The sequence below is a fragment of the Fodinibius sp. Rm-B-1B1-1 genome (assembly GCF_038594945.1).
GTDB lineage: Bacteria > Bacteroidota > Rhodothermia > Balneolales > Balneolaceae > Fodinibius > Fodinibius alkaliphilus.
Genome location: NZ_JBCFYD010000002.1, coordinates 749,731 through 807,401, shown reverse-complemented (window position 1 = coordinate 807,401; position 57,671 = coordinate 749,731). Strand labels below are relative to the sequence as shown.

Below are 57,671 nucleotides of genomic sequence, written 5' to 3'. Positions count from 1 at the left end.
ATTCCAGCTCGAGTTCAAAGTTGCCATACTTTTCTTTAGTGATAATGTCACCACCACTTCCACCGGCTTCACCTTGTCCCGAGCCCATAACTTTGAGCGCGTTATCTTCTACTACCCAACCACTGTCAGGAAAAGTCTCACTGCAGTAACCGCGCCAGTTTTTACTGGGCTCTTCTCCATCGAATAGTAATTGCCAGCCTTCCTCTTTTTCAGCTTCGGTTAACGTATTCACAGCAACTTCATCCTTGGTTTGAGATTGGGATTCATCTTCCTCTGAAGACTGGCAGCCTGCTATCAACAAACTTGCTCCCAGCAAAATAATTAATAGGGTATTACTCAGTTTCATAATATTTAATTTTTAATGATTGATTACGAATTAACTTTTTAATTATAGCTCCAGCCGTCACGATATGACCTTTTAATATATTGGCCAGCGGCTGTTTTGGCATTAATAGTCTCATATGAAGTATCAAAACGAGGATCTCCATTAACAACCTCAAAACGGTCGCTGGTTACGACACGAATTTCATCATCCTTAGCGATATTAGTAATCTCCATATTTTCGCCATCCCATTGTAATGTTCGCTTCAGACCTTGCAACCGAACAGCCAGATTTCCCATCACAACTACTTCATTTAAAGGACCAGCATACTCAAAATTTGAACTGGGTTTCTCTGGGTCATTTTCTTTACAAGCTTCTACCCAATCCATTTCGTGGCCACCATTCATAGCATCAGGAATACGACGAAACACTTCCGGAGCCTCGGGGGGATTTTCTTCTCGGCCAATAATATAGGGGTCAAGAGCGTACGTGCTACAGATAAGGGTTCCTTTAGAACCAACAAACATAGCCCCTCCACCACTATCACCCATCGTTTTCCCTTCGGGAATACTTTCCGGACGTTCGGGCATCAATCCACCGTCGTACCAAGTGAATTTAACTGGCGGCATCTCAATATTGCCTTTCTTAGGTCTGCGGGGAAATTCGTAGATCACCTTCTCTGATAACGGAGCACTTTGGGTATTGAGTTGCGTAGAACTACCTTCAATGGTATCAGGATGTCCCAGCTGCAGTGCTTTGAATACCGGATCAATAATATGACATCCCATGTCGCCGAGCGCACCCGTTCCATAATCCCACCAAGCTCTCCAATTCCAGGGCGTATATGAAGGATGATAGGGACGCCACGGAGCGGGACCTACAAACAGATCCCAATTTAATGTTGGAGGTGTAGAAGGGGTCTCGGATGGTTGTTCTAATCCCTGCGGCCAAATGGGGCGATTTGTCCATGCATGCACTTCTTTAACTTCGCCAATCTCCCCATTCCATATCCATTCACAAATTTTTCGAATACCTTCCGCAGAATTACCCTGATTACCCATTTGTGTAACTACACCAGTTTCCCGGGCTATCTCTGTCAGCTTGCGAGATTCATAAACAGAATGAGTTAGTGGTTTTTGAAGAAATACATGCTTGCCCCGTCTCATAGCTTCAGCAGCTGTTACATAATGGGTATGGTCGGGCGTGGCAATTACTACCGCATCAATTTCATCGCCCATCTCATCGAACATGCGGCGGTAGTCTTCAAACTTTTGTGCATCGGGATAATCCTTAAATGTTTTAGCAGCATAATCCCAATCAACATCGCAGAGCGCCACAATATTTTCGCTGTTCATATTGTGCAAATTAGCCCTTCCCATTCCTCCTACCCCAATCCCAGCAATATTTAGCTTATCACTCGGTGGTTTATTGCCAAGGCCTGCAACAACTGAACTCGGTACAATAGAAAAGCCTGCCGCCAAAATCCCCGATGTTTTTAAAAATTCTTGTCTGGATACCCCCTTCTTCTTTTGGCTATCATCATTTGTGCCCATATTGTTGCGTATAATCTTGAGTATTGCTTCCTGCCTCGACTCGAATTTTAATTAGGCAGTATTTAAAAAATATTGATTCGAGTTTCAATTTTATGCAAACAGTTTATCCCCGATGGCACTCATGCTAAAATTCTTGTCCCAACTTTATCAATAACTCCTTAGTTGCCTGAATGCCGTCATATTCGTTGTGCTTATCTCCTTCGTATTCCACACCTATATATCCGGAATATCCAGCTTTATGAATAATGTTGAGCATCCTTGTAAAATCTATTGTTGTTTCTAATCCATTTTCACCAAATGCATAACTTTTTGCACTCACTCCCTTCGCAAAAGACATTAGCTCTTTTACTCCTTGATATCGATCATATTTCTCAATGCATGCTCCATCCCATCGGGCATCATTTTCTCTTTTTACACAAAAATTACCAAAATCAGGAAGCGTTCCACAATTATCCATGTTCACTTGCTTCATTACATCTACAAGCCACTGACCGTCAGACGAATAACCGCCGTGATTTTCTACGGCAATATTAATATTATAATCCCGTGCAAATTCAGCCAAACGTCCCAGGCTATCAACAGCAGCTCTCTTTTGTTCTTCGGCTGTTCCATCGCCATACAGATTTACCCGGATCGAATGGCATCCCAGATGTTGAGCCGCCTCAACCCATTTGTAGTGGTTTTCTACCCCTTCAATTCGTTTTTTATCATCCTGAATAGCCAAATCACCCTCTCCATCGACCATAATTAACACTTGGTCAACTCCTAAATCTTCGCAACGGCTGTTCATCTCATCAAGATATGATTTGTCTTCCGCTTTATCGGCAAAAAACTGGTTCACATATTCCACAGCTGTTATTCCAAACTCATTTTTTGCCGTTTGAGGAAATTCCAAATGATCTATTTTCCCATCAAACAATGCTCGATGTAAGCTCCATTGTGCAAGTGAAATATCAAAAAAGAGATCCTTGGGATTTGCTTGTGGGGCTGCTGCTGTTAAAATACCTGGTATGCCTACTGATGCGGCGGCAAAACTTCCCAACTGAAGAAATTTCTTTCTGTCCATTTTAGATCCGTTTAGTTTGGATTTAAACAATAAGAAATTATTCACTTATACAAATAGAAAGATCAAAACCTCATCATTTTATTCATATGGTTTGTTCCCTTTACCTCCTCTGGAATCAATAACATAGTAGTGACTAAACCTGCTATCAAAGGTACTTATAATGCATCATACGATGAGCAATACTGGTTCTCCATTTATATTTGAAAATATTCTGTAGGTAACCGAACAAATAAAAAGGAATTGGCATATTTTTCCGGATAAGATGAGTGAAGTGCAAAGCAAATAATAAGTCAATCCTCCCCTTTGCAGTATCAACCGGTAATAACAGAGATACACTTAAATTAATAAGGCTCAGTTGTTACCCGCGTTCAACTCTTTACTAAACATCCATTCATAAAGATGCGGATTTCGATAAGCCTGTACCCAGGCCCCTACATGCCCTTCATCTGGGTATTCAGTATATCCGGGGCTACCGCCTGCAATGCGTATTGCCTCGATCATCGATCGAGAAAACTCTGGTTGAACTACATCATCATTCGTTCCATGAAAGACCCAAAGTGGAATGTCCGTCAGCATAAATGCAGTAGTTGTATCACCTCCACCACAAACAGGAACAGCGGCAGCAAATTTATTAGGAAAACGCTGAATTAGATCAAAGGTACCAAATCCGCCCATCGAAATACCCGTTACATAAAGACGATTGGAATCCACAGGATACTCTTCCTGGAGTTGCTTCAACAATTCTATCGTCAACCTCATTGGCTTGGTTGGAGTTTGACCCATTGAAGCGGTATACGATGTAGTATCACGACTTGTAATAAGCTGAGACCAAACCGCTCCCTCAGGCATTTGTGGTGCAACGATAAAGGCGGGATACTTTTCCCTCATCTTTGGCTCTGCCAAGTGAGACACACCCCACTTAAGCTGACTAAAATTATCATCCCCTCGCTCACCAGCCCCATGCAGAAATAATACCAACGGATAGCTTTTGGAGCTATCATAATCTGCAGGTTTCAATATGCGATACTGCAATTCTTGTCCTGTGCTATCCGTAAAAGTCTGAGCTTTAAAATCAGTTAACTGAGCCTTTGTCGTTCCGAAAAATAGAAATAGTAATATTACCGTTAATAATACTCGCTTCATTTTAGCTAATGTATAATTAGAAAATAGATTACATATTCCGACGATACTGTCCGCCAACCTCATACAGAGCGTTCGAAATCTCTCCAAGAGAAGCGACTTTCACCGTTTCCATAAGCTCTTCAAAGATATTACCATTGTTTCGAGCCACCTCCTTAAGACGTTCAATTGCTTCATCGGCTTCTCTCTCATTACGCTCCCAGAAGGCTTCTACACTTTGGATTTGCTGTTCCTTTTCTTCTTTGGAAGAACGGATAAGATCAACCTTTTTCTCTTCTTCGGGTTGTTCGGCATCCTCATTCAAAAAGGTATTAACCCCAATGATAGGTTTTTCTCCACTATGTTTTTTTGATTCATAATGCAGACTCTCATCCTGAATTTTACCTCGCTGATACATATTTTCCATGGCACCTAACACTCCGCCACGGTTTGTCAGACGATCAAATTCAGAGAGAATAGCTTCCTCAACAAGGTCTGTCATTTCTTCAATGAAATATGACCCTTGATTGATATTTTCGTTTTGAGCAGGTCCCATTTCTTTATTGATAATCAGCTGAATAGCCAATGCCCGTCGCACCGACTCTTCAGTGGGAGTTGTAATTGCCTCGTCGTAAGCATTGGTATGCAACGAATTGCAATTATCGTAAATCGCCATCAGTGCCTGAAGCGTAGTACGAATGTCATTGAATTGAATCTCCTGTGCGTGCAACGAACGACCACTTGTCTGAATATGATACTTAAGCTTCTGCGAACGCTCATTGGCACCATACTTTTCGCGCATAGCTACCGCCCAAATACGTCTCGCTACGCGGCCAATTACCGCATATTCGGGATCCAATCCATTACTAAAAAAGAAGGATAAGTTATGGGCAAAATCATCAATATCCATGCCGCGGGATAAGTAATATTCTACATAGGTAAACCCATTGGCCAGTGTAAAAGCGGCTTGGGTGATGGGATTTGCTCCTGCTTCGGCAATGTGATACCCAGAGATCGAAACTGAGTAGTAATTACGAACTTTGTGATCAGTAAAATACTGCTGGATATCTCCCATCATTTTAAGGGCAAATTCAGTGGAGAAAATGCACGTATTCTGCGCCTGATCTTCTTTAAGGATATCTGCCTGCACCGTACCACGCACCACCGATAGTGCTTCTTCTTTGATCTCTTCGTAGGTTTCCTCATCTACTAACTGGTCACCAGAGATGCCGAGCAGACCAAGTCCAAATCCATCATTAGTAGCCGGAAGCTCATTGTTATATTGTGGTTGCTCAACGCCCCGCTCTTCAAAATACTCTTTAATTTTCTGCTGCGCTTCTTCCCACTTGCCATTTTCTTTCAGATACCGTTCTACCTCCTGATCAATGGCCGTATTCATAAACATCGCCAGAATCATTGGTGCAGGTCCATTGATCGTCATTGATACGGATGTCTTACGGGATGTAAGCTCAAAACCGGAATACAATTTCTTCATATCATCCAGCGTACAAATGCTTACGCCTGAATTTCCAACCTTTCCATAAATATCAGGACGATGGTCCGGATCTTCGCCGTACAACGTTACCGAATCAAAAGCTGTTGAAAGTCGCGCAGCCGGCATACCCTCACTGAGATAGTGAAATCGCTTGTTTGTACGCTCAGGCGTCCCTTCTCCGGCAAACATTCTCGTAGGGTCTTCGCCTTCACGCTTAAACTCAAACACGCCGGCCGTAAAGGGATAATAGCCAGGCAAATTCTCTTTTAGCGCAAACTTTAGCTGTTCCCCCTTATGATTTGTTTTAGGTAAGGCCACCCGTGGAATATCCAGCCCACTTAGCGACTTCCGGTACATTTTGTTTTTGAACGTTTTATCACGCACCTGCACTTCTACATACTCCTGCTGATACTCTTCGTACAATTCATCCCAGCCTTCTAAAATATTTTTACAGTGTGAATCCAACTTGCTGAGCCAGTGCTCTCGCATCGATTTAAGTTTCACTTTAAGCTCATCTTTTTCATCCGGATCCCAACGGTCAACTTGCTCAATGGTACCGCTTACATTTTCAAGTTTACTTGCAATCTCAACCTGTTCTTCAACCCAGCTGTGGTAATCACGGATAGTATCAGAAATATCAGACAAATACCGCTGACGCTTTCCAGGAATAATCGATTGCGCCTGAATATCCTCGGCTGGTTCAGCATTGGTATAAAGCTTTGTTTCCCAATTAATACCGTAGTGACTATTGACCTTATCGACAATCGCTTTGAACAACCGGTTTACCCCCTCATCATTAAACTGCGCGGCAATGGTTGGGTACACAGGCATGGCTTCAGGATCTAAATCCCACGCTCCTCGGTTGCGTTTCATCTGCTTCCGTACATCGCGCAGTGCATCGAGCGAGCCTTTCTTTTCAAACTTATTGAGCACCACCAGCTCCGCTAAATCAAGCATATTAATCTTTTCGAGCTGTGTAGCTGCTCCATATTCGCTGGTCATCACATACAGGGGAATATCAGAGATATTAACAATTTCCGTATCACTCTGACCAATACCACTGGTTTCAACAATCACCAAGTCAAATCCGGCCGTCTTACAAATCTCAATAGCACCTTTCACCGACTGACTTGTTGCCCGGTTACTTGCTCGTGTTGCCAAACTCCGCATATAAACGCGTTCTGGATCAAGGCTGTTCATACGGATCCGATCACCAAGCAGTGCTCCACCGGTCCGGACTTTAGAAGGATCAATAGAAATGACTGCAATATTGATATCTTCAAATTCTGTCAAGAAACGTCGAATTAGTTCGTCGGTAAGGGAGCTTTTTCCGGCTCCGCCTGTACCAGTAATTCCTACCAATGGAATAGGTTTTCCATTTTTTTGCGCCGGAATTATATTTCCATCCCCATCAAAAAGCTTATCATCTTCAAATTTTATAATGTTTTCGTGCTCATTTTCCAAAGCTGAAATACATCGAGCCAATGCTTTGGTATCTCGCTTCAAAATATCCTGAGCACTTACTTCTTCGATGTCTGCAGTGTCAAAATCACATTTTTCGAGCATATAATTGATCATCCCCTGCAAGCCCATTTCGCTACCGTCCTCCACAGAAAAAATGCGACAAACACCTGCTTCGTGAAGCTCTTCAATTTCGTCACCTACAATGACACCACCGCCCCCACCAAATACGTTGATGTGAGATGCCCCTCGTTCTTCAAGCAGGTCCACCATATACTTAAAATATTCCATGTGTCCACCCTGGTAGGAACTTACAGCAATTCCCTGCACATCTTCTTGAATAGCACAGTCAACAATCTCCTGAACCGACCGATTATGTCCCAGGTGAATAACCTCTGCTCCGCTACTCTGCAAAATGCGGCGCATAATATTTATGCTGGCATCATGTCCGTCAAAAAGGCTTGCAGCCGTTACAAAACGAATATTATGCTCTGCATTATAAACTTCCGGGCGACTATCTTTTTTACTGGCCGAATGTTCCTTACCGTCAGTTTGCGGCTCCTGATCAGCTGTCATTGTGTCTTTTGACATAAATATATTGCTTGAATTTCGGGTGGTTCGGTTAGAGTGGGAATGTAAGAAATTTGAATGACTTTTTTTATTTCAAAGTCATTCAAAAACGACCTACCGCTTACTCATAATGCTTTCAAATCCACCGGATACAATATTTGTAAGGCTTGACAATACCCGTGGAAGCGCCCATCCGCCAGGTCCAACTAAAAATTTGGGGTGCCATTCGGGATTAAATTGCCGCTTATACATACGTACCTTTTTAAATCCATAAATATTTTCGCCATACGTATACACAAAGTTAGCCAACTTACTCCATCCCGGAGAAAAATCATGCTCTTCCATCCCCGACAGTGGAGCCATACCCAAATTGAAGAATGAATATTCCTGCTTATGTCCCCAAAGCATCGTCTCAATAAGCATAAAATCGATAATACCCACAGGAGATTCCGGCCGATATCGCAATAAATCCGTTGTTAATTCATGCTTTTCTGAACCCGTCAAAATATTTGAAAAAGCCAGCATCTGTCCTTCTTTTTTGACTACTGCAATAGGAAAGTTGCTCAAGTAAGCCTCATCAAAATATCCCACCGAAAACCCCCGCTCTTTTTTATTGCGTGCTGCAAGACTTTCTTCTGAAATTGATTGGAGTTCAGGCAAATATCTGCCAAAGGCATTGGGGGATAATATTTCAAATGTATATCCCCGCTCTTTTAATTGCTTATGGCCAGACCATATGTTAGAGTTTATTGTCTCTTGCGGATCAAAATCTTTTAGCGGAATATGTGCTTCTTCCCCCAACTTGTAGAGGGTGAGACCTAAATCTACATAGTGATCTAAATACTGTTCACCTGTCTGGTAAAATATGGGACTGAATCCCTCACTGGTACATTGGTCATAAAACTCCCAGATTAAATCTTCAGCTTCATCTTGGTCTCCCACGGGATCGCCAAGGGCAATCCAGTTTTGAGACTCACGTCCAAACATAATAAATGAATTTCGGTCTTCACTTATAAGCAGTTCTTTATCCCCTAACAATACAAGATTAGATAAAGCTTCCTGTGATTTTCGAATAATTTCTTTGGCAATAATTAGCTCCTGTTCTCCCGGCTCCACCGTTTCCTGGTGTTTGGGACGCAGTAATTTTATAAGTCCTGCTATTAACGAAAAACCTAAAACGGCCACCATTGCACGCATATAACGGGGCGCATCGCCCATCAGAGAAAATTGCCACCATAGATCCTTTTGGTACTCAACATGCCCATACGAAAAAGTGCCCAACCAAATAGCACTGGCTAATACCATCACTATAAGGGTAAACCAACGTGCCGAGAATAGCTGATCAAATAGGGAAGCTTTACGATGAAATTCGTCGCGGCATGGAAGAAGAGCCACCAGCATTACCGAAAGAATAGAGGCTTCTTCGTAATCCGCTCCCTTGAGCAGTGAGAAGAGAATACCAAAAACGAGGAGCCCAATAGTCAAGTGGTAAGCCCCATCACTACGGCGTTGAAGCCCACTGGCAAGAACCAGGAGCGCAGCCCCTACCAAGCTGGCAAAAAAGTGCGACATTTCAATAACTGGCAACGGAATAAAGTGCTGAAGCCACTCCATTCGGGGCACATCGGAGGGCAAGGCTCCCGAAAATAGTAAAATGGTACCACCAACAAATATGGAGAAACTCATTACTTGGGGAACCACTCGGGGGACCCAGCTTGCAGCTTTCCGCTGGAGCACTTTCATCTTCCGGCGGTTTACAATGTACTCTTGATATCCCAATACCACCAGTGCCCCCAATAACGGTAATATGTAATAAATAATGCGATATACCACCAAAATACTCAGCACTTGAGAGCCGGGCATAAAATTCGTCAAATACATCAACATGATGGATTCAAAAACACCTAACCCACCGGGAACCTGACTAAACAATCCCGCAATTTGTGCCAGTAAAAAAGCTCCTACAAAACTAAAAAAACTGACTCCCACATCCGGCAATAATACATACAGCACCGATGCCATTAACAACCAATCAACAGAGGCAATCGCTACCTGCCGTAATGCTAATTTAGAATCGGGAAATTCGAAAGACCAGCTTTTATAATTAATCTCTTTTTTAAACTTGTAACTTGCCCAAATATAAGCAATCACCATCAGCAGCAATATTACCCCCAAAATGCGTAACGATACAAAGGGAATCATTACATCATTTGGCAAGTTCGGAGTGGCAAAAATGAGCGCTAAGCCTCCTATAGCACAAAATCCAATCCATAATGTAAAGGAGCTAAAGGCCATGATCTGGGTAACCTGCAGACCCGAAAATCCCCATACAGAATAGATACGATACCGAATTGAGCCACCAGTAATCAAAGCCAGACCGATATTATGGCTAAAAGCGTAGCCTACAAAACCCGCACGAATTATCTTACCTGGCTCCAACTTTTCACCAATATACCGCACGGCCAGGGCGTCATAACCGGTGAGCAGCAGGTAGCTCAGCGCTGACAGTATCAACGAAAATAAAATATAGTGATTGGGGATATCCGCCAGTTGCGTCATCACTTCTGCCATGTTGTATTGCTGCAGTTCTTCGTGGAGAAACCACAGCGCAAAGGCAAAAAAGATGATGCTAATAAAAGGAGTTAACTTTTTAATTATTTTCTTCATTAAAATAGAGATCCTGCTTCTATGCTACTATTTAGGAAATTCTATAGTTAAGTCTCCAGTAAGACCTTTCTGTACCGTTATCCGTTTTCTGATATAATAAGGTTCAGGCCTCACATATGGCTCAACCTGTCCATGATCCCAACGTCCATTCTCATTTGTATCATGATATATGGTGAGCTTATAATTTAAGGGCGGCAAGTTATTGATTTCTACCTGTTCTGCAAAAACCGTATCTCGTACAAAGTTTGACTCTTCATTCTCTACACGCAAATGCACATTACTGAGCGTAGAATCTTCTGTCATCATATTTAACCCTCCAAATTGAGATTCGTGCCAAATCTGAGGGTCAAACTTACGATAATCATCAATACGGGGATCCCAAACACGAACTTCATACTCCACCCCGTCTTTCCACTGTTTCTGTGGCTGAATACGAAAAATATTTTGCTGAATTTCGATCTCCGACCAATCTTCAATCAAGGTATCCCCTTCAACAATTTTTAGTGAGTCGCTAATCACATTTTCGGTGATAGGTTTTGCATAGGTGATTTCAAATGGTTCAGATGGATAGTAGCCGGTTGTTGTATTTCGCTTAATAATGCGTTGTTGGGTAGTATCCTCCTGAGCTGATCCCGTAAAAGTATCTGAATATTCTTCTATAGGATTATCGGATTGATCCGTTATCCCTACTGTTTGTAGGCTATAACTGGATTCTGGATGTAAGGAGTCCTCGCTATGAGCAAATAAAATGTACGGTTCACTGGATGGGATGTATAATGGAAAAGCTTCGCTGTAATCATTTCCTAACGAATCAGTAATGGTAATTCTGGCATCATCGGCAAGCCTAATATCTTCACTGAAGCGCATACGCATACGCTGGGATGAGAACAGTCCTACCCCCTGTAACACTGGTTGGGTAGTATCAACAGAGGTAGCATATAAGGTTCCGAGAGTATCGGCATCCCCCTTATCAAGGGTTATAAATTCCTTTCTGAATGGCTGAGCGCGTTCTTGCTTGGTATCCCAAATCTTATTCCTGTTGCGATCATCAACCCAAAAAAGTTTAAATTTACCTTCTGGTAAGTAGGCAAACTTAAACTGTCCCGAGGTATCAGTAGATGCCGTGTAATCAGCCCTTTGGGTAATATCATATGGTTCGCGATATAGCAACACTCTATGCCCTTCTGATCCTTGTCCGGTCTTAGCATTTAAGATCGTGCCCGATATTTCTCCATCATCAATTTCATCACCGGTAGATACAGCCACTTTTTGCGGCGACGACATCCCATTATTGCGGGTGTCAGTCAGCTCGGTGCCAATGGTTACAATGAGTGTAGTTGAATCGGGAATAGACTGATCAAATTCGATAGCTGCCGACTTACGCCCCCAATCGATCTCGTAGGAAAGACCTATATCAGGCTCAACGGTAATAGCTTCGCGAAGTGAAGAGCGTTCAACAAATTCAGAAAAATGCAGAGAGATACTGCGTCCGCTAAAATTCGTAGTCCCCGTTTCGGGATTCGTACCTACAATATTGGGACCTTTCTCGTCGGGTGGCCCTCCTGTGGGAGTCGTTGGTGTTGCACAACTGTATATTACCAAACCCACAAAAAGCAATATAGCTACAATCAAATTGCTATTATTCTTCACGTAAACTCATAATTCAATTCACAAAAAAATTCCGCGCTAAGATACAAATTTTATTACCTATTGTAGTAACCTGTAGCTGATAAAACTCCATTAACTTAAATAAGTGTTTTTACACCAACAAATGTCAGCTTAAGATACAAATCTTGTTCCCTTTCAAAGAATCAAAAATGTTACAGCTTCTATAGTCAATTCTTTATCTTCTGTTGGTCTGTAATTTCAAATTACTATTACATTATGGCTTCAATAGCATCTAAGGAAATAACGTTACTTAACCGTCCTGCCCTGTATACCGACTTTTATGAGCTGACTATGGCCCAGGGATATTTTTTATCAGGCCGACAAAATGAACAGGCAAGTTTTGATTACTTTTTTCGTGATATTCCGTTTGATGGTGGATATGTTATTTTTGCAGGTCTTTCAGATTTGTTAAAAACATTACAAAATTTCCGTTTTCATGATGATGAAATCGCGTATTTGGCCAACCAAGGTTTTCGGCAAGAGTTTTTAACCTACTTGCGCAACTTTGAGTTCAAGGGAACGATTTATGCCGCAAAAGAGGGAGAAATTGTTTTTCCGCGCGAACCCATTGTACGCATTGAAGGAAATATTATTGAAACCCAACTGCTGGAAACTCTCTTGCTAAATATTCTCAATTTTGAATCCCTTATTGCTACGAAAGCATCAAGAATGAAATATGCGGCCGGAGATCGTAAGGTTCTTGATTTTGGGCTGCGACGTGCCCAAGGTCTGGGAGGAATTCAGGCCAGTAAAGCTGCTTATATTGGGGGCATTGAAGCTACTTCGAATGTATATAGTTCATTTAAGGATGATATCCCCGCCAGCGGGACGATGGCTCACTCATGGATACAATCTTTTGATGATGAACTTTCGGCCTTTCGAAAGTACGCAGAATACTATCCCGATGATTGTATCCTACTGGTGGATACCTATGACACGTTAAATATCGGCGTCCCCAATGCAATTACTGTTGCTAAAGAGCTCGAAGAGCGCGGTCATCGTCTTCAAGGGATTCGACTTGATAGCGGTGACTTGGCCTACTTTTCACGCCAAGCTCGCAAGCAACTTGATGAGGCCGGTTTGGAATACGTAAAAATAGCGGCTTCTAACCAACTTGATGAACGTCTGATTAAGAGTTTGATTAGCCAAAAAGCCCCGATTGACGTTTTTGGTATTGGTACACGCCTGGTAACCGGGCAAGATAGTCCCGCCCTGGATGGCGTTTATAAACTATCATCAGTTAATAATGAACCGAAGCTTAAAATATCTGAAAACATTGAGAAAATTACACTGCCAGGTTCTAAAGAAGTAATACGCTATAGTGGTGATGATGGCACTTTTTATGGGGATGGTATTGTACTAAAAGAAGAACAAGAAGTTAAAACAATTTATCATCCTTATTATCCCGCAAAACATGCTACCGTTACAACATTTCAGACCGAGTCATTATTACATAAAGTCATGGATAATGGCACCCTGACAATCGAAATTCCTGCACCGAAAAAAAGTGCTCGTTATGCCAAAAATCGATTGCAACATTTAAGCCCTGAGCACAAAAGGTTTGATAATCCTCACATTTATAAAGTGGGCATAAGTAAAAAATTGATGGATCTTCGCGACGAACTAATGGATAAAATGAAAACCTAAAAGAAGTAACCTATTATGGAAGCACTGTTAATTGTTGATGTTCAAATTGATTTTTGCCCTGGTGGCGCTCTTGAAGTACCCAAGGGAGATAAAATTATCCCTATTATTAATCAGCTTTCAGAACAGTTTGATATTGTCGTCCAAACCCAGGACTGGCATCCCCAGGAACACACTTCATTTGCATCTACTCATGATAATCAAGCTCCTTTTGAAACCATCAACATGCCGTACGGCCAGCAAGTACTTTGGCCTGACCATTGCGTACAAGGTAGCGAAGGGGCACAATTCCATCCCGATTTAAATACTAAAAATTCGCAACTTATTGTACGTAAGGGCTTTCGAAAACAGATTGATTCCTATTCTGCTTTCTATGAAAATGATGGAGAAACAACTACTGGGCTGACTGGATATCTCAAAGCCCGAGATATTGATACCTTATATGCCGTTGGCCTGGCAACCGATTTTTGCGTCAAATGGTCGGTGGTTGACGGCATTAAAGAGGGCTTTGATCTGCATGTAGTAGAAGATGCTGTGAAGGGTATCGATATAGAAGGATCTGTAGATCAAGCCTGGCAAGAAATGCTTGACCAAGGAGCAACAAAAGTTTCATCATCAGAACTTTTAGATTGATAAATGGCCCTAAAGACTGATTTCTGCATTTTAGGTGGTGGCATTGCCGGCCTTTCACTGGCCGATGCCTTGCACGAGCATGACATAGAATCCATCGTTATTGAGCAAAACGAGATTGGGTCCGGGGCTTCTGGAACTCCGGGGGGACTCGTTAATCCAGCCACAGGAAGAAGAGCAAAAAAAACCTGGAAGGCTGAACATTGTTATGAGGCCATTGCATCAAACTTAGAAAAAATCCAGGCATTTTCTGACCAACCTTTTTACCATAACAATGGGCTGTTGCGCCCTGCTTTGCTCGAAAAAATGGCTCATAAAATGAAAGAGCAATATGAAGAAACCACTTGGCCTGACGGATGGTGCCAATGGAAAACTAAGAATGAGATACAAGAGATTCATCCCGGCATCAATTGTGTTAATGGTGGGTTATGGTTACCCATCGGTATCACTGTTGATGTTGGAGCTTATATGCAAGCGTATGGTCACTTTTTAGAAGATCTGGGTATCAATATATTTTGTGGCGAAAGACCCTATCCTATATCAGGGGATGACTGCTGGATTATTGAACTCGAAGAAATCACTGTTAAAGCCGACCACTTAGTTTTTGCTACCGGCCATACTATTGCCACCTCTCCCTTCTGGGATTGGTTGCCCGTTAACCTTATCAAAGGTCAGGTAGCCAAATTTCAAAAAGAAAGTAGCCCTCTCTCCTTTTCCCATTCCATATCCAGCCTTGGATATATTGCTCGATCAGATGACGAAAACACGTTTATACAGGGCAGCACCTATGAACACGACTTTACCGATGTACAACCTGATGATCAAGGGGAAGCCTATCTTCGAAAACGCATGAAGCGGACGCTTCCTCAACTGGAAGAAGAATCTACGATTATTGACCAATGGGCCGGCGTTCGAACATCAACCCCAAATTACAAACCCATTTTGGGTAAACATCCGGCCTATAATAACCTTCATTTATTTTCTGGCCTTGGTTCCAAGGGATTGCTTTTCGGAAAGTTTCTTGCTGAACACTATGCTGATCACCTTATCAACGGCACTTCACTGTATCCCGAAATAGATATAAATAGGTTTGCCTAAAGCAAGTTGACCTCGATATTAGAATCGAAGAACCAACCCACTCCAGGCGCCACCTATTCCTGATCCCCTATTTTCTGAATTAGGCACTGTTAATCCGGCAACAGTAAATTCTAAATTTCGTATCTCTATTCCTGTTCCAAATGTTATACTTGAAGAAGTCAACCCTCCTGTTCTATACCCTGCTCTTAAAGGTATCACATTGAAAAGTTTATATTCCGCTCCCAGTCCCAATGCTAAACGTGAGCTGTTCATCCCAGTTTCATATAATCCCTTTTGTACATCAAAAGCGAAACCGAGCTTTCCAAGTTGTAACTGGGCTCCAAGATTAACTTTAGTCGGTAAACTCTCGGTAATTTCTTTTTCCTCAGAAGGTTCATAATTCTGATAAATCTCTTTCTGAACACTATCTGCAAAATTATCCGACAGTCCATCACTCAAATCAATTCCATCCCAGGTGAACGTTTCATCGGCCGTAAATGAACCCGCGTTATTATCATAAGTAATACTCCCAATATCCGTAACCGAAAGTCCAACCTGTAACTTTTTATCTCCCCCAATCCATGAGAAAGCCCCTCGGAGCACTCCGGCAAGATCCATTTCAACAGTCCCCCCTAAATCAACTCCAAAGCCTGCCCCATTTGTCTGCGAAAAACCGGAGCCATCCGGGTCAACAAAATCTCCAATTTCTCCATCAAAATTAGGATCCTGACGAGCTTGGTAATAATCTTCAAATTGCGTGGTCAGCTCCCCAATAGTGTTAAATGTATAGGCAAAATCGTGAATAATTTCACTATCAGTAACCTGAAGTGTTGAGTTAAAATCAATACTCGAAGTATAGTGCGGGATTAGATATTTAGGGGCTCCACCAACAAAAACCTTAACATTTTTCCCGATACCTAACAGGCTCGGAAGTTCTAATAGCTTGTAGGAAAAACCAACGGATAGCTCACTAAATGCCACAGCACCACTGCTGAAGTTCACCGGTTGCGGTTCAGAAAAACGCTCTTGGCTAATTCCAGTAAGTAGCACTTCTGAAAACCCTCTGTTGGTGGAACCATTAAAAAGTGAACGATTTCTTAATGCTAAGCTAATAGCCATATTTTCTCCCCGCCAAGACCCTGCAATGGGTATAATATCAAGCTCTAACCCAAAACCACGACTATTACCCATTGCTGTTCCAAACCACTCATCAAGAGCTTCAGATCCTACCACGTTACCCGTAGTAAAATGCTGGTTATATACCGAAATGTTCATCAACGGACCACCGGCCATCGCCGAAACTCCGCCCAAGAGTCCTACTGAAACGGACGGTTTCGTATCAGCATTGAGCATTAAGTTTGCCGGATTTATAAAATTTGCATGGTAACTGTCGATAAAGGCAGTACCAGTGCCTCCCATACCTAAACTTTTTGCAGAATAGTGCCCCGATTGTGCCGCGGCTTTCATTCCCCAACCTACTATTAAAGCAACTATTCCTAAACCTGCTACTATTTGTTTGAACCTATTCATAACAATAACTCCCTAATCCCTTTAATTTACTGTTGAGGTTATTCCCGCTTTCACCTGCACCCTAAATGTCACTGCGTCACTTTCTTTAACGCTTACCGACTGCTGCTCGGGGGTACTTAAACGAACATCTAAAACCATAGATCTGGTCTCGTTTAAAATATTTAGCTCATCCTTAGTAAAGCTTATCTGGTGATCACTTTCCGCCCCAGCAGATGCAAAACCATTCTCATCAATTGTTGCTGCGTTTATTGCAATATCAGATTTGCGTAGCACTTCATTACCTTTAGCGTCAAGCATGATCAAATCAAGACCAAGTACAAGGGGTAGCCCATTGGTATAGTTGACCTTTACCGAGGCCTCGCTAATACGACTGTCATCATCTTTACCGGGTAAATCTCCCAAATCAGCATCTACGGTATCTTTATAGGATGCATTATCTGCTGATAAACTAAATGGGATTTCTACCCCAAGTGAAGGATCGAAGATAACTGGATTGACTATTTTATGCGTTTTATCTGGGTCTTCATCAGCGTTGATACGTGCTACACCAATAAATCGAATAGAAGTAGGAAGATTACTAAAGAAGGTCGGAGTATTGGCATTGTCGGCATTAAATTCATTTGATCCTTCTTCTCCCTGATTAGGACTTGGGTTATCTACTGCATCGAGAGAAAATTTTATCACCTCCTCTTCGGTTGCCTGCTCCCCATTAACCGTAAGTGCATCTGGAATCTCTGAAGCAGTTACGTGGTTCACTGAACCTTCATCTCCCGTTAAATAAACGGGGGCATCATTCGATTTAGTCCCTGCAATTACAGCATAAATTGTTGTATTTACTCCCAGATTTGAATTGTACAACGTCCCTAAAATGGGATTAGAAAAAGTGATATCAGAAATGTGCTCAGAAATATCACTTATCCCATCAATATTAGTAATTTCCGCTTCATTGTCATTAAATATATCCAACTCACCGTCGCTGGTAGCATCTCCATTAAGCAATACATTTTTGGGTAAAATATACCCTTCAGCTCTACTGATACCTAAATTTTCAAATCCGACTTCAGTTGTAATATCACCACCTAGCACTGAAGAACTACTGGTTGAAACAGTAATTTCAAAATCAATCTCGTTATCTTCCCCTGCATAGATCCGATGGTCGGCTAAACTAAAAGAATTCGAAATGTTTTCATTAGGTGAAACATCATCAATGGTAATAACTAAAGAGGATTGGTTAGGAGTTTGAACTTCGGGAAAAGCAATTTCCAAGTCGATAGAAACATCTGTACCATTGGTTATAGCTAAGGTTAATACTCCCGCATCCATTCCAACAAAATGGTCGGAATCTTGAAATTCAAAAGTGCTATTGTCAATAGACGAACTCCCATTAGCCGTAACGGTATAAGCCCCATTAGTAGGGGGAACCGTTAAATCAACAATCTCTATTGATGGCACATAAACTTCTGGAATTGCACTATTCAGATCACCAAAGTTAAATTTTTGTTCTTTAACAACACTTACCAACCCTTCTTCAGAAGTTTCAAATAGGTTTTCAAAGTCCTCAGAAGTTGTATCGAGCAAGGCGTCATCAGCTCCTAAAAACTGATAAGTTTTATCTACAGTTAATGGAATTTCGAACTGTTGATTAACCTGAAAGTCCGGAGATTTAGGCCGTTCACATGACCAAATCGAAATTCCAAGTAAAAATACTGCAAAAATGGGAAGTTGTTTTTTCATTTTCCTAACCCTCTGTTTAACGGTAAAAAGTTATTATCGCCATCTTATTAAAAATATTAAGGCAAGCCACACTTTAGAATGTGAGATATATTTCTTTCAACCAACGACGTATCCCAAATACGATAACAATAACCTAAAGTTATGACACTCTTTTGATGATCTCACTCTTGATTAGGGCTCAATGAAGAAATTTTATGTATAAAACTCAAAAAATGATTTTAATACTGCATATTCAGATATAAAGTTATATTCCACTGCAAGGTCAATAAATATTGAAGAGTTCATTTTTAAATAAAAAAGGCTTCGTCGAGCAAACCCTACCGAGCCTGTTCAACGAAGCCTTGCGCGTAGTTGAGCGGAGAGGGAGGGATTCGAACCCTCGGTACGCGCGAAGCGCACACACGCTTTCCAAGCGTGCGCCTTCGACCGCTCGGCCACCTCTCCAAAGAAGAACGCAAATATAGGCTTATTTAAAACCCATATCAATGTTAAAATCCATATGTAAACACCTGCCTGGAATACGCCTTGACGGGATCACCATTATTACGGGCAGGACGGAACTGCCATTGTAGTGCAGCATTAATGGTCGATTCCGTAAGTCCATAATTAATGCCCTGTACGGTCCTTTTTTCTCCTGACTGCTGATCGTACAATATAATTTCATTGATGGTAGCCTCTTCTACCCTCCCATTAGTGTCAACTAACAAGGTCACCCAAATCTCGGCTTTTATATTTGCTTTTTGGGCTGCGTCCGGAACGGTAGGTTCAACAATATGAACAACTTGAGGTCGAACTTGTGGGCTTGATACAGGTTCATCCTCATCACCGTCACTTCCAACCACCGCAACAGAAAGTGAATCGGAATATTCACTAATGTTTAAATTGTCGAGTTCAATGATATCCTCTTCAATAATTTCATCAGTCGGTTCTGGAATCGGAACCTGGGGCTTTGGAGGCGACGGTGGCCTGTTTTGTTGTTCTGTTTGTACGATATCTTCCAATGCAATAGCATCTTCAGAAAAATCGATTTGCCGTGGTGAGTCAGATTCTTGGGGGGCCGGCCAAAATTGAAATAATAGAATAGCAATTATTTCAACTATCACAATAGATGATAATATACGAATCCGATACTCATGTTTGCCGTCTGATTTAAAATACTTTTGAGTCTCCAAAATTGATATGGACCTCTTCCTGTATAAGTCTTATTCAATCAACGAGTAAACATGTAGTTTTAATTCATCTGATACAAAATCTGTTAGGCCGTTAGTGTCATCAACTAACGTTTTCTCTTTTTGAATAGAGTCTCAATCCTTTCGTAATTAAGGATCTCAAATTTTGGAGCTTATATATTCGCCAAGGCTTTTCTGATAAATCCATTATGTTTTTTTAATTGCTCCTCAGCCTTCTTCTTAGATACTTCTCCAAGATGCATCACTAAAGCCGTTTTAACGTGCCCATCCGATTTCTCTAACAGTTGGTCGGCCTGCTCATAATCTAAATCAGTAAACATCATAATGATACGTTTGGAGCGTTCATGCAACTTTTCGTTAGAAAGCTGCAGGTCTACCATTACATTTTCATATACTTTTCCTCGACGGATATTAGCTCCCGTTGTAATCATATTAAGCACCATCTTTTGAGCCGTAGCACTTTTCATTCTCGTACTACCCATTACAACTTCGGGACCAACCGGAACATCAATCAAAATATCGACGTCAACACTAATTTGTTGCGCCGGCACTGTTGTCACAAGAACAGTTGTGCAGCCAATCTGTCGAGCAAATTTTAATCCCCCAACTACATACGGCGTGCGTCCACTTGCCGCCAAGCCGCAAACAACGTCATTAGGCGCCACGTCTATTTCTTCCAGCGCATCTTGCCCATTTTCCTCAAAATCTTCGGCCCCCTCCTTGGCTTGGAACACGGCTTCTTTTCCACCAGCTATTAGCCCCACAACCTGCTCGGGATCAGATCCAAAGGTAGGCGGACATTCGGATGCATCCAATATTCCCAATCTTCCACTGGTTCCCGCCCCCATATAAATTAAACGCCCATCATTATCAAAGGCTTCCTTGGCAGCATCAATAGCTTTCGCAACCTGGGGTAACTTCTTTTCTACTTCATCTGCAACCTTTTTATCTTCCTGATTGATGATTCGTGCAATTTCTAATGAATCAGCAACATCGATCTCCATACTATTGGGATTACGCTGCTCGGTATCAAGTTTTTTAAGCTGACGAAATAGCTGTTCTTTATCTGTATTCACAAAAAAATGTTATTGTATTACGTTTTTTAAGACCACTTAAGGTACGTTGAAATAATAATAACAAAAAGAGAAATCCATTACGTAGGAAGCCCTTCCAAATCAAAATCCACTAAACACCTTTTCCTATTTTACCCAGATGCGTATTATAAAATGAATCATTGTACTTTAATCCATAGCCAAAAAGACGATCCATTGAGGAATGAGCAAACAAAATAATTCCGGCCAGCTCTATTACCGGAGATTCGAGGAAAAATCCAAGCCCGTAAACGAGCAATGCCAACCCTTTGTGATGAACGAAATTATAAAGATAGGCTCCAATTTTGGGATCTATCAAATACCCGATCATACTAACATCCGGTACCAATAATAACGCTGGGAACCACCACCAATCGAAATTAGTATTCCAAAATAAAAAGCCGGCGAACAAGAACATCGCCAGCTCTTCTGTCTTAATAAGATTTTTCATTAGTGTTTTTTGTTACGGTTCTTCCACCAGTCAGAAGATCTTCCATTGGTAGCTCTCGCTTTTGGCTTTTGGGAATTCTCTTCCCCGCTATCTTCCATCTTGAGTAAAGCTGCAGCCAATGCTTTCACTTTCTCGTCATTGGTCATCTCTGCATCAATTTTTTCCTTGCTAAAATGATCGGGAACAAAGTGCGTATCATAATTGCCCGATGTAAACGACTCATGCTTGAGTACGTACTTACAAAACGGGATTGTTGTCCGACAACCCGCAATCTCATATTCATCCAATGCACGAAGCATCCGTTTAATTGCATGGCCTCGATCATTTCCATAGGTACAAAGCTTCGATATCATTGGATCGTAATTAATCGTTACCGCTTGCCCCTCTTCTACTCCAGAATCTACCCTAATGCCATTTCCAGACGGAATGCGATGCTTCGTTAGCGTTCCTGTACTGGGCAAAAAGTTATCACGTGGATCTTCAGCATAAATACGGCACTCAACAGCATGACCATTCATCTGTACATCATCTTGGCTAATAGGCAACTCTTTGCCTTCTGCCACTAAAATTTGTAGCTCAACCAAATCAAGTCCGGTAATTAATTCTGTTACAGGATGCTCAACCTGCAGGCGGGTATTCATCTCCAGGAAGTAGAAATTACGCTCCGCATCCACCAAAAATTCGATGGTTCCAGCTCCTATGTAATCAACTGCCTCGGCAGCAGCAATAGCCGCTTCTGCCATTTCCTGGCGTAGCTCATCAGTTAATATTGAGCAGGGGGCTTCCTCAATCACTTTTTGATGGCGCCGCTGAATAGAGCACTCACGATCAAAAATATGCAGCGTATTACCGTGTTCATCGGCCATAATTTGAAATTCAACGTGGCGTGGCTCCACCAAGTACTTTTCAATATAAACACGGTCGTCCCCAAAGGCATTGCGCGCCTCCGATTTTGCCGCTTTAATGCCAGATCGAAACTCGTCTTTATTTTCTACAATGCGCATTCCTTTTCCGCCCCCTCCAGCTGCTGCTTTTACTAATACGGGGTATCCAATATCATCCGCTACTTTCTCGGCTTCTTCAACATCTTTAAGCTCTTTCTTAGTCCCAGGTGGGAACGGTACATTGGCTTTTCCCATAATTTCACGAGCAGCGGTCTTATCTCCCATTAAACGAATAGCTTTCGCTTTTGGGCCAATAAAAATAATTCCCTCTTCCTCACACCGCTCAGAGAAATCTCCGTTCTCACTTAAAAAACCATACCCCGGGTGAATAGCATCAGCACCGGTCTCTTTAGCAACCTTAATTATCTTGTCAATAACGAGATAACTTTCAGATGAAGCGGCTGGACCAATATGTACCGATTCATCAGCTTGCAATACATGAGGCGCATCGGCATCCGGTGTAGAATACACCGCAACCGTTTTTTTGCCCATCTCCTTACAAGTCCGAATTACACGTAATGCAATTTCGCCACGATTGGCGACCAAAATCTTATTAATCTCTGGCATAACTTAATTTAAATAATGTGTGTTTTTAACATTTGCGGCCATAAATCCCATTCATCAGAATTATCAGACCATATATCAAGATCAGCATCTAAAAACTTCATGCGCATTACATTGTCCATACGCACTGCATCATTTTTTCGTTTATCCCCATCAAAGCTAACTAACCTGAAATCAATATCCTGAACTTTATTGAGTAATGTTTTCTTATTCAGGTTTGGGACAAAATCCATCGGATTAGCGTAATATACATCGTCATCATAATAGCCATCCATGTACGGCCTGATGTCATATATTCCACTTATTCCAATTGCTTTTCCAAAATGTTCGGGGTGTTTTAATGCTGTTGTGACAGCCTGATATCCTCCAAAATCGATACCGGCAATAATAATAAATTCAATATGATTTTGCTCTTTAATAAAAGGCACCACTTCCTCAACAATATATGACTCATACTGCTGCTGACGAATCAATCGTTGTGCTGGAGACGCATTTTCATTTAGTATAGCTTCATTATCGATGGATGGTAATACAAAGAGCTGATTAAAGCCGTTTTTAAGTTGGTATGAGATCGCATTCGTCATCCCAAATTCTTCCCATTGACCACAAGTAGCTCCCCTCGTTGGAATTCCTATCACTGGAGTTCCTGACTCTCCGTAAACAGTAAGCTCCATTTCTTTTCCAAGACTGGGACTCCGCCATTTCTCAATTTTCGCTTCCATTCGTCTCCATTTTATTTAGATCTGCTGTAAAAATTTGAATGGAATATAACAGTTCAGAATGATTAGTGTAAACGCTGATCCCTTGATCTTAAAAAGTCTTAAGATTATCCCAATTTCAATTGATAGTAGGCCTGGGGAAGCACATAAAACTTCTCCATGGTATTAAGATATGCCCGCTTAGTAAATACATTGTAATCATTCTCTTCAATCTTGTCGAGTATTCTACTATAATTCTGTCGAGCCAAATATACCGGTAACCTGCTATCACTGCTTAACAACCTTATGCCCTGTTCTGATCTCTCATAATAACGGCGTGTTCGTTTAATCTGATATTGCAATAGATTCACAACATTTTCCGTACGTTGATAATCAAATAATTGCTGTTCGGTGACCTCAAATCGATCTAATTCTTCCTTGGGTATATAGATTCGATCGCGACGCAAATCTTCCCCTACATCACGTAAAATATTTGTCAATTGCATCGCAATGCCCAGATCCACTGCATAGCCCAACGCCTCTTTGGATTCATACCCAAATACCTGGCTCGTCATCAGTCCTACAATCGAAGCCACTTTAAAAGAATAATCGTAAAGTTCATCAAACGTTTCATAGCGATTCTTAAATAAATCCATACAAACCCCTTCTATAAGTTCAAAAGGCATTTCGATGGGGATATGATAACGCTTGAGCACATCAGCAAAAGCAATCAAGATGTCACTTTCCTGATCACATCCATTATAAGCATCATGCAATTCTTGCTTTAACTGATCAAGCTTTTGTCGTATATCACTCTCTGTGAGTTCTTCTCTCTCTAACAGATCCTCAGCCTCATCAACCAAATCATCGATATATCGACAAAGACTATAGATGGCAAAGATGCCCCGTTGCTTGTGGTTAGGCAAAAAGCGGGTAGCCATATAAAAGGTTTTTGCATGATGACGAGTAATCGCACGGCATTGGCTATAAGCCTTTTTTAAACGCTCATCATCTAATTCTTCAATTACCGAACGATGCAGAGATGTCCGCTGGTAAAGTGGCTTTAAGAAAGAATATGGTATACGAAAAAGATCTGTCATATTGCTCTTGTACATTCCGTTTTCATAGTACCAAATGCTGATACCGAACCAAATAGTTCCCGCAGAATTTTATAAACTCATGAAATTAAAATGATTTAATGATTCCATTTCTATTCTTGATAAGTTTTTATGATTTTCAACCGAGTCAAACACTTTAATAAATCCAACATCTTGTGAACTCATCAGCACTCGATTCCAATGCCCTTCAAAACTGCATTACCAAAACCGATGTCTCAGGTTATCCCGCTCCTTACCATGGCAAGGTCCGCGATGTATATGAACTTGGGAATGATAAACTTGGCATTGTAGCCAGTGATCGTATTTCTGCTTTCGACCACATTATGAAGCAGGCTATTCCTTACAAGGGACAAGTTTTAAATTCGTTGGCCGCTTTTGCTTTTGATAAAGTAGATGATATTGTAGATACCCACATCATTGATGTGCCTCATCCCAACGTAACTATTGCCAAAAAATGTGATCCCATTCCCATTGAAGTGGTCATTAGAGCTTGCCTAACCGGACATGCCGCCCGCGTTTATAAATCGGGCAAACGAACGCTCTGCGGTGTGGTACTGCCTGATGGAATGGTCGAAAATGAAAAATTTGATGAACCAATTTTGACACCTGCTACAAAAGCTGAAGAAGGACACGATGAGGATATTTCCGAAAAAGAAATCTTACATCAAGGTATTGTTGATGAAGATATCTGGCAGGAAATCAGAGAAAAAGCGTTCAAGGTTTTTGAGCGTGGACAGCAAATTGCCAACAAACAGGGACTCATCCTTGTGGATACCAAGTATGAGTTTGGGTTATATAATGGAGAAGTTACCCTTATTGATGAAGTCCACACGGCCGATTCTTCGCGCTATTTTTATGCGGATGGATACGAAGAACGACTCGAAAAGGGTGAACCGCAGAAACAACTTTCCAAGGAATTTTTACGAGAATGGCTGATGGAACACGGCTTTCAGGGAAAAGAAGGACAAACCTTACCCGACCTGCCGAATGAATTTCGTATTAAAATATACAATCGCTATACAGAACTGTACGAAAAGCTTACAGGTCAAACATTTACCCCCACTCCCATCAATATGAATTCCTTTAACAAGGAGCTTAAGGAAATTTTTGATCGATACTGATCAAGGATCCTAAAGTGAGTTCAAGATAACACGTTACTTTTACGTATGGGTCATTTTTAGCTCGTAAAAATGCCTTCCGAGGCTACGCTGTCACTGAGGGTACATTAAGTTTTTCTGCAAAACGAGCTAAGGCTTTTTTCCCTTTCATTGCCTTACGAGCAAATACTCGTTCATCCTCATTTTGGGACAGATAATCTTCGAAAGACTGTTTCTCTGCCCTATTTAAATTACCATCAAGGTAATCCGTTAAAAAATCAGTGAGTACGCCGTCACTGTCAAATGCTGTAGGTTTCATAGTAAAGAGGGTAATAGATTATATTACAAGTTCAAGTACCTTATCTACTACCCTCTAACTATACTATGCCGAAATTGTTTCGGGATACACGTAACTTTCTAATAATTCCTGTAATTGGGCTCTTCCGCGATTAATTCGCGACTTAACCGTACCCATCGGCAGATCCGCAATTTCAGAAATTTCTTCATACGACAATTGCTGGATATCACGAAGAATTACCACCTCACGGAAATCATCACTAAGCTCTTCTAACGCCTTTTCAAGTTGATCCATACACATCTTTTCGTGCAGCGAATCATCAGGTAATATTCCCGAATCCTCTAATTTCATAGGACGATCTTCAGAGTCATCTGGATCTTTATGGATGGTTACCTTTGTCATACGTTTTTTCTTTTTATACAAACTCTTGGCCAAGTTAATGGCAATGGTATACATCCACGTAGAAAATTTGGCAATCCGTTCATAAGAATGACGGCTGCGAAATACTCGAAAAAAAGTTTCCTGAACCAGATCCTCACAATCCTGATGATCATGCGTATAACGATATAAAAAGTTGTGCAACCGATCTTGATAACGCTCCACCAACAGGTTAAAAGCTTCTTCGTACCCTGATTGAAACTTTTCCATCAGATCTTCATCTGACATTTTATGTAATTTGGCTCTTGAAACAGCTTGCATAATGACCCCTATTTTGATTGCAGTTAATAATTGCGGGGATCATCAGTGTTCCGCTAAGAGAAATAATAATATTTGTACTAACCGATGATCCGTTTGATCATCAGGAGAAGTATCGTGGAGGGGTCCATCTTGGTAAAACCTTTGGATGCTCTGTCGGCATCTAAGAGTGCTTCAAAAATTCTGGGCATCTCGACCAGTTGAAAAGCTGAAGCATCTTTCCAAAGCTTGTTGAAGTACCAATTGTTATTGATACCTAAGGTATTTTGAACTTGTTTTTTGGAATTACCCTGTCCAGCTAACCGGCGTATTTGCCAGATGTTTGAAAACACATTGTAAAAGAACCCCACGGAACGAATAATTTCTCCCGTGTTCGCTTTAGAGTGTTGCAACATCTGTTCCGCTATGAACAGGGCCTCATCAAGATTACGGTCAAAAAGGGCGTCTTTTAGCTCAAACACCGAATATTCGCGATAAAGACCGATTATTTCTTTTATTTCGCTCTCTGTGATGGTATCAGAAGTGTCTACAAAAGTGCACACTTTATCTATTTCTGTGGACAGTAACTGCAAGCTGTTGCCTACATATTGCGCCAGCATCTGGGCCGCCGGCGGCTCTATCTTCTTATTATGGTGTTTTTTAGCCCAACTTATAATCCAATCAGGTAGGCGGTAGTCGGGCACTTCTTCAAATTCGTAGAATCCTGCGTGCTTCTTAAATGCTTTGCCAATTTTAGATCGTCCCGATGGCTTCTTGGTATCAATACAGACAAACAGCGTAGTAGGGTTAGGTTGTTCCAAATATGGAATGAGATCATTGACCTTACCCTCGTAGCCTTCGGCCTGAGCACCATAACCACTCAGCTCTTTAAAATCTCGCAAAATAACTATACGCTGTTCAGCCATCATCGGATAACTGCGAATAATTGAGAGTACTTTCTCGGGTGTGACATCCCGACCGTAAAGTAGATCAAAGTTAAAATCCTTTTGATCCTCAGGAATTATTCCCTCAACCACTTCCTGCAGCTTATCCAGAAAAAACTCCTCTTCCCCATAGAAAAAGTATACGGGCTCCCGATTATCTGAACGAAGCTCATTCAGAATCTCGGAATAGAGTTCTATGCTGGTCTTTTTAGCCATTTCAGAGCTGTGGATTATTATCTTTCAGCATTCAGTTAACAAGAGTGCTGATCGCTGAAAGTTATTAAGGTGTCAATCGTCCCATCATACGGGGGAAAGGAATGGTTTCACGAACGTGATCCAAACCACAAAGCCATGCCACCGTTCGTTCTAAGCCCAGTCCAAAACCGGAGTGTGGTACCGATCCATATTGACGGAGATCCAAGTACCACTGGAATACCTCTTCAGAAAGTCCGTGCTCAGCAATACGTTTTTTCAGCGTTTCTAAATCCTCTTCACGTTCACTTCCACCGATAATTTCCCCATATCCCTCGGGAGCTAACATATCTACCGCCATCGCCAATTTTTCGTCTTCGGGATCACGCTTCATATAAAATGCTTTGATAGCTGCGGGAAAACGATGTACCAAAATTGGAGTATCATATTTCATCGTCAGCAACGTTTCATCACTACCACCGAAATCTTCTCCCCATTCAAAATTAAGGGCGGATTCTCTCCAATCGGGAATATTGCGCAAATCCTCTTCAATCTCATCAAGTCGTTTACCAATTTCTATAACCCGTTCATCAATCTGGGCCTTGCGCCATTTTTTGGCTTGTCCACGCTCCTTCTCAATCTCTTCACGCTCCTCTTTCAGATCTTCAGCCTCCTGCTTGCGATCTTCTACCATCTGATCCAACATTTCCGCCATCTCGTCGCTCTTAAGCTGCTCAACGGCCTCAGTATATGAAATGCGGGGGAAGTCCTCTTCCACGGTCTTGCGGAGCTTAGACGTATCGCGCTCCAATATTTCAAGCTCTTTAGGACGACGATCCAATACTCGTTTTACAATAAAACAGATAAAATCTTCGGCCAGATCCATATTCATATTCAAGTCGTAAAAAGCCATCTCCGGCTCAATCATCCAAAACTCGGTCAAGTGACGACGCGTTTTACTTTTTTCGGCACGGAAAGTTGGTCCAAAGGTATAAATCAACCCATGTGCCATGGCCATGGCTTCCCCATACAACTGACCGGATTGCGTTAGGTATGCCTGATCTTCGAAATATTCGGTTTCAAAAAGATTGGTCGTGCCCTCGGCCGCATTCCCAGTAAAGATAGGCGCATCCATCTGTACAAAACCGCGCTCTTGGAAAAAGGTATGTATTGCATAGATAATTTCGTTGCGCACACGCATAGCCGCCCACTGCTTTTGACTACGCAACCACAGGTGACGGTTTTCCATCAGGAATTCAACGCCGTGCTCTTTGGGCGTGATGGGGTAATCTTCGGCAACCTGGTAAATGTTTAGGTCGGTAACCTGTAGCTCATGTCCCCCAATACTTCGTTCATCCTCAACCACTTTTCCAGTTATCTCAAGAGAGGTTTCCTGGCGGAGTGCTTCTGTCTGCTCCCACGCCTCTTCACTTACAGCATCTTGTGCCACAACACACTGGCAAATACCAGAACCATCGCGTAATTCAACAAAATAGAGGCTCCCACTGCTTCGATAATTATATACCCATCCTTTGAGCGTTACTTCTTCATCAACGTGATCAGACAAATTGCTGATATAAACCATGCTTCAACGAATAATTTTGTTAATACTTTTAGATCAAATATTGACATCGAAACTAATCATTTCTGATCAGACTCGAAACGATAATTCCTATGCTTCAGGGAGCAATAAAGCCTCTGAAAACTGATCGTTATCGAAAAATTCCTGCGCAAAATCCTGGACCTGATCGGCTTCTACCGCATCAATCTTTTCTTGCAACTCATCAAGTGTAACAAAGCGATCAAAATAGATTTCACTCTTTGCCAACCGCGACATACGGTTACTCATGCTTTCGACCGATAGCATCAGCTTGCCTTTAAGCTGGGCCTTCGCCTCAGATAACTCTTTCTCAGGGATAGGATCCTGCTTTAGCTTATCGATCTCAGCTTCAATAAGCTCTCTGACGTGCCCAACATAATCTTTATCTGTACCTACATAAATACCATACAAACCGGTATCACTGTAAGACTGATTAAAGGACGTAATCGTATAACAATACCCGTACTTTTCACGGACATTCTGGTGCAACCGAGAGCTCATTCCACCCCCTAACACTGTATTGGAAAGCAACAACCGGTACTTATCATTATGATTGTAGTGCAAGCCACGTCGCCCGGCAATAAGATGCGTTTGTTCAATAGGCTTTGTCAGTTCTACATCACTGACTTCATAATCCGGCAGTGATGGATTTTGATCTACTGTTTCTTGCGGTTCAACTTCGCTAAAATATTCGCTTACCAACTTAACTACCTTCTCGTGATCCACATTCCCAGCGACAGACACCAATAAGTTTCCAGGCTGATATCGATCATCCATATAGTCATATAGATCCTGACGCTCAAATGCAGAGACAGTATCTTCAAAACCAAGCGTTGAATTTCCCAATGGATGTCCCTTAAAGACCTGTTCGCTAAATTGTTCAAAAAGGTAATCATTGGGACTATCCCGATACATCTTCATTTCTTCAATGACTACCTTCTTTTCCTTCTCGATCTCATCCTCAGGAAATGATGGATGCAGAACCATATCCGAAAGGACATCCAGCGCCCGTTCGAGCTGTGTATTTAAGCATCGTGAGTAGTAGCATGTATATTCTGATGATGTAAATGCATTCAGATATCCACCAACAGATTCCATACTCATAGCAATATCGAGCGAAGAGCGGCTATCGGTTCCCTTAAAAAGCATGTGCTCAAGAAAATGTGTCACACCTGCCATCTTATTTGTCTCGTTACGGCTTCCCGTCTTCGCCCAGATGCCAACAGCCACACTTTTCACACTGTCGACATGCTCAGTAACAATCTTAAGTCCGTTATCTAAGGTTGTTTTATTTACAAAATCAATTTCATTCATATTTTGTATTGAGCTCATATATAAAATTCTTTTTATAAAATAGTTCGAGCACCGTGCTCATCCCATGATAGTTTACAATTCTCGATCCGTAGCTTTACTGCGTATCGCAACCAATCTAAGGTTCCGAAGCAGAACATTGGAACCAGAGAAAACGGTAGTTGACACTACGAATTATCAACTAAAATAAAACGCCATCCCGAAAATCGAGATGGCGCAAAAATATAACTTATTTGTAAAGATCTGATAAGCTTAGTTGTTATCTCCATCTTCAGGAATCAATGCCTTTCGTGAAAGACGAAGTTTTCCACCATGCTCAACTTTGAGCAACTTCACTTCAAGCTCATCCCCCACTGACAGTACATCACGTACATTGTCAACATGCGAATGGTTAATTTCTGAGACGTGAAGCAATCCATCTTTTCCAGGTACAATCTCAACAAAAGCGCCGTAATCCTTGATCGCTTTCACCGTACCTTGATAGGTAGCACCTTCTTCGAGATGACCTACAATGCCCTGGATACGTTTCTTTGCCTCCTCGGCATTATCTAACCTATCAGCGCTAATAGTAATTTTACCTTTACCGCGCTCTTCATCTTCCTCAACCCAAATCTCGGTATTGGTTTCTTTCTGAAGGGTTTGGATAACTTTTCCACCCGGTCCAATTACAGATCCAATATCATCCGCTTCAATCTCCATTTTAACAAATTGGGGAGCATATTCAGAGATCTGTTCTCGGGGTTCAGAGATGGTTTCAGCCATCTTGTCAAGAATGTGAAGTCTTCCCTTTCGAGCTTGTTCAAGTGCTTCTTCAAGCTTTTCAAAAGAGATGCCACTTACTTTCATATCCATCTGGCAAGCTGTAATACCATCGCGGCTACCAGCTGTTTTGAAGTCCATATCTCCCATAAAGTCTTCTTCGCCTCGAATATCAGAAAGGACCACTTCCTTATCATCGCCAACAATCATTCCCATTGCAATTCCGGCAACAGGTTTTTTAAGGGGGACACCAGCATCCATCAGTGCCATTGAACCACCACAAACAGACGCCATAGAAGATGAACCGTTTGATTCTGTAATATCAGAAATCACACGAATAACATATCCGAACTCATCAAAAGATGGCATCAATTTACTAATCGAACGCTCGGCCAAATGTCCGTGACCAATTTCACGTCGGCCGGGACCGCGCATAAAGCCAGCTTCTCCTACACTGTAATTTGGGAAGTTATAGTGGAGGAAAAACTTCTTGTCTTCTTCGGTCAGTAGTGTATCAACAGCCTGGGCATCTTTTTGGGTACCCAGTGTAACAGAAACAAGTGCCTGCGTTTCTCCACGGGTAAAGATTGCAGAACCATGTGTACGAGCAAGATATCCAACCTGCGTCCAGATATCGCGGATATCTTCCGGAGAACGTCCGTCAATACGTTTCTTTTTCTCAAGAATCATATTGCGAAGTTCTTTCTTCTCAATATCGCTGAGGATATCCTTAATTGTACCGCCTTCTTCAGCGTATTCTTCGGTTTCCGTCAGCTCTTCAACAACACTGTCTTTAATTTCCTGAAGGCCTTCGCTGTATTTCTCTTTGTCGAGCCCAACATTTACATGCTCACGAATACGTTCTTCGGCAAGCTCATGAACTTTTTCTTTAAGATCTTCATCCACCGGTTCAGGCGTGTGCTCACGCTTTTCTTTTCCGAACTCTTCGCGAAGTTCTTCCTGAAATGCACACAGCTTTTGGATGGCTTCATGACCCACTTTAATAGCCTCAAGCATTTCCTCCTCAGAAATCTCATCCATTTCACCTTCCATCATAGAAACACTCTCTGCAGTTCCACCAATAATCATATCGATATCACTGCTTTCCATCTGACTAATGGTAGGATTAACAACAAATTCTCCTTCAATACGTCCCACGCGAACTTCTGCAATAGGTCCTGCAAATGGAACATCTGAAATATGTAGTGCAGCAGATGCTCCTACAGCACCCAATACATCACCATCATGCTCACCATCGGATGAAAGTACCGAGCAAATTATTTGGGTTTCGTTTGTGTAACCATCCGGAAATAAAGGCCGAAGGCAACGGTCAATCAACCGACTGGAAAGCACCTCTTTGTCATTTGGACGACCTTCACGCTTAATAAAGCCCCCAGGAAATTTACCACCAGCAGAAAAACTTTCGCGCAAATCTACGGTTAAGGGGAAAAATGGTTTGTCGCTTGGTTCTTTTGAACTTACTGCAGTACATAATACCATAGTATCGCCCATGCGAACCACCACTGCACCGTCGGCCTGCTTAGCAATACGTCCTGTCTCTATAGATAACGTTTTACCCGGTGCAAATTCTACACTTTTAAAATCTTCTTTCATTATTGTCTAATCTTCTTTTTCGAATTTAAAATAAGCTACAAAGTTATCAGCAATCAAATCATTAACTTTGTAAAAATGACTTTCAGGAAGGAAATGTTGCGCAAATGCAGATATATAAAAAGGCACGCTCAAAAAACGTGCCTTTTAAGAATTACTTACGAATTCCTAAATCATCAATAAGCTCACGATAGGTTTCAATATCGTTGTCTTTAAGATAATCGAGAAGTTTTCTTCTTTTCCCAACCAGCTTCAACAAACCTCTTCGTGAATGGTGATCTTGCGTGTTTTCCTGAATGTGATCGGTAAGGTCATTAATACGCTCAGTCAAAATTGCTATCTGAGCTTCGGTAGACCCTGTATTTTCTTTAGATCCACCATATTGTTCAACGAGTTCTTCTTTTCGCTCTTTTGTTATCGCCATGTGATAATTAAATTCTTTTTGTCTTTTCTACAACTATGTAAATGTTTGTATAATAGCAAGCAAAGATAAGCGTTCACGCCGTATTTTGCAATATTTTAATCCCTTGATAAAATTTGCTTCGCTTGATTTTGGTCTTGTTTTAATTGTTCGATCAACTCTTCTTTTCCATCGAATTTTTTTTCATCCCTGATCCTGCTGTAAAACCGTATCTGCACTTCCTTTCCATAGATCTCTCTATCAAAATCAAACAGGTTAACTTCTAAGGTTTGATCTCGGCCATCAAAAGTTGGACGTGTACCAATATTCATCATCCCATCAAACCAATCACCATTGGTACGGAGCTTCACCGCATACACCCCCTCTCTGGGGATAATCTTATTAACATGTTCGGGTTTAATATTTGCTGTAGGAAATCCGATTTCTTTACCGCGCTTATCACCATGTACAACTGTGCCATTTAAACGATATGGACGCTGTAAAAACTCTGCAGCCTGTTCTACATTCCCTTTTTCGCTTATTGCATTCCTGATAGCAGTACTACTTACCGTTTGCGTACCCACCTCCCGTTTGGATACGACATAGGAATCGAAACCAAGCTCTTGGCCAAGCTTTTCAATCGTTTCAATAGTCCCTTCTCTGTTACGTCCAAAGTGATGATCGTATCCGATAACAAACTCACTTACCCCTATTTTCTTGTGGATGATATCACGAATAAACTCATCGGAGGTTAGTAAGGAAAAATCCCGATCAAAAGGAATTACAATCATCCGGTCAATACCAAGCTCTTCAAGAATTTCGCAGCGTTCTTGAAGGGTTGTCAACAGTTTTATTCCATCATCACCCGGATTAATAATATTTCTCGGATGTGGATCAAAAGTCACAAGCACACTACGGGCATTCCGCTCATTGGCTTTTTCGACAACTGTATCGACAATAGCCCGATGACCTGCATGAACCCCATCAAAAGTACCAACTGTCAATACCGTATTTTCCTCACGTTGAACATCTTTTAAGAATACAAGTTCAGCCATAAGACATTAATTTTTAATGACCACTTATTAAAGTGTCTCTATTTGTGAAGCATAATTATTGATCGAAAAAATATTTTCTAACTCTGGAACCCTCAATGCATCTGAATTCTTAAAATCGCCAATTGCTGTACGTTTAAGCCCAACTAAATGTCCGGCCGTTTCCAATTCAATAGCTAAATCATCAGCAAGTGTACGAATGTACGTTCCCTTACTGCACTTAACATATAACTCGAGATGAGGAAAGTTGCATTCCAATATTTTTGTTTGCTCTATAATTACCTGCCTGGGCTTTCGTTTCACCTCTTTACCTTTTCGCGCCAGCTCGTAAAGGGGCTGTCCTTTATGCTTTAATGCCGAATACATAGGCGGAATTTGTACAATTAGTCCGGAAAAATGCTCCTCTAATGTTTCCTCAATTTTTTTCTGTGTCAGGTGATTAAAAGAGGCACGCCGATTTGGAATAGTCTCGGCATCTAAACTGGGAGTCGATGATCCAAAAACAATTTCGGCCTTGTATTCTTTGTCGGCATCCTGGAAAGCAGAAACGGTACGCGTCCCCTTCCCTACGCAGAGAATTAGCAAACCGGTTGCCATAGGATCAAGCGTACCAGCATGACCTATTTTTCGAATATCAGTACATTTGCGTAAAAACTTAACAACTTGAAAGCTGCTCCATCCCTTGGGCTTATCAATAAGAAAAGCCGCCCCTTTTTTATAATCTATGTCGGGATGAGGAAGATTTTTTTTTGAAAAGATCGGTAACTCCTCAAGCGGAATAGCCTTTGCCATGTGCAGTTCTACTCCTCGTCACCGGTATTTGAGTCTCGTTGCCGACGTTCCTTTCGAATCTTTTGGAAAAGTTTCTCCATCTTCTCTACGTGCTCTGCCGTTTTATCATTGATGAAGTGAAGCTCCGGAATTCGTCGAACCTGATGACGAATTTTATCGGCTAACTCTTTACGGATCGCCGCATTTTGTTCTTCCAGATAAGCAAAAATAGCATCTTCATCCTTGCCGGGAGCATAAACGCTCAGCAATATTTTTGCGATGAGCAAATCGGGAGTCACATCAACTTTTGTGACTGTAATAAATGATCCACTTCGCTGGTATTTTTTTTGGATGATCTTGCCAAGATCTCGCTTAATTACAGATCCTAAACGTTCAGGGCGAATACTCATACTAAGCAATTTTAAATATTACCGGATTAGCTGTCGTCACTTTTAACGTCTTCGAGACTTCTACGCTCTTCAACAACTTCGTAGTTTTCGATAACGTCGCCAACCTTGATATCATTATAATTTACAATACTGATACCACATTCGTACCCGCTCTTAACCTCTTTAACATCATCCTTAAAACGCTTAAGAGCATCAATTTCCCCATCATAGATCACCACACCATCACGCACGATCCGAACTGGGTTATTACGATTGACCTTACCATCAGTCACATAACAACCGGCAATCGTTCCTACACTTGACACCTTAAAGATTTCACGGACCTCAGCATTTCCATAAAGACGCTCACTAATTTCAGGAGAAAGCATACCCTCCATCGCATCTTTAACCTCTTCAACCGCATCATAAATAACACTAAACAACCGGATATCAATTTCCTCTTCCTCAGCAACCTGACGAGCATTGCTGGTAGGCCGCACCTGGAAACCGATAATAATTGCTTCGGATGCGGAGGCAAGAAGTACATCAGATTCTGTAATAGCTCCGGCACCGGTATGAATAATATTAACGGAAACTTCTTCATTACTCAGCTTCTGCAGAGCACCTGAAAGTGCTTCAATCGAACCATCCACATCAGCCTTAACAATAAGATTTAGATCCTCAATCTCACCAAGTGCAAGACGTCGAGAAAGGTCATCCAAACTCATATGCTTGGATTGTCGCAGCTCTTGTTCTCGCTTAATCTGTTGTCGTTGATTGGCAATTTCCTTGGCTTTTTTCTCATCATCGAGCGCAACCAACTTATCTCCAGCTTTAGGAATATCATCAAACCCAGTTAACTGCAGCGGTGTTGATGGGCCGGCCTCTTCAATACGTTCACCGAGCTCATTTTCCATGGCACGAACACGACCAAAGCAAGGGCCAGCCACAAAAGCATCCCCCACTCGGAGTGTTCCATTTTGCACAAGAATATTTGAAACAATACCCTTTCCTTTATCAACACGAGCTTCCAAGACAACACCATCAGCGTTTCGATCCGGGTTCGCTTTCAACTCCATCAATTCCGCTTCAATAAGAACTTTCTCCAACAAGTCAGAAATACCTTTACCCGTCTTAGCCGATACTTCAGCGACCTGATTGGTACCACCGTATTCCTCAACGATAACATCATGCTCAGCAAGCTGCTGTTTAATTTTATCGGGTTTTGCATCAGGTAAGTCCATTTTGTTAATGGCAACAATAATGGATACTCCAGCTGCTTTCGCGTGGTTAATCGCCTCAATAGTCTGCGGCTGTACTGCGTCATCAGCAGCAACAACAAGAATAACAATATCGGTAGCCTGAGCTCCTCGAGAACGCATAGCCGTAAAAGCTTCGTGGCCGGGCGTATCAAGGAAGGTAATGGGTCGACCATCATCAGTAGTAACCTCGTAAGCACCTACGTGCTGCGTAATTCCACCAGCCTCACCTTCAGCAACTTGGGACTTTCGAATGTAATCCAACAGCGACGTTTTACCATGGTCAACGTGACCCATTACGGTAATAATTGGAGCACGAGGTTCCAGATCTTCCGGATCGTCCTCCTCAAGTTCAATTTCTTCAATGGCATCATCAGCATCAACAAACTCAACCTCATAGTTATACTCTTCAGCTACAAGCTCAATCGTGCTTGCATCCAACCGTTGATTAATCGACACCATCATACCCAAATTCATACAGGTAGTAATAACATCATTGGCTTTTACATCCATCAGCTCAGCCAAATCACTTACCGTAATAAATTCGGTAGCTTCAATAATATTTTCTTCCAGCTCTTCAAGCTCCTGCTGTAGCTGTTCTTCTTCCTCACGCTCTTCTTTACGTTGGCGACGACGTTTCTGTCGTTTACTACCAACCGTCTCGGACGACTGCATCTTACGCAGTGTCTCTTTCATTTTTTGTTCTACATCTTCCTCATCAACACGACTGCCGCGACGTTTCCGGCGCTTTTTCTTATCCTTCTTCTTACTTTTCTTTTTCTCTCGTTTTGATGACTTTGTGTTTTCCCCGTCCTCTTCGGCCTGCTGACGGTCTTTTTTACGCTTTCTTTTCTTACGCCGTTTGGGCTTACTCTCATCAATCTTAACCTTACCGACAACCTTGGTTCCTTTCAGTCGGCCGGCATGTCCACGAATTACTCCCTGTTCCCTTTCATCGTCATCCTCTTCTTCCTCCTCATCCTCGTCGTCCTCTTCTTCGGAGTCTTCAGATTCATCTTCATCCAAATCCTCATCTTCCTCTTCATCCGAAGTATCATCTGTTTCATCATCTTCTTCAGATTCGTCATCCTCTTCTAACTCATCTGTTTCATCTTCACCCTCATCTTCCTCTTCATCATCCAATTCTTCATCATCTGAAGGTTCCTCAATTTCTTCAGTATCTTCTTTGTCTTCAGGCTCTTCTTCAGTAGTAGTCTCAGCTTCCTCAGATGCCTTAACCTTTTCTTCTGATTCCTGATCATCCTCAACTTCTACCTCTTGCTGTTCCTCATCGGCTTCTTGAATTTCTTCTTGTTCTTCATCTCCTTGATCCTCTTCCGGCGTAACAGTTTCTTCGTCCTTCTCTTCAACTTCTTCAGAATCTTCCTCATCTTGAGGTTCAAGTCCCTCAATATCTTCATCCTCTTCGGGTTCTAACGGAAGATCATCATCCTCAAGCGGCTCGAGATAATCCTCTACAGATACACTTTCGTTTCGGCTGGCACGTATTTGATTACGACGATTCTCGTATTCCTCTTTTGCTTTCGCGTGCTGCTTACTTTTTTCTTTATCAACACCATAAACCCCTTCCAGCGCCTCGTACATTTCGGGCGTAATCTTGGAATTTGGCTTATTGTCAATATCAAAGCCTTCGTCCGACAACGAATCTACAATTGAGGATGTAGAGACGTTAAATTCGGATGCAACTTTGAATAATCTTCTTGTCTTCTTGGACATATATATCTATTTCTGAAAAAGTACGTTCGGTATTTCTGTTACGCTGTTTAAGACCTTAGTATAAGGTAAATCAGAATTCTTGGAAATCGAAGTTCAGTTATTCTTCATCTTCAAACTCATAAGCAATGATATCGATGATGCGTTCTGCTTGATCTTCAGTGATTTGACCATCAGTACGTCGTACAATCTCCTCCTCATCCAAATCAAGCACCTGTCGAGCGGTATCACAGCCAATATCGTGGAGCAACTCAATAACTTCGGGACCAAAATCAATCTCAAATTCTCCCAGATCAATGTCGTCCTCTTCTTCAACTTCGCGATAGACATCAATCTCACAGTCAGCAAGCTTCGAGGCCAACCGAATATTTACGCCCCCTTTACCAATGGCTTTGGACACCTCATCCGCAGGCACAAGTACTTTTGCATGACCTCCATCTTCGCTTAGCTCAACACTTAGAACCTTAGCTGGCTGTAATGCTCGTTTAATAAATTCGTGCTTATCATCGGTATAATTGATGACATCAATATTTTCGTTTTGCAGCTCCCGCACAATGGCATGAATACGTACACCTTTCATACCTACACATGCCCCAACAGGATCTACACGCTCATCGTGCGAAATTACCGCCACTTTTGATCGATCACCAGGTTCTCGGGCAATTCGAACCAAGTCAATAATACCATCAAACACTTCGGGGATTTCGTTTTCAAACAACCGCTCCAAAAACAACGGAGAAGTACGCGAAATAATTACCGATGGATTCCCATGATAACGTTTCACTTCTTTAACAACCGCGCGGATGGTATCCCCTTTGCGATAACGATCTTTATAAATCTGTTCATCTTTGGGCAGAATCAGCTCAACCCCGTTGTGATTTACCAGCATCTCGTGATTACGGATTTGATAAACATCACCCAACACAATTTCGCCCACTCGATCAGAATACTCCTCAAACACATTATCCTTTTCAATTTCGCGAATACGCTGAGCCAACTGCTGACGCGCCATCATAACCGCACGTCGGCCGAAATCACGAATATCCAACTCTTGCGCAAACTCATCATAAAGTTCCAGATCCGGATCTTGCTCTTGGGCATCTTCGAGCGTAATCTCCTGTACTTCATCTGTAAGCTCTTCTTCAGGTACAACCTCCCGAATATGGAGAATCTGTACTTCACCACGATCAGCATTCAAAATAACTTCAAAGGCATCATCAGAACCATACTTTTTCCGAATCATGGTTCGAAAAACATCTTCAAGAATCGATAGCAACAAATCCTTGTTAATGTCTTTATCTTTAGCAATCTCGGCGAAAGATTGAATAATCTGTTTTGAAATATCGTTTGACATCAGTTAGCTCCTGTCTGCTTAATATTATTTAAATGAAGGAATTATTTTTGTCTCGACGAGGTCGTTAAATAACACTTTCAGAGGTGATTCTTCATCTTTTTCAATAATAATATGGTCATCTTTAACCTCTGCCAAAGTGCCTTCTACTGTGGTATATTCACCATCAGTCTCAAACTTAAACTTTGCCTTTCGACCTACATTTTTCGGATATTGGCGGCGATCTACCAACGGTCTATCCAATCCAGGCGATGAAACATTAATCCGGTAACGACCTGAAAACACATCATGCGCATCCATTAAAAAACCGAGCTCATTGCTAATTTCGGCACATTCATCCATATTTACGCCGCGATCTTCGGCATCGACAGATACCCAAATCTCGGGTGTGTCGCCACCTTTAATCTCAACATCAACTAAGAAGAAATCAGTTGTTGTTAATACTGACTCTGCGAGCTCAGAAATTTTATTTATTACTTCGTTCGGCACGTTTTTCTAAATTTTTGATACAAAAAAAAGTGAGGACCTCTCGGCGCTCACTTTTAAGCAATTGAAGATATCGTTAATACCTCTAAAAAACAACTGATTACCAAAGTCTTTTGGACGCTCATCCCGATGTAATAAAAGAAACAGTAAATTTGTTTATTACAGTTAATCCAACTTTGCTATACTTGAACACAAAATTATCTTATAATTTTCTTGATCATGACTAAATTTTTAAATCTATTCGTAGTTCTTTTTACAGCATTTCTATTAATAAACTGTTCGCAAGAAGAGAAATCAAAGCAACAGCAGAATAATGGACGCACATTATCGTATGAACGATCCGTTACTTTTCATACCGCTGATGGAGATTCCCTGACCGCCATTGAAGCAGCTATTGCTGATGATGATAAAGAACGTAGCCAAGGCCTAATGGATGTTCGAGATATGCCTTCCGACAAGGGAATGCTTTTCATCTTTGAAGAGAATCAACCCCGTAGTTTCTGGATGGCCAACACTCCCCTTTCGCTGGATATTATCTTCGTTAACAACAACTACGAAATCGTTCGCATACATCACAGCGCCCAACCCTATTCTGAAAAGAACTTCGAATCCGGACAACCCGCAAAATACGTCATCGAAACCAATGGTGGATTTTGTATCTCACACGATATCCAAGAAGGCATGAAAGTCAATTTTTAAGCATTCACTGTTTCGTTTCGATGTTCAGCTAAAAACTGTTTCACTTTAAGTACATTTCCTTTTGACCCAATAAAAATGGGCGTACGTTGATGGATGGATTCGGGAGTAATCTCTAAGATGCGTCCTTTACCATCAATTGCCATGCCGCCAGCCTGCTCAATCACGAAACTTAGCGGATTACATTCATACATCAAACGCAATTTACCATTAGGGTATTGACTGCTATTGGGATAAATAAAAATGCCACCAGTAATTAATGTTCGATGCACATCAGCCACCATGGATCCGATATAACGCGCCTTGTATGGCCTGTTAGTTTCGGGATCTTCAACCTGGCAATACTTTACATACTGTTTAAGTCCTTCTTCCCAAGAATGATAACTTCCCTCATTTACGCTGTATATTGTTCCGTGATCGGGAATCCTTACATCATCATCCGAAAGTATAAACTCTCCAATACTGGGGTCCAATGTAAACACCGATACACCTAAACCCGTCGTGTAAGCCAGCAGTGTACTGGATCCATACAGCACATATCCGGCAGCAACCTGTTTGGTCCCAGCCTGCAGAGCATCCTCTTCACTAAGCTGTTCAGAATCGGGATTTTCACGCATGTAAATAGAAAAAATACTCCCGATGGAAACATTAACATCAATATTTGAAGATCCATCCAGTGGGTCCAAATACACAATATATTTCCCCCCCTCATTATCAAGCTCAACAATACCGTCATTTTCTTCAGATATAACCATGCACGTAATCTCTGATCGGCTTAGAGCAGAAATAAGCTGCTTGTCGGCAAATAAATCCAGCTTCTTAACCGATTCACCATGCACATTAGTAGTACCATCTTCACCCAATATATTTGTTATCCCAGCCTTGTTGACTTCTCTTGAAATAATTTTTGCGGCCAACCCAATATCCCGAAGTAACTGGGAAAGCTCTCCTGTTGCACCGGGAAATTTATTTTGTCCCTGGATAATATACTCTTCCAGCGTAATTACGCGATTTGTTTTGCGATCTACCATAGCTTCCCTCTGTAAAAAATCCGATATGTGAAATTAATATTTCTATTCATCCCGTTTAAAACTTTGATATATAATTTCGGCTTTCTTCTTGAGTTCCTCAAGTGTGCCATTGTTACGGATAACATGGTCGACTTTTTCAGTCGCTTTTTCGAAGTCGCGCTGCTTACTAATACGCTGTTTTATCTCCTCAAAACTACTACTATCGCGCTTCTGAACACGATTAATTCGTTTATCCTCATCAGCCAAAACCAATACGATATAGTCTAACGAACCCGGTTCCAGATTTTCCAGTAAAAGAGCGGCTTCATAGACAAAAATATCGTATCCTTGTTCGGCAGCCTTCTTAATTTCCCGGGCTGCTGCTGCCGGCATTTTAGGGTGGACGATGGCATTTAGTGCTTTTACCCTTCCCTTTTCAAATGCCTGTTCGGCAAGGTACTCGGTATTGAGAGATCCATCCCCGTTGAATGAGGCTTCGCCAAAAGTATCAATCAATGCCTTTTTTACTTCCGGATCGGTTACCATCACCTGCTTGGCCAGCTCATCTGCATTAAGTACGTAAGCACCTAACTCAGACCATCTCCTGCAGACGGTAGATTTCCCGCTACCAATGCCTCCCGTAACTCCGACCGTAACCATTATTCTTCGTCATTATTATTGTTGTTTGCTGATATAGACAGCAGGTACTCATTGATAAACTCATCGAGCTCACCATCCATCACCGCATCGGTATTTGAGGTTTCATAATCAGTCCGATGATCTTTAACCATATTATATGGATGAAAAACGTACGAACGGATTTGAGATCCCCACTCAATATCTTTCTTGGAATCCTCCAGCTTTTGCTTATTGCGCTCTTTAATCTGCTTTTCAAGCTCATATATCTTTGATTTTAGCAACGTCATCGCCTTATCGCGATTCTGCTTCTGAGACCGTTCCTGCTGACATTCCGAAACAACTCGCTGCTCGGTACCGTCAGAAAGCTCACCTTCCCAGATCAGGCGGACTGCCGTCTCTGTTTTATTGACGTGCTGACCGCCTGCACCACTTGCCCGAAAGCGCTGAAGCTCCACTTTACTCTCATCAATATCGACCTCAATGGTATCATCTACCACAGGCGATACAAACATCGAACAAAAGGACGTATGACGTCGGGAGTTACTATCGAACGGTGAAATACGTACCAGTCGGTGCACTCCACTTTCGGCTTTCAAATATCCGTACGCATACTCCCCTTCTACCTGGATTGTTGCACTTTTTAAGCCTGCAACATCCCCATCCTGGTATTCAATAACTGACACCTCATAATCATGTTTACTTGCCCAACGGGTATACATCCGATATAACATTTCGGCCCAATCCTGGCTTTCCGTTCCACCGGCACCGGGATTAAAGGTAAGAATAGCATCGCGATGATCATCTTCACCCTGCAGCATATTTTTGAGCTCAAGATCTTCTACGCCCTTCTCAAGCTTCTCAATCTCCTGCTTCAATTCATCACCGACTTCTTCACCTTCTTCTAAAAATTCCTGGTATACCTTGATACTATCTCGGAGCTCGTCAAGCCAATCCCACCGCTTCACCATGTTCTTTTCATGGTCCAACTTTTTCATAATGCGACGCGCTTCATCGGGGTCGTCCCAAAAGTTCGGGTTCTGGGTCTGCTCCTGCAGCTCTATGATATTTACTTTTCGCTGCTCATAGTCAAAGATACCCCCTGAGCGCATCCACGCGCTCAAATAATTCATTTATATGATCGGTATTAATCGTTGTCGTATCCACAGCTCTATAATTTTTTGTTCAAAATTGTTATTACAAATCCTATTTTCGACCTAACTTCCCAAGTACATATCCCAAAGCCACCCCACCTACAAAAGCGAATAGCATACCTTCTTCGGGATGCGATCTCACATAACGACGTGCTTCTTTATAATCTCGATTTAATTCGTTCTGGAACTCAGTCCGCTCTTCTTTGAGTCGTTCTATGAGCTTTTCGTAGCCTTTAATTTTAACACGCTTTTTCTCTTCTGTTGATGCTTCACTTTGCTTTTGGGATTCTTTGTTCTTAGCCATAATACGATCGCTTGTTTGAAGTTTACATAAAGATACAAATTCTATCTCCAAACGCAGTGCAAAAAATAACAAGTTGAGGAATCGTTAAATTCACAGCGTATACATATTTAGCCGATATTTTCGTGTTATGGAATTCTTATCAAAAATTTCTAAAAATATACAGCATCACCTCTTTAGGGCTATTACCCAAAATAACTTGGTGTATAATACAAGCTGGGAAGATCCACGTATTGACCGTCAGCTGCTGGAGCTAAATGCTAATAGCAAAGTACTAATGCTCACCGGGGCCGGTTGTAACGCGTTGGATTATCTTTTGGATGATGTTCAACAGATTGACGCCGTGGATATCAACCCCGCCCAAAATGCCCTTTTAGAACTCAAAAAAGCATTTTATACAAACGGTAGTTATTCTTTGCTTTGGGATTTTTTAGGTAACGGCCAAACCTACAATCCTAAGAAAACCTACACTAAAACCCTTCGACCTTATTTACCACCTGCTGCCCAAAAATACTGGGATGCCCATATACATAAATTTGCACACCAGCATAACAATAGTGGATTTTATTTCAGTGGCACAGCAGGAAAAGTAGCTCAACTTATTAATTGGCGTATAAAGCAGAAAGGACTCTCCGAATCCATCGAAAAGTTACTGCAATCCCAATCACTAAATGAGCAATCATATTATTTCGATGAAATCGAACCTCAGCTATGGACCCCCTTTTCCAAGTGGCTCGTCCGCCGACATACTTCAATGTCGATGTTGGGCGTACCGGCAACGCAGCGTAAAATGATCGAGCAAAAATACCAACGCGGGATGGAAGAATTTATCCGTCAATCATTAACCCATGTATTTACCCAACTACCCATTTCTGATAACTATTTTTGGCGGATTTATCTAACAGGGTCTTATTCGCCCGACTGTTGTCCCAACTATCTGCGGGAATCAAATTTTAACCAGCTTAGCAACAGTATTAATAAAATTACTACGCATACCTCTTCGCTTTTACAGTTTCTTCGCCACAAATCAACAAATTACTCTCACTTTGTACTGTTAGATCATCAGGATTGGATGGCTTATGTTCAACCTCAAAAACTGGCGCAAGAATGGCGGCAAATTCTCAGTCATGCCCAGTCCGGAGCACGTATTCTATTCCGGTCGGCCGGTAGTAATCTCGACTTTTTACCTAACTTCGTTTGGAACCAAATCTCTTTCAAAACCAAACGTACCCAAAAGCTCCATCAACAAGATCGCGTAGGCACATACGAATCGACACATCTGGCTATTGTAGAATGAACATCTTTAATATCAAAGGTAGCCTCTCACAACAAGAGCGCATGCAAAACTACTATCGACTGCATGCCCATATCTACGATAATACCCGGTGGAGCTTTTTATTTGGACGCGCTTCGCTCGTAGATATGATTCCAAAGTCGATAGCCCCTTCCAACATTCTCGAAATTGGTTGCGGTACAGGTTATATGCTGCGACATCTGCACCAACAATTTTCATCAGCAAAAATTACTGGGATTGATATATCTCCAAATATGCTTGCTGTTGCACAAAAGAATGTATCAGAGATCCATAATATCTCATTGAAAGAACATAAATATGGTCCTGATAATATAGTCAGAGAAAACTATGACCTTATCTTACTTTCCTATTCACTGACGATGATGGAGCCCCATCCCCAAACAATTATTGATCAGCTTACCCATAATCTAACGGGCGACGGTGTTATTGCAGTTGTTGACTTTAATGCAACCCCGTTTTCAGGATTTAAGCACTGGATGCACCTGAATCACGTCCGGTTTTCCGCCGATACGCTACCCTACCTTAGCTCTTCTTTTAGTCCCATCAAATCACAAACAAAACCGGCATACTTTGGACTCTGGACCTACTATCAATTTCTGGGCAGAAAAGTGTAACATTTACCTTTGATTGATGATGAGTTCAAGGATTGCATTTTGTATCTTTATCCGCCTATGAAAAAAATTGAAGAACAGATTTCTGACATAAAAAAAGAACTTAGCGAATCACCCGACAACCCCGACTTGTTAAATGAGCTGGGTATTGGCTACCACATGCTGGGAGAATACAATCAGGCGGTGGAATATTATCAAAAAGCTATCAGCGAGGAGCCCAAAAATTTCAAGTTCCATTTTAACTTGGCCAACACTTTTTACGAACAAAAAAACATCGACAAAGCCGTTAATTATTATCTAAATGCATTAGATATAAAACCAGACTATGTACCAGCGTTAAATAATCTGGCCGATATTTATGAACTGGCCGACGATCAGGAAAAGGCCCGGGAACTTTTCGAGCATATCACTGAAATAAATCCCGATGACCCGCTTGGATATTTCAATCTCGGTAATCATCATTTGAGAAATGATAATACCATAGAAGCTGGCCGATGTTATAAAAAAGCCATCGAGCTCGATCCTGACTTTTATGAAGCATACAATAATATTGGCTTTATGCTCAAGCATTTAGAACAATACGAAGAAGCGATTTCTTATTACGAGCAGTGCCTGGAAATAAAACCAGATTATGAGCCCGCACAAAAAGACTTAGAAGCCTGTAGGCAAGCCCTCCAAAACTCCTGAGCTGGAACAATTTATCGACATAGCGCTATAATGATAACGTCATTTTAAACTAAAACAGACATTATTATGAAAAGTGTTATCAAACTATTTTCGCTGTGTTTTGCCATCTTTTTGATCTCTTCAACAGCTTTTGCCCAAAACCGACCTACACAAAGTACATTTGGGTTAACTGCTTCTATACAGGGTAATCAAACGAATCTGCAAGTACCCATTTGGCTTAATGATAATGTCACTATTGCGCCCGTTTTTGGGATTAATCACCAACAAAATAATTTTACCTCTATAAATTTAGGAGTTGCACCCCGGTTTTATCAGGATGTTGGATCGGACTTCGCTACGTATCTCGGAGCCCGGGGCATTATTCAACGCACTTCTCCTGAAGTGGGGGCCGAAGATTCCGACTTTTTGCTGGGCGCCACAGGCGGCGGTGAATATTTCTTAGGTGAACATTTTAGTTTGGGTGTTGAAGTACAACTCAACTTCTTGATTAACGATAATGGGAATGACCGATTCGGTACAGGAGCCGCTGTTATGGGTACCTATTATTTTTAAGCAATCCTAACGTTTTTCCTCAAAGCCGTCCAGCATAGGACGGCTTTTTTATTTGAGATACATCAAATTTTAGCATAGAATAAGACTACACACTCCAACCATCATGTAACTCATCACTATGGAAAAAGTTATTGGCATCGGCGGTATCTTTTTCAAATCAGAGAACCCCTCAGAACTTGCGGCCTGGTATAAAAAGCATCTTGGCCTGCCCATTGATGAAAGTTACGGCGGCTATACGTTCGACTGGAAAGATGATAATCAGCGCCCATCAAAAGGATATTCTATTTGGAGCCCCTTTCCCAACGATACTGATTATATCGAACCGAGTGAAAAAGATTTCATGTTTAACTTTATTGTGGATGATTTAAGGGCGTTAATAAACCAACTAAAATCAGAGCACGTCCAAATATCCGGTGAAATTGAAGATACCGAATTTGGGCTCTTTGGCTGGATTATCGATCCCGAAGGAAATAAAGTTGAGCTTTGGGAGCCAGCTGATGATCAATAACACAGGCTTTATTAGGTATAACTAAAGAAGCTCAGGGTATTACCTCGGTTAACGAACAACATATCACTATTACAGCTAATGATGGCTTTCCCTTGTCAGCAACAATATTTTTTGCCAAAAATAAAAACGCTGACAAAACGATCGTCATAGCCTCGGCCCTCGGCGTACCCCGTTACATCTACTTCAAACTGGCCACCTTTCTGGCTAATAGTGGTTACAACGTTCTTACCTTTGACTATCGCGGCATTTATGAATCTCAAAGCCAAAACATTTCAGGCTCTGATATTCAAATGGATGACTGGGGATCCTTTGATATTGATGCCGCCCTGCAATGGTCATTAGGTCATTGGCATCCGGATGAACTGATATATCTGGGTCACAGCTGCGGCGGACAACTACTTGGGTTAGCAAATCATGCTCCTAAAATTGATAAAGCTATTTTTGTAGCCTCTCAATCTGGCTTCTGGAAACTCTGGGCGTTCCCTCAAAACATCGGTGTTTGGTGCGTGTGGCAAATAATCCCGCTTATAGCAAATTGGGGCAATGACTTCCCTGCCCGGGCACTGGGTCTTTCCTCTACCAATATTCCCGCAGGCGTGGCTAAACAGTGGGCACGATGGGGAAAGTCTGAAAATTATTTATGGGATTTTATTGCCAAAAAAGATCGACAACGATATAGAAAACTGAGCTTCCCGTTGTTTGCATTGGGGTTTAGCGATGATCGTTATTTTGGTCCACCCAAAGCGGTAAAGAAACTACTTGAATACTATCCCGCAACCCAACAACTTTTGCATATTTGCACCCCTGAAGATTATGGACAAAAACATATCGGACATTTTAATTTTCTAAAACAAGAGTTCAAAAACACCCTCTGGCAAGAACTTATCCAATGGATAGAAAATGATCATTTTTCCTATTAAAACTATTTATAAAACGCTTGCATACCCTTATCTTAATCAACTTTAGTTATCGTCCTATTTTTACAAATCAACAGGTACTGTTATGCAATTTTTTAGCCGAAAATTAATTAAGCCAGAAGATCTCAACGCCCATGGCACCCTATTCGGGGGATCCGTACTGAGCTGGGTAGATGAAGAATCAGCTATTTTTGTCACCTGTCAACTCGACAAGGGAAATATTGTGACTAAATATATGTCCGAAATCGACTTTGTAAGCTCGGCGGGACTTGGAGACATCATTGAAATTGGCATGGAAACAGTCAAATTTGGGACTACTTCTATTACAGTTCGTTGTGTAGTACGCCAGAAGTTCACCAAAGAAACCATTATTAAAATTGATAAAATTGTATTTGTTCACATGGTTGATGGCAAACCAACCCCCCACGGCGTTACTGAACCGCAAAACGAATAAAAAACAGAATATGAGAATCTCATCATATTTCCGTTTATTCCCATTCGTTTTATGACCTTTGATAAAATTCTACAGAACATACTTGCAGAACCTGGTAAAAAAATCATATAAGTCTTACAAATATCATGAACTACCAATTTATTAACCCCAAGAAGATAACAGAGATGCTTTTCGATGATTCACAATACGTTATCGAATTTTGCGAAGCCGGGGTTACCTCATTTAATGAATTTATTGAAAATTATCGCCTTCATCTGCTTGGTCGTAATATGGAAGAACTCCGTAAAGCCGGTCACAAAATTAAGCCTGGTGCTCAAATGATGGGTGCAGATGAAGTAGTAGATGAATATGAACACGCCAAGACATTATTGAATAATAACGCTGAAGAAGGTCAGCTGGAAGCCTCCGTTGACAAAATGGAGGGAATTTGCTCAACCATCAAAGAGGAATTAACAAAGCTTGCTGATAATCAAAATTAATATCAGCATTTGTATCTTATAAACGAATTTTCATCAAACATTTAGCATAGTGAGCATTTTAGTTACGGGCGGAGCCGGATTTATCGGCAGCCATACGGTTGTAGAATTACTGGAAGATGACCAAGAGGTTATCGTTGTTGACAACCTTAGCAATAGCAAAAAGGAGGCCTTAAATCGTGTTGAAGAAATAACAAATAAGTCGCTCACTTTTTATAAGACAGATCTTATTAACAAAGATGGGTTAGATGAAATTTTTAGCAAACATGATGTTGATTCAGTGATCCATTTTGCCGGTTATAAAGCCGTTGGGGAATCGGTTGAAAAGCCTCTGATGTACTATCACAATAACATAACCGGCACTATTTATCTCTGTGAAGTAATGCAGAAGCACGGCGTCAAAAACATCGTATTCAGCTCTTCTTCCACCGTATATGGCGACCCCGATGAGGTTCCGGTCAAAGAACACTTTCCCGTTTCTGCCACCAATCCATACGGACGTACCAAACTGTTTATTGAAGAAATTTTGCGCGATCTCAACACGGCTGATGACTCCTGGAATGTGAGCCTGCTCCGCTACTTTAATCCTGTAGGAGCCCATCCCAGCGGTAAAATTGGCGAAGATCCCAACGACATTCCTAACAACCTAATGCCCTACATTACGCAAGTAGCCGTAGGTAAATTAGAAAAGCTTTCAGTTTTCGGGGATGATTATCCCACCCCAGACGGAACCGGAGTCAGAGATTATATTCACGTTGTGGATTTGGCCAAAGGGCATCTGAGTGCATTGAAAAAGCTCGAAGAAAATCCCGGTGTGGTTACCTATAATCTGGGGACGGGCACGGGCTACAGCGTCCTCGATGTTGTAAAAGCATTTGAAAAGGCATCCGGCAGAGACATCCCTTACGAAATCACAGATCGTCGGGCTGGCGATATCGCTATTAACTTCGCCGATCCTTCGAAAGCTGAAAACGAATTAGGCTGGAAAGCCGAATTTGATCTCGAAGATATGTGTCGCGATTCCTGGAACTGGCAATCGAAAAATCCGGAGGGATATTAATTAGGAGTCAAAATCCCGTTTTACCGCTAAAAACACGACATGGTAGTTAACGGTTATATCACCTTCCGTCGAATTATCCCAGTGATCCACTAAGAGTTGTCGCTCATCCGAGGTTAGGTGTCGACCCTTTATCTGGGTCCCCATCCCCAATTGTTTGAGTTCCTCAAAAAAATCGTCCGCGCTTTCATACGTCTGGGTAATGGTATCCTCGTAATAATCCACCTGGGCCGGTCCTACCGACATTTTAATGACCATCTCCTCCACATCAGGCAACTCGTTACCCGTAAATGGCAACCCTAATTCCTGACAATGCTTTTTCCACTGGGGAAAACTTTCATTTCCAGGGAAAGAGGCCAACAGCAATCCGCCTGGTTTAATAATCTCCAACCACTTTGCCAACGTTTGCGCTGGATCTTTAAACCAATGTGCAGCAAATCCACTCACCGTCATAGCATAATGGGGATCCTCAAATTCGGGCACCTCCTCGACATCTGAGACCGAAAATGATAGGTTTTCATTGCCAGAAAAGGTATCCTTACAGAAATCAATCATTTCCAGCGATAAGTCATAGGCCTCAATTTTTCTATCCGGATACAATTCCGCAATGCCCTCAGTTACAAACCCAGTACCCACTCCCAACTCTGCGATAGGACCTGATGGAATGATATCTCTCCACGGTTGTAACGAAGCAATAAGACGATCCGCTACTTCGCGCTGAACTTCAGCATGTTCATCATAAAACAATGTATCTTGACCAAAAGATTGAGCAATATGTTCTTTGATACTACTCCACTCAACAATATCCTGTTCACTCATCAAAAAAACTTCTGTAACAAAACTTTATTCAAATTATTCTTCTGCTGCCATTTCACCTACCGGAGTCTGCCATGTAGAATCAGTCTCAAAAGTGCGAAGCATCGATCGGAATTGTCGTACAAAACGACGTTTATCATATTTAGGTGCGAACTGAGCAAATTCAAGCATAAAAAGACGATTCGTTTTATCATCATACACCGTGAAATTTACAAATGGACCAGCCATCGCATCATTGGTCATCGTCCAAATGCCTAACGTTTCAAAAGCAAGCTTATCATTAAACATAAACTGTTCGGTTTCATGGGGACGATTATGAGCTGTAGTAACATAAGAACTGTCGCGCGATCCCCGGATCCACTGCTTGGTTAACGAATCTCTTTTAGCATTAATCCAATCCTCGTCAATCTGGCTTGCATCATCTACTTTTTTCCACCACATCCAAAACCAACGGTCGTTTTCAGGCAGCGGACGACGCATCGTCATAAAATGCTGTTCTTCTCCATTTTCTGAGTACGTTGTATCAATATTTTTAATCCAGTCATGCTGAATACGAATTTTCCAACCCTCTTCCTGCCAAATACTATCCGCCAAGGCCACCTGTTCACCTCGATCATAGATTTCTTCGGTATAGCGGTTCAACTCCTTGTTAATTAAATTATCCGTCAGCGTTTCTTCGGAATTTCGTATTTGCTGAGCTAATGTGGAATCGGATTGTCCCGATAAAAGCATAACCCACTGATTGCGGTACCAGTGATCCTTCAACGGAAAGGCAAACGCTTCACCCTCCCGAACTTGCTGTTCAATTTCATCATTAAGGAGCGCACGTACCAGTTCCCCTGTATTAGTACTGTCATTTATTGGAGCAGCGACAATAAGATTTCGATATCGTTTATAATGCTCCAACTGTTCATTAGTCGTAAAATCCTGGAATCGAAGGTCAAAACGCGGGGGTTTTCCGGGTATCGTTTGAATCCACCCACCAAATGTTTCCCGAAGAGCTTCCGCTGTTTCACTCTCAAACTGCGTAGAGTCCATCAACACCACCACTTCTCCAAAGCTTCCCCGGGCTTCTTGACGATAATCGCCCTCACAACCAACCCAAACGCCTATTAGCAGGATAAATACAGATATTTTAAATACTGATTTCATAGCCTCAATAATGATATTAAATATTACTCTTTACCATACTTCAACCTTCTAACAAATGCAAACACCTCATCTTTCCATCCCTTCTCAGGGTAATGACTTCGGATGGTATCAATAAGTGCACTTCCCACAATAAAGCCATCCATATCTGCTGCTATACGCTGTGCATCTTCATAGGATTTAATGCCAAACCCAACCATTTTGGGGTTACGGGTCACATTTTTTTGTACGCGATTAATAAAGCGTTCTACTGACTTTGCCACTTCATCTCCTTCACGAGCACCTGTAACGCCCGTAACCGACACGCAGTATACAAAACCCTGTGATTCCTCATCAATCTTGCGCATTCGTTTATCAGACGTATTCGGAGCCACCAGATAAATAATTGGCAACCCATTGTTAGCCGCTTCTTCTTTCAGAATTCCTGATTCTTCTATGGGGATATCCGGAATAATCAGTCCATCAACTCCGGCTTCAGCTGCATCTTCACAAAATGCTTTTGCGCCATACCGCAACACCGGGTTAATGTAGCCCATCAAAATAATGGGAATCTGAGACTTTTCCCGCACCTGCTCTACAATGTGCAGGATTTTCTTCATCGTAATACCCTGCTCGATAGCTACATTGCTGGAGTATTGAATGGTTGGTCCATCCGCCAATGGATCGCTAAACGGCATCCCCAACTCGACCATATCTACTCCATTTTCTTCGAAGCCTAAAATAAGATCAACTGTTGCTTCAAGATCAGGATAGCCAGCCGTTAAAAACAGGCTCATGATCTTTTCGGAGCCATCATGACGTTCAAAAAGTTGCGTTACTCTATTTTCTGTCTGAATCATTGAGTCCTTGATTTAATAGAACGCGAATTATATGGATTCTACTGATTTTCGCAGATTTAACATTATATCAGTAGTCATCCACAATAATCACGTTATCGATGTTCTAAAGATTTTTTGAAATAGTGGTCATATCTTTGTCTCCGCGACCGGAGCAATTAAGCACAACAATCTCATCTTTCGATGTTTTGGGCATCAGCTCATCTAAATACGCAACTGCATGAGCCGTTTCGAGTGCAGGAATAATGCCTTCGGTTTCGGAAAGAAGCTTCACTCCTTCCATCGCTTGACCATCGGTAATTGCTTTGTAGTTCACTCGCTTTGTTTTATGAAGATACGAGTGCTCGGGACCAATGCCCGGATAATCAAGTCCGGCAGAGATAGAGTGTGCCAGCTGGATTTGCCCCTCGGAATTATGTAGTAAATAGCTCATAGATCCATGCAGCACACCGGGTTGACCTATGGTAAGCGTTGCTGCTGTTTGATCAGTATTAGCACCTAATCCAGCGGCTTCGAGTCCATACATTTGTACCGACTCATCTTCAATAAAAGGATAGAAAATCCCAATGGCGTTGGAACCGCCCCCCACACAAGCCAACAAATAATCGGGAATTTCTCGTCCCTCGGCTTCGGCTAACTGACTACGTGTTTCATCACCTATCACACGATGAAAATTACGCACCATCTTGGGATAGGGATGCGGCCCCACAACCGAACCGATAATATAAAAGGTATCCTCAACATTGGTCACCCAATCGCGAATTGCTTCGTTGGTAGCATCCTTCAAAGTTTGTGAGCCACTGGTAACGGGACGTACTTCCGTACCCAACAAACGCATGCGTTCAACGTTCAGCTTCTGGCGCTCCATATCTTCAGCGCCCATATACACAATACAATCAACGCCAAACTTTGCACAAGCTGTTGCCGTGGCTACCCCATGCTGTCCGGCCCCTGTCTCTGCAATAATGCGATTCTTACCCATACGCTGGGCCAGCAAAATCTGTCCAATAGCGTTATTTATCTTGTGCGCTCCAGTATGGCACAAATCCTCACGCTTAAGGTAAATCTTGGCCTTTCCATAATGATCGGTAAGCCGATTAGCGTACGTAAGCTTTGTAGGACGTCCCACATATTCATTGAGCAGCTGGCGATACTCCTTCTGGAAACTCACGTCATTCCAAGCTTGCTCATAGGCTTCTTCCAGCTCTTCTAAAACGGGAATTAAAATCTCCGGGACAAATTTGCCCCCAAATTCGCCGTAATATCCTTCCTTTGTCGGTAAATCGTATTTCATAATCAAATTTTGTCTAATAGATCCTGAAACAAGTTCAGGATGACACTTGGTGTTAAATTTCTAATCTCACTAAATACTCATTACTACAAATCACCAACCTCTTGCTTTTCCCAGATATCGCGCATCTCTTCCATAAACGCATCCACCTTATCGAAATCTTTTACTCCAGGATATGACTCCAACCCACTGGAAATATCCACTGCATACGGATGTACTTGCCTACAGGCCTGCCGGATATTATCAACATTTAGTCCACCCGCCAGAAAATATGGTACACCCTGTGCCACTTTATCTAACATAGACCAATCAAAAGATTGTCCGGTACCGCCCCATTTCCCATCTACTTTCGTATCAAAAAGCAAGTATTCAACATGATTCAGGAACGGTTCGATTCGCTTGTTCAGATCTGAGGCAGTGTCTTCCTCCTCAACGTGGATAGCTTTAATTACTGGCTTCTCCACCAGCGAACAGTAATCAGGATTTTCATCACCATGCAGCTGTACAAAGTCTATGCCCGTCTGACGAGCAATCATATTCACATCATCAAGAGGCTGATTTACGAAAACACCTACACAATCCGGTCCATGTAGCCAGTTAATCATTGCTCCCGCCTTAGCCGGGGTTACATAACGGGGACTATCTTCATAAAAGACAAATCCCATATAATGCGCTAAGGCTCCCGATACAAATCGGGCATCTTCCAGCGAAGTAATTCCACAAATTTTTACTTTGGTACGTTCTTCCGGATCTGCAAACATTTATTCAGCTATTTCTTCTTTAATTAATTTCTGTAATTCCATTTTCATATTCTTAACTGCTTTACCAGGATCAGACTGGCACATGAAGTGCTCCCCGATCAGGGCTGCATGAATTCCTTCATCAAAAAGCAGCTTCAAATCATCGGAGCTACTCAGCCCACTTTCGGAAACAAGCACCGTATCTTCAGGAGCTTTATGCAACAACTCAATACCACGGTGCAAATCAACTTCGAATGATCGTAAATCCCGATTATTTACCCCCAGAATATCAATATGTTCAAAGGTAATGTATTCAATATCCTCTTCCGAATAACATTCCACAAGCGCCTGCAAACCAAACTCCTTTGTTGCGTGCAATAGTTCATTAAGCTGACTCCCCTCCGTAATTGTAGCAATCAACAACACCGCATCGGCACCATATGCCTTAGCCTCTTTTACCTGGTAAGGATCAACAATAAAATCCTTGCGCAACAAGGGAATAGAAACTTCTTTAGAGGCTATTTCTAAATAATCAAGACTCCCTTTGAATGCCGGCTCATCCGTCAATACCGAAATAGCTGAAGCACCGCCTTCTTCGTATTGCCCTGCTATTTTCCGGGGATCAAAATCAGGACGAATCAATCCTTTCGAAGGAGAAGCTTTTTTAATTTCTGCTATTACAGCTACATCACTATCAAGCTGCAATGCTTCGGAAAAATCTCGTGGAGTCTGCTCAAACAGCTCCATATCTTCCAGATCTTTAAAGCTCACTTTACGCTTTCGCTTTTTAAGATCAATTTTTGTCTGTTCAACTATTTCATCTAAAATATTTGGCATCGTACTTCCTTATTTTGCAATATCATTTGAAGCTTCAACATACTTGTTCAGCGCTTCTTTCGCTTTGCCAGATTTCAGGCTTTCTACCGCCAACTTGCGTGCTTCAGTCAAATGGTCAACTTTGCCCGAGGCATGAATACCGAACGTAGCATTTAACAAAATGACATCCCGCTGGGCTTGCGTGGAGTTATTATCCAGAATAGAACGAATAATATTCGCATTGTATTTAGCATCTCCCCCCTGTAGTGATTCTAAATCTGTCCATTCAAAATCCAACGACCTGGGATCGAAAGTTGTCGATTCCTTCACCATGTTGTGATTAAGCTCATATATCTCCGATTGAGCAGCCAGACTCACCTCATCCAACCCATCATGAGCATTTACCGTGTAAGCAAACTCTGTATCTAAATTCGCAAGGATATGAGCAATTTCTCTGGCCACAGCCCTGCTGTAAGCACCAATCATCTGACGCTTCACCCCGGCTGGATTTAACAACGGTCCAAGGATATTAAAAAAGGTTCGAATGCCCATCGTACGTCGAGCCGGCATTACGTGCTTCATAGCCGGATGAAAATTAGGTGCAAACATGAAAACAAGTCCCGCTTCTTCAAAAACCCGCTCTACCTGTCTTTTATCTAGATCTATCACTGCCCCTAACTCTTCCAGAACATCAGCACTACCACTCTTACTGGATACACTTCGGTTGCCGTGCTTAAGAACGGGCACCTCTGCACCGGCTACCACAAACATTGAAGCCGTTGAAATATTGAACGTTCCCGAGCTATCTCCCCCGGTACCACAGAGGTCGACAGCTCCATCCACATCAACTTCTGGTTTTACGGCAGCATCACGCATCACACGAACAAACGCAGTAAGTTCTGCTGTGGTTTCACCTTTCGTTCGCATAGCCGTAAGAAAAGCAGCAACTTGCTCGTTGGGCACTTCTCCACTAATGATTCTCTGCAGTGCACTTTCCGCCTCATTTCCATTGAGGTCTTCCCGACGAACTAACTTATCTAATATTGAACTAAATTCTATAACCTTATGCATTACAAATATTTATAAATTTTACCTTAAGTACAGTTTTACACTATTCAGCTATTTTGT

54 protein-coding genes and 1 tRNA gene (2 of these 55 only partly in view) are annotated in these 57,671 nt (G+C 41.8%); 14 read left to right on the top strand and 41 right to left on the bottom strand.

What is annotated here, in order from left to right:
* The 7 genes from AAFH98_RS10845 to AAFH98_RS10815 form a co-directional block, all read right to left on the bottom strand.
* A protein-coding gene (locus AAFH98_RS10845) for a 3-keto-disaccharide hydrolase (RefSeq protein WP_342522731.1) crosses the window boundary here: on the bottom strand, positions 1-346 show its 5' portion. Its footprint begins 443 nt before the window's first position; only the first 346 of its 789 coding nucleotides appear in the window; its start codon is at positions 344-346; its stop codon lies beyond the left edge, outside the window.
* Positions 347-384: 38 nt separating this feature from the next.
* A complete protein-coding gene (locus AAFH98_RS10840; protein ID WP_342522730.1) occupies positions 385-1,875 on the bottom strand; it encodes a Gfo/Idh/MocA family protein in 1,491 nt (496 codons plus the stop codon).
* Positions 1,876-1,999: 124 nt separating this feature from the next.
* A complete protein-coding gene (locus tag AAFH98_RS10835; protein ID WP_342522729.1) occupies positions 2,000-2,941 on the bottom strand; it encodes a sugar phosphate isomerase/epimerase family protein in 942 nt (313 codons plus the stop codon).
* 351 nt (positions 2,942-3,292) lie between these two features.
* Positions 3,293-4,084: a carboxylesterase family protein gene (locus AAFH98_RS10830; RefSeq protein WP_342522728.1), complete on the bottom strand. Its 792-nt coding sequence runs from the start codon at positions 4,082-4,084 to the stop codon at positions 3,293-3,295.
* 28 nt (positions 4,085-4,112) lie between these two features.
* A complete protein-coding gene (locus AAFH98_RS10825; protein ID WP_342522727.1) occupies positions 4,113-7,607 on the bottom strand; it encodes a methylmalonyl-CoA mutase family protein in 3,495 nt (1,164 codons plus the stop codon).
* Positions 7,608-7,700: 93 nt separating this feature from the next.
* Positions 7,701-10,253 (bottom strand): bifunctional lysylphosphatidylglycerol flippase/synthetase MprF, encoded by a 2,553-nt coding sequence (mprF, locus tag AAFH98_RS10820; protein ID WP_342522726.1) that lies wholly within the window; start codon positions 10,251-10,253, stop codon positions 7,701-7,703.
* Positions 10,254-10,280: 27 nt separating this feature from the next.
* Positions 10,281-11,903: an Ig-like domain-containing domain gene (locus tag AAFH98_RS10815; RefSeq protein ID WP_342522725.1), complete on the bottom strand. Its 1,623-nt coding sequence runs from the start codon at positions 11,901-11,903 to the stop codon at positions 10,281-10,283.
* Between the two features lie 234 nt (positions 11,904-12,137).
* Here AAFH98_RS10815 and AAFH98_RS10810 point away from each other — a divergent pair, with 234 nt between their 5' ends.
* From AAFH98_RS10810 to AAFH98_RS10800, 3 genes are read left to right on the top strand one after another with little or no spacing between them, the layout of a single operon-like run.
* Entirely contained in the window at positions 12,138-13,568 is a 1,431-nt protein-coding gene (locus AAFH98_RS10810; RefSeq protein WP_342522724.1) for a nicotinate phosphoribosyltransferase, read from the top strand.
* Between the two features lie 15 nt (positions 13,569-13,583).
* The gene (gene pncA, locus AAFH98_RS10805) at positions 13,584-14,198 is read left to right on the top strand and encodes a bifunctional nicotinamidase/pyrazinamidase (RefSeq protein ID WP_342522723.1); all 615 of its coding nucleotides are present in this window, start codon (positions 13,584-13,586) and stop codon (positions 14,196-14,198) included.
* Between the two features lie 3 nt (positions 14,199-14,201).
* Positions 14,202-15,293 carry an NAD(P)/FAD-dependent oxidoreductase gene (locus tag AAFH98_RS10800; RefSeq protein ID WP_342522722.1) on the top strand — a complete coding sequence of 364 codons (1,092 nt, stop codon included), beginning with the start codon at positions 14,202-14,204 and terminating at the stop codon, positions 15,291-15,293.
* 18 nt (positions 15,294-15,311) lie between these two features.
* Here the strand turns inward: AAFH98_RS10800 and AAFH98_RS10795 are convergent, their stop codons facing one another.
* The 9 genes from AAFH98_RS10795 to AAFH98_RS10755 form a co-directional block, all read right to left on the bottom strand.
* Positions 15,312-16,802 carry a DUF5723 family protein gene (locus AAFH98_RS10795; RefSeq protein WP_342522721.1) on the bottom strand — a complete coding sequence of 497 codons (1,491 nt, stop codon included), beginning with the start codon at positions 16,800-16,802 and terminating at the stop codon, positions 15,312-15,314.
* A 21-nt stretch (positions 16,803-16,823) separates the two neighbouring features.
* Positions 16,824-18,536 carry a hypothetical protein gene (locus AAFH98_RS10790; protein ID WP_342522720.1) on the bottom strand — a complete coding sequence of 571 codons (1,713 nt, stop codon included), beginning with the start codon at positions 18,534-18,536 and terminating at the stop codon, positions 16,824-16,826.
* A 356-nt stretch (positions 18,537-18,892) separates the two neighbouring features.
* A tRNA-Ser gene (locus tag AAFH98_RS10785) sits at positions 18,893-18,980 on the bottom strand.
* A gap of 44 nt (positions 18,981-19,024) precedes the next feature.
* Positions 19,025-19,708 carry an energy transducer TonB gene (locus AAFH98_RS10780; protein ID WP_342522719.1) on the bottom strand — a complete coding sequence of 228 codons (684 nt, stop codon included), beginning with the start codon at positions 19,706-19,708 and terminating at the stop codon, positions 19,025-19,027.
* A 170-nt stretch (positions 19,709-19,878) separates the two neighbouring features.
* Complete coding sequence (gene murQ, locus AAFH98_RS10775) at positions 19,879-20,802, bottom strand: N-acetylmuramic acid 6-phosphate etherase (RefSeq protein ID WP_342522718.1); 924 nt, start codon at positions 20,800-20,802, stop codon at positions 19,879-19,881.
* Positions 20,803-20,911: 109 nt separating this feature from the next.
* The gene (locus tag AAFH98_RS10770) at positions 20,912-21,268 is read right to left on the bottom strand and encodes a DUF4260 domain-containing protein (RefSeq protein ID WP_342522717.1); all 357 of its coding nucleotides are present in this window, start codon (positions 21,266-21,268) and stop codon (positions 20,912-20,914) included.
* Positions 21,268-22,779, bottom strand: coding sequence for an acetyl-CoA carboxylase biotin carboxylase subunit (gene accC, locus AAFH98_RS10765; RefSeq protein WP_342522716.1), 1,512 nt, complete (start codon positions 22,777-22,779; stop codon positions 21,268-21,270). The genes AAFH98_RS10770 and accC overlap by 1 nt, the downstream gene beginning before the upstream one ends.
* Before the next feature lie 8 nt (positions 22,780-22,787).
* Positions 22,788-23,498, bottom strand: coding sequence for an alpha/beta hydrolase-fold protein (locus AAFH98_RS10760; protein WP_342522715.1), 711 nt, complete (start codon positions 23,496-23,498; stop codon positions 22,788-22,790).
* A 104-nt stretch (positions 23,499-23,602) separates the two neighbouring features.
* On the bottom strand, positions 23,603-24,574 hold the full coding sequence (locus AAFH98_RS10755) for a phytoene/squalene synthase family protein (protein WP_342522714.1): 972 nt from the start codon (positions 24,572-24,574) through the stop codon (positions 23,603-23,605).
* A 173-nt stretch (positions 24,575-24,747) separates the two neighbouring features.
* On the opposite strand from AAFH98_RS10755, the gene AAFH98_RS10750 reads away from it, so the two are divergent.
* On the top strand, positions 24,748-25,713 hold the full coding sequence (locus AAFH98_RS10750; RefSeq protein ID WP_342522713.1) for a phosphoribosylaminoimidazolesuccinocarboxamide synthase: 966 nt from the start codon (positions 24,748-24,750) through the stop codon (positions 25,711-25,713).
* An 82-nt stretch (positions 25,714-25,795) separates the two neighbouring features.
* Here AAFH98_RS10750 and AAFH98_RS10745 read toward each other — a convergent pair whose 3' ends face one another.
* The 13 genes from AAFH98_RS10745 to AAFH98_RS10685 all read right to left on the bottom strand — a co-directional run bounded on the left by AAFH98_RS10745 (position 25,796) and on the right by AAFH98_RS10685 (position 40,524).
* Positions 25,796-26,008: an anti-sigma factor gene (locus AAFH98_RS10745; RefSeq protein WP_342522712.1), complete on the bottom strand. Its 213-nt coding sequence runs from the start codon at positions 26,006-26,008 to the stop codon at positions 25,796-25,798.
* Positions 26,009-26,071: 63 nt separating this feature from the next.
* Positions 26,072-26,653, bottom strand: coding sequence for a sigma-70 family RNA polymerase sigma factor (locus AAFH98_RS10740; RefSeq protein ID WP_342522711.1), 582 nt, complete (start codon positions 26,651-26,653; stop codon positions 26,072-26,074).
* Positions 26,654-26,763: 110 nt separating this feature from the next.
* The gene (gene holA, locus AAFH98_RS10735) at positions 26,764-27,822 is read right to left on the bottom strand and encodes a DNA polymerase III subunit delta (RefSeq protein ID WP_342522710.1); all 1,059 of its coding nucleotides are present in this window, start codon (positions 27,820-27,822) and stop codon (positions 26,764-26,766) included.
* A 64-nt stretch (positions 27,823-27,886) separates the two neighbouring features.
* On the bottom strand, positions 27,887-29,383 hold the full coding sequence (locus AAFH98_RS10730; RefSeq protein WP_342522709.1) for an asparagine--tRNA ligase: 1,497 nt from the start codon (positions 29,381-29,383) through the stop codon (positions 27,887-27,889).
* 87 nt (positions 29,384-29,470) lie between these two features.
* Positions 29,471-30,730 (bottom strand): M16 family metallopeptidase, encoded by a 1,260-nt coding sequence (locus AAFH98_RS10725; protein ID WP_342522708.1) that lies wholly within the window; start codon positions 30,728-30,730, stop codon positions 29,471-29,473.
* A gap of 231 nt (positions 30,731-30,961) precedes the next feature.
* Complete coding sequence (gene pnp / locus AAFH98_RS10720; protein ID WP_342522707.1) at positions 30,962-33,082, bottom strand: polyribonucleotide nucleotidyltransferase; 2,121 nt, start codon at positions 33,080-33,082, stop codon at positions 30,962-30,964.
* 151 nt (positions 33,083-33,233) lie between these two features.
* Entirely contained in the window at positions 33,234-33,503 is a 270-nt protein-coding gene (gene rpsO / locus AAFH98_RS10715; protein ID WP_342522706.1) for a 30S ribosomal protein S15, read from the bottom strand.
* Between the two features lie 95 nt (positions 33,504-33,598).
* A complete protein-coding gene (locus tag AAFH98_RS10710) occupies positions 33,599-34,534 on the bottom strand; it encodes a bifunctional riboflavin kinase/FAD synthetase (RefSeq protein WP_342522705.1) in 936 nt (311 codons plus the stop codon).
* A gap of 27 nt (positions 34,535-34,561) precedes the next feature.
* The gene (gene truB / locus AAFH98_RS10705) at positions 34,562-35,323 is read right to left on the bottom strand and encodes a tRNA pseudouridine(55) synthase TruB (RefSeq protein WP_342522704.1); all 762 of its coding nucleotides are present in this window, start codon (positions 35,321-35,323) and stop codon (positions 34,562-34,564) included.
* An 8-nt stretch (positions 35,324-35,331) separates the two neighbouring features.
* Positions 35,332-35,712 carry a 30S ribosome-binding factor RbfA gene (gene rbfA, locus AAFH98_RS10700; protein WP_342522703.1) on the bottom strand — a complete coding sequence of 127 codons (381 nt, stop codon included), beginning with the start codon at positions 35,710-35,712 and terminating at the stop codon, positions 35,332-35,334.
* 26 nt (positions 35,713-35,738) lie between these two features.
* On the bottom strand, positions 35,739-38,687 hold the full coding sequence (gene infB / locus AAFH98_RS10695; RefSeq protein ID WP_342522702.1) for a translation initiation factor IF-2: 2,949 nt from the start codon (positions 38,685-38,687) through the stop codon (positions 35,739-35,741).
* A gap of 97 nt (positions 38,688-38,784) precedes the next feature.
* On the bottom strand, positions 38,785-40,038 hold the full coding sequence (gene nusA, locus AAFH98_RS10690) for a transcription termination factor NusA (RefSeq protein ID WP_342522701.1): 1,254 nt from the start codon (positions 40,036-40,038) through the stop codon (positions 38,785-38,787).
* A 24-nt stretch (positions 40,039-40,062) separates the two neighbouring features.
* Complete coding sequence (locus AAFH98_RS10685; protein ID WP_342522700.1) at positions 40,063-40,524, bottom strand: ribosome maturation factor RimP; 462 nt, start codon at positions 40,522-40,524, stop codon at positions 40,063-40,065.
* Between the two features lie 216 nt (positions 40,525-40,740).
* Here AAFH98_RS10685 and AAFH98_RS10680 point away from each other — a divergent pair, with 216 nt between their 5' ends.
* Positions 40,741-41,220 carry a DUF192 domain-containing protein gene (locus AAFH98_RS10680; protein ID WP_342522699.1) on the top strand — a complete coding sequence of 160 codons (480 nt, stop codon included), beginning with the start codon at positions 40,741-40,743 and terminating at the stop codon, positions 41,218-41,220.
* Here AAFH98_RS10680 and fbp read toward each other — a convergent pair.
* The 4 genes from fbp to AAFH98_RS10660 form a co-directional block, all read right to left on the bottom strand.
* Positions 41,217-42,248, bottom strand: a complete 1,032-nt coding sequence (fbp, locus tag AAFH98_RS10675) for a class 1 fructose-bisphosphatase (RefSeq protein WP_342522698.1) — start codon at positions 42,246-42,248, stop codon at positions 41,217-41,219. The two genes, AAFH98_RS10680 and fbp, sit on opposite strands and share 4 nt — an antisense overlap.
* A 42-nt stretch (positions 42,249-42,290) precedes the next feature.
* Positions 42,291-42,887 carry a dephospho-CoA kinase gene (coaE, locus tag AAFH98_RS10670; RefSeq protein WP_342522697.1) on the bottom strand — a complete coding sequence of 199 codons (597 nt, stop codon included), beginning with the start codon at positions 42,885-42,887 and terminating at the stop codon, positions 42,291-42,293.
* Positions 42,887-44,015, bottom strand: a protein-coding gene (gene prfB / locus AAFH98_RS10665) for a peptide chain release factor 2 (protein WP_342523462.1) whose coding sequence is annotated in 2 segments (ribosomal slippage) — positions 42,887-43,954 and positions 43,956-44,015 — 1,128 coding nt in all. Because the reading frame shifts where the segments join, the coding sequence is not laid out codon by codon here. The genes coaE and prfB overlap by 1 nt, the downstream gene beginning before the upstream one ends.
* A 54-nt stretch (positions 44,016-44,069) precedes the next feature.
* A complete protein-coding gene (locus AAFH98_RS10660; RefSeq protein WP_342522696.1) occupies positions 44,070-44,321 on the bottom strand; it encodes a hypothetical protein in 252 nt (83 codons plus the stop codon).
* A gap of 127 nt (positions 44,322-44,448) precedes the next feature.
* Between AAFH98_RS10660 and AAFH98_RS10655 the strand changes: the two genes are divergently transcribed.
* From AAFH98_RS10655 to galE, 9 genes are all read left to right on the top strand, one after another.
* Positions 44,449-45,615, top strand: coding sequence for a BtaA family protein (locus tag AAFH98_RS10655; RefSeq protein WP_342522695.1), 1,167 nt, complete (start codon positions 44,449-44,451; stop codon positions 45,613-45,615).
* The gene (locus AAFH98_RS10650) at positions 45,612-46,247 is read left to right on the top strand and encodes a class I SAM-dependent DNA methyltransferase (protein ID WP_342522694.1); all 636 of its coding nucleotides are present in this window, start codon (positions 45,612-45,614) and stop codon (positions 46,245-46,247) included. Before AAFH98_RS10655 ends, AAFH98_RS10650 begins: the two co-directional genes overlap by 4 nt.
* Before the next feature lie 57 nt (positions 46,248-46,304).
* Positions 46,305-46,931, top strand: a complete 627-nt coding sequence (locus tag AAFH98_RS10645; protein ID WP_342522693.1) for a tetratricopeptide repeat protein — start codon at positions 46,305-46,307, stop codon at positions 46,929-46,931.
* Between the two features lie 66 nt (positions 46,932-46,997).
* The gene (locus AAFH98_RS10640; RefSeq protein ID WP_342522692.1) at positions 46,998-47,483 is read left to right on the top strand and encodes a hypothetical protein; all 486 of its coding nucleotides are present in this window, start codon (positions 46,998-47,000) and stop codon (positions 47,481-47,483) included.
* 118 nt (positions 47,484-47,601) lie between these two features.
* Positions 47,602-47,991: a VOC family protein gene (locus AAFH98_RS10635; protein WP_342522691.1), complete on the top strand. Its 390-nt coding sequence runs from the start codon at positions 47,602-47,604 to the stop codon at positions 47,989-47,991.
* Positions 47,992-48,083: 92 nt separating this feature from the next.
* Positions 48,084-48,911 (top strand): alpha/beta hydrolase family protein, encoded by an 828-nt coding sequence (locus tag AAFH98_RS10630; RefSeq protein ID WP_342522690.1) that lies wholly within the window; start codon positions 48,084-48,086, stop codon positions 48,909-48,911.
* 82 nt (positions 48,912-48,993) lie between these two features.
* Complete coding sequence (locus AAFH98_RS10625) at positions 48,994-49,362, top strand: acyl-CoA thioesterase (RefSeq protein WP_342522689.1); 369 nt, start codon at positions 48,994-48,996, stop codon at positions 49,360-49,362.
* A 125-nt stretch (positions 49,363-49,487) separates the two neighbouring features.
* The gene (locus AAFH98_RS10620; RefSeq protein WP_342522688.1) at positions 49,488-49,841 is read left to right on the top strand and encodes an Hpt domain-containing protein; all 354 of its coding nucleotides are present in this window, start codon (positions 49,488-49,490) and stop codon (positions 49,839-49,841) included.
* A 49-nt stretch (positions 49,842-49,890) separates the two neighbouring features.
* Positions 49,891-50,898 (top strand): UDP-glucose 4-epimerase GalE, encoded by a 1,008-nt coding sequence (gene galE / locus AAFH98_RS10615; RefSeq protein ID WP_342522687.1) that lies wholly within the window; start codon positions 49,891-49,893, stop codon positions 50,896-50,898.
* Here galE and AAFH98_RS10610 read toward each other — a convergent pair whose 3' ends face one another.
* The 8 genes from AAFH98_RS10610 to AAFH98_RS10575 all read right to left on the bottom strand — a co-directional run.
* Entirely contained in the window at positions 50,899-51,714 is an 816-nt protein-coding gene (locus tag AAFH98_RS10610) for a methyltransferase domain-containing protein (RefSeq protein ID WP_342522686.1), read from the bottom strand.
* Between the two features lie 33 nt (positions 51,715-51,747).
* Positions 51,748-52,863, bottom strand: a complete 1,116-nt coding sequence (locus AAFH98_RS10605; protein WP_342522685.1) for a DUF4837 family protein — start codon at positions 52,861-52,863, stop codon at positions 51,748-51,750.
* Positions 52,864-52,886: 23 nt separating this feature from the next.
* Positions 52,887-53,699: a tryptophan synthase subunit alpha gene (trpA, locus tag AAFH98_RS10600; RefSeq protein ID WP_342522684.1), complete on the bottom strand. Its 813-nt coding sequence runs from the start codon at positions 53,697-53,699 to the stop codon at positions 52,887-52,889.
* A gap of 103 nt (positions 53,700-53,802) precedes the next feature.
* Positions 53,803-54,990, bottom strand: a complete 1,188-nt coding sequence (gene trpB, locus AAFH98_RS10595; RefSeq protein ID WP_342522683.1) for a tryptophan synthase subunit beta — start codon at positions 54,988-54,990, stop codon at positions 53,803-53,805.
* An 83-nt stretch (positions 54,991-55,073) separates the two neighbouring features.
* The gene (locus AAFH98_RS10590) at positions 55,074-55,748 is read right to left on the bottom strand and encodes a phosphoribosylanthranilate isomerase (RefSeq protein WP_342522682.1); all 675 of its coding nucleotides are present in this window, start codon (positions 55,746-55,748) and stop codon (positions 55,074-55,076) included.
* Positions 55,749-56,564 (bottom strand): indole-3-glycerol phosphate synthase TrpC, encoded by an 816-nt coding sequence (gene trpC / locus AAFH98_RS10585; RefSeq protein WP_342522681.1) that lies wholly within the window; start codon positions 56,562-56,564, stop codon positions 55,749-55,751.
* A gap of 9 nt (positions 56,565-56,573) precedes the next feature.
* Positions 56,574-57,614 (bottom strand): anthranilate phosphoribosyltransferase, encoded by a 1,041-nt coding sequence (gene trpD, locus AAFH98_RS10580; RefSeq protein ID WP_342522680.1) that lies wholly within the window; start codon positions 57,612-57,614, stop codon positions 56,574-56,576.
* A gap of 40 nt (positions 57,615-57,654) precedes the next feature.
* Positions 57,655-57,671 carry the final stretch of an anthranilate synthase component II gene (locus tag AAFH98_RS10575; protein ID WP_342522679.1) on the bottom strand. It continues 565 nt past the right edge of the window, so the window shows 17 of its 582 coding nt (coding positions 566-582); its start codon lies off the right edge, out of view; it ends in the stop codon at positions 57,655-57,657.

Coding starts and splice junctions, on each gene's coding strand:
- AAFH98_RS10840 (WP_342522730.1), bottom strand. CDS start 1,875: ATGGGCACAAATGATGATAGCCAAAAGAAGAAGGGGGTATCCAGACAA.
- AAFH98_RS10835 (WP_342522729.1), bottom strand. CDS start 2,941: ATGGACAGAAAGAAATTTCTTCAGTTGGGAAGTTTTGCCGCCGCATCA.
- AAFH98_RS10830 (WP_342522728.1), bottom strand. CDS start 4,084: ATGAAGCGAGTATTATTAACGGTAATATTACTATTTCTATTTTTCGGA.
- AAFH98_RS10825 (WP_342522727.1), bottom strand. CDS start 7,607: ATGTCAAAAGACACAATGACAGCTGATCAGGAGCCGCAAACTGACGGT.
- mprF (WP_342522726.1), bottom strand. CDS start 10,253: ATGAAGAAAATAATTAAAAAGTTAACTCCTTTTATTAGCATCATCTTT.
- AAFH98_RS10810 (WP_342522724.1), top strand. CDS start 12,138: ATGGCTTCAATAGCATCTAAGGAAATAACGTTACTTAACCGTCCTGCC.
- pncA (WP_342522723.1), top strand. CDS start 13,584: ATGGAAGCACTGTTAATTGTTGATGTTCAAATTGATTTTTGCCCTGGT.
- AAFH98_RS10800 (WP_342522722.1), top strand. CDS start 14,202: ATGGCCCTAAAGACTGATTTCTGCATTTTAGGTGGTGGCATTGCCGGC.
- AAFH98_RS10795 (WP_342522721.1), bottom strand. CDS start 16,802: ATGAATAGGTTCAAACAAATAGTAGCAGGTTTAGGAATAGTTGCTTTA.
- AAFH98_RS10790 (WP_342522720.1), bottom strand. CDS start 18,536: ATGAAAAAACAACTTCCCATTTTTGCAGTATTTTTACTTGGAATTTCG.
- AAFH98_RS10770 (WP_342522717.1), bottom strand. CDS start 21,268: ATGAAAAATCTTATTAAGACAGAAGAGCTGGCGATGTTCTTGTTCGCC.
- accC (WP_342522716.1), bottom strand. CDS start 22,779: ATGCCAGAGATTAATAAGATTTTGGTCGCCAATCGTGGCGAAATTGCA.
- AAFH98_RS10760 (WP_342522715.1), bottom strand. CDS start 23,498: ATGGAAGCGAAAATTGAGAAATGGCGGAGTCCCAGTCTTGGAAAAGAA.
- AAFH98_RS10755 (WP_342522714.1), bottom strand. CDS start 24,574: ATGACAGATCTTTTTCGTATACCATATTCTTTCTTAAAGCCACTTTAC.
- AAFH98_RS10745 (WP_342522712.1), bottom strand. CDS start 26,008: ATGAAACCTACAGCATTTGACAGTGACGGCGTACTCACTGATTTTTTA.
- AAFH98_RS10740 (WP_342522711.1), bottom strand. CDS start 26,653: ATGTCAGATGAAGATCTGATGGAAAAGTTTCAATCAGGGTACGAAGAA.
- holA (WP_342522710.1), bottom strand. CDS start 27,822: ATGGCTAAAAAGACCAGCATAGAACTCTATTCCGAGATTCTGAATGAG.
- AAFH98_RS10730 (WP_342522709.1), bottom strand. CDS start 29,383: ATGGTTTATATCAGCAATTTGTCTGATCACGTTGATGAAGAAGTAACG.
- AAFH98_RS10725 (WP_342522708.1), bottom strand. CDS start 30,730: ATGAGCTCAATACAAAATATGAATGAAATTGATTTTGTAAATAAAACA.
- pnp (WP_342522707.1), bottom strand. CDS start 33,082: ATGAAAGAAGATTTTAAAAGTGTAGAATTTGCACCGGGTAAAACGTTA.
- rpsO (WP_342522706.1), bottom strand. CDS start 33,503: ATGGCGATAACAAAAGAGCGAAAAGAAGAACTCGTTGAACAATATGGT.
- AAFH98_RS10710 (WP_342522705.1), bottom strand. CDS start 34,534: ATGGCTGAACTTGTATTCTTAAAAGATGTTCAACGTGAGGAAAATACG.
- truB (WP_342522704.1), bottom strand. CDS start 35,323: ATGGCAAAGGCTATTCCGCTTGAGGAGTTACCGATCTTTTCAAAAAAA.
- rbfA (WP_342522703.1), bottom strand. CDS start 35,712: ATGAGTATTCGCCCTGAACGTTTAGGATCTGTAATTAAGCGAGATCTT.
- infB (WP_342522702.1), bottom strand. CDS start 38,687: ATGTCCAAGAAGACAAGAAGATTATTCAAAGTTGCATCCGAATTTAAC.
- nusA (WP_342522701.1), bottom strand. CDS start 40,038: ATGTCAAACGATATTTCAAAACAGATTATTCAATCTTTCGCCGAGATT.
- AAFH98_RS10680 (WP_342522699.1), top strand. CDS start 40,741: ATGACTAAATTTTTAAATCTATTCGTAGTTCTTTTTACAGCATTTCTA.
- fbp (WP_342522698.1), bottom strand. CDS start 42,248: ATGGTAGATCGCAAAACAAATCGCGTAATTACGCTGGAAGAGTATATT.
- coaE (WP_342522697.1), bottom strand. CDS start 42,887: ATGGTTACGGTCGGAGTTACGGGAGGCATTGGTAGCGGGAAATCTACC.
- AAFH98_RS10660 (WP_342522696.1), bottom strand. CDS start 44,321: ATGGCTAAGAACAAAGAATCCCAAAAGCAAAGTGAAGCATCAACAGAA.
- AAFH98_RS10655 (WP_342522695.1), top strand. CDS start 44,449: ATGGAATTCTTATCAAAAATTTCTAAAAATATACAGCATCACCTCTTT.
- AAFH98_RS10650 (WP_342522694.1), top strand. CDS start 45,612: ATGAACATCTTTAATATCAAAGGTAGCCTCTCACAACAAGAGCGCATG.
- AAFH98_RS10645 (WP_342522693.1), top strand. CDS start 46,305: ATGAAAAAAATTGAAGAACAGATTTCTGACATAAAAAAAGAACTTAGC.
- AAFH98_RS10640 (WP_342522692.1), top strand. CDS start 46,998: ATGAAAAGTGTTATCAAACTATTTTCGCTGTGTTTTGCCATCTTTTTG.
- AAFH98_RS10635 (WP_342522691.1), top strand. CDS start 47,602: ATGGAAAAAGTTATTGGCATCGGCGGTATCTTTTTCAAATCAGAGAAC.
- AAFH98_RS10625 (WP_342522689.1), top strand. CDS start 48,994: ATGCAATTTTTTAGCCGAAAATTAATTAAGCCAGAAGATCTCAACGCC.
- AAFH98_RS10620 (WP_342522688.1), top strand. CDS start 49,488: ATGAACTACCAATTTATTAACCCCAAGAAGATAACAGAGATGCTTTTC.
- AAFH98_RS10610 (WP_342522686.1), bottom strand. CDS start 51,714: ATGAGTGAACAGGATATTGTTGAGTGGAGTAGTATCAAAGAACATATT.
- AAFH98_RS10605 (WP_342522685.1), bottom strand. CDS start 52,863: ATGAAATCAGTATTTAAAATATCTGTATTTATCCTGCTAATAGGCGTT.
- trpA (WP_342522684.1), bottom strand. CDS start 53,699: ATGATTCAGACAGAAAATAGAGTAACGCAACTTTTTGAACGTCATGAT.
- trpB (WP_342522683.1), bottom strand. CDS start 54,990: ATGAAATACGATTTACCGACAAAGGAAGGATATTACGGCGAATTTGGG.
- AAFH98_RS10590 (WP_342522682.1), bottom strand. CDS start 55,748: ATGTTTGCAGATCCGGAAGAACGTACCAAAGTAAAAATTTGTGGAATT.
- trpC (WP_342522681.1), bottom strand. CDS start 56,564: ATGCCAAATATTTTAGATGAAATAGTTGAACAGACAAAAATTGATCTT.
- trpD (WP_342522680.1), bottom strand. CDS start 57,614: ATGCATAAGGTTATAGAATTTAGTTCAATATTAGATAAGTTAGTTCGT.